The sequence below is a fragment of the Streptomyces sp. RB17 genome (assembly GCF_009604455.1).
Classification (GTDB): domain Bacteria; phylum Actinomycetota; class Actinomycetes; order Streptomycetales; family Streptomycetaceae; genus Streptomyces.
In genome coordinates this window covers 794996-850139 of the sequence record NZ_WEGL01000001.1, presented here as the reverse complement: position 1 = coordinate 850139, position 55144 = coordinate 794996, and the positions used below count along the sequence as shown (strand labels likewise).

Below are 55144 nucleotides of genomic sequence, written 5' to 3'. Positions count from 1 at the left end.
CCCCGCAGCCGCGCCCGCGGCGAAAAGGGCCGCGAAGGAGACGGCGGTGGCCAGCCACGTCGCGCCGAGCCACTGGGCGCCGTAGTAGCCGAGGGCGACGCTGTACGCGGCCCAGGAGAGGCCGGCCAGGGCGGACCAGGGGACGAAGTCGCGGGCGCGGCGATGGGCGGCGCCGGCGCAGAAGGAGACCACCGAGCGGCCCGCCGGGGCGAACCGGGCGAGCACGACCAGCGCGCCGCCGCCCCGGGCCAGGGCATCGCCGAGACGTTCCTGCGCGGTGGTCAGCCGCCGGGAGCGCGCTATCGCCCGGTCCAGCCGCGCGCCACCCCGCCAGGCCAGGCGGTACGCCACCAGATCGCCGAGGACCGAGGCGGTCGCCGCGGCGAGGATCAGGACCAGGAGGTCCGGCACATTGTGCGGGACCTGGCCGGCCGCCGCGCCCGAGCCCGCCGCCGCTGCCGTACCCGCCGTGATGACGAGCACGCCGCTGGGCAGCACCGGCACGAACACGTCGAGCAGAACGGACAGGACGACCGCGGCATAGATCCACGGTCCGGCGGCCAAAGCCCCCACGTTCTCGAACACCACGACTCCCGTTGCTCCCCCGTTGACAGCCATACAGCGTACGCCCGGGGTGTGACAGAAGGGGCTAGGGGGGCGAACAAGGCGCAGGCGGGTTTCCGTGACCTCGGACACGCTCCGTCACCCGAACAGCGCACGCTGTGCGGCGGAGCCCCTCCGCATCCGTCGCAATAGAAGAGAGACCTGTCCGGAACATCAGGCACAACATCTGAACGAAGCAGCGCATAAGCGCAGAAAAAGGTGCACATCATGGTGGCAGCAGCCATATCCGCGGGCACCCTCGCCGCAGTCCTGTTCGCGACCGGGACCGGAAGCGCCCCCCATGCCTCCACGCTGGAGAACTACGGCGTGTTCTCCGCGCCGGCCGCGTCCGGCAAGTCGAGCGCGGTGGCGTACGACCGGGCCCTCGTCCCGGCGGGCGCCCTGATCCAGGTCCGGCAGATCACCGGGGCGAATGGTGTCACGACCGTCCAGCTGCGGGTGGCCGGCGTCAAGCCCAACCATCTCTTCGGGGTCCACATCCATCAGAAGGCCTGCGGCGCCGATCCCGCCGCCGCCGGCAAGCACTACCAGAACCACCCCGGCACGGACGCCTCCCACACCACCAAGGACAACGAGGTCTGGCTGGACTTCAAGTCCAACGCCAACGGGATCGGCAGCGCCGGCGCCAAGCACGCCTGGGCCTTCCGGAAGGGCCAGGCGGGCTCGGTGGTGATCCACAACGAGCCCGGCCTCAAGGGCAGCCGGGTGGCCTGCTTCACCGTGCCGTTCGGAACGTCGTAGGCGGGGCCGGCCGGAGCCGGGCGGCGCCCTCCCCCCTCGTGGCGGGGAAGGGCGCCGCGCCGGATCAGGCGGCTATCGGGGTCTGCTCGGTGGCGGCCCGGCCGTCCGCGACGGTGCGGCGGGCGACGAGCCGGTCGAGCCCGAAGGCGCCGGACCCGGTGAAGACCAGCAGGAGGAAGGCCCAGCAGAACTGGACCGACAGCTCGCCGCCGTTCTGGATGGGCCACAGCGCGGCCTGCTGGTGCACGTCGAAGTAGGCGAACGCCATCGAGCCCGAGGCGATCAGCGCGGCACCGCGGGTGCCGAGGCCGAGGAGCACCAGGCCGCCGGCGACCAGCTGGATCACGGCCGCGTACCAGCCGGGCCAGGTGCCGGCCGGGATCGTCCCGCCCTGGGTGCCGGCGGCACCGCCGAGGACGCCGAAGAGGGACGCGGCGCCGTGCACCGTGAAGAGCAGGCCTACGACGATGCGGAAGAGCCCGAGGACATAGGGCTGAGCGGAGTTGAGACGTGCGGTCATGAGGGGGGTTCTCCTCTTCGGTGTCGGTCTGACCGGCCGGGGACGTCCGAGTGGCCGGTCGCGGTGGGGGCGGCGGTACCGAATGAGGGACCCAGGTTAGGGCTACCTAATCAATGCTTGCAAGTTCAACATTTGGCCATAGGGGTGACTCCGCTTGCGGCTCCGCTTCGTGAAACGCCGCACGCAGGACGACCCGCGCGGCCGGCGTCGGCGCGCGGCAACGTGACCGATTCCCGTGCGGGTGCGCCGTGGCCGGTCGCACCCACGCGGCGGAACCGCCTGCCGAACAGGACCCCGCGCCTACGGGGCGCTTCGCGCCGACTGCCCCCGCACCTCCAGCCCCCCGAGCAGCTCCGCGGTGGCCTCGGCCACCGCGGCCACCGCGCGGTCGAAGACCTCGCGGTTGTGCGCGGCGGGGGCCCGGAACCCCGAGATCTTCCGCACGTACTGCAGCGCGGCGGCGTGGATGTCCTCTTCCGTGGCCTCACCGGGCAGCACGGGCGGACGCAATGTCTTGATACTCCGGCACATGCCCCCAGTCTCACGCACACTGCCCGCGTCAGGTGCGATGATCACACCGAAGGCGGCCACCGACTCACGGGGCCGACCGTCGAAAGGACAGCCTCATGGCGAACCCCCTGGCCAACTCCCCGGCGGAAAAGCGCAGTTTGGCCGTGCTCGGCCCCGGCGGCACCGGCGGGCTCCTCGCCGCCCTGCTCTCCCGCTCCGGACACCGCGTCGTCTGCCTGGCCCAGGACCGTACGGCCGACGCCCTGCGCCGTACCGGAATCACGGTCCACAGCCCGCAGTTCGGTGAGTTCACCGCGGACGTCGAGGCGGACACCGAGCTGCGCGAGCCGGTGGACGCCTGTCTGATCGCCGTCAAGCACACCGCGCTGGACGCCGCCCTCACCCGGGTGCCGCCCGAGGCTCTCGGGGACGCCCTGGTCGTACCGCTCCTGAACGGCGTCGAACACCCCGCCGCCCTGCGCTCCCGCTACCGCCCCGACCGGGTCGCCCCGGCGGTGATCCGCGTGGAGTCCACCCGGGTCGCCCCGGGGGTGATCGAACACGGCAGCCCGTTCACGGAGATGGACCTGGCCGGGGACGCCGTACCCCGCCCTCGTCTCGAGGAGTTCGCGGCCGCCCTCGTCTCCGCCGGTGTGACGGCCCGGGTGGTCGAGGACGAGACGGCGGCCCTGTGGGCCAAGATGGCGTTCCTCGCCCCCTTCGCCCTGCTGACCACGCGGTACGGCCTCCCGCTCGGCGAGGTCCGCACCCGACACCGGGCCGAGCTGGAGTCCCTGGTCGCCGAGACCGCCGCGGTCAGCCGGGCCTGCGGCGCCCCCGCCGACCCGGCCCAGGCACTGGCCCGGTACGACGCCTTCCAGCCCGGCGCCAAGTCATCCATGCAGCGCGACGCCGAGGCGGGCCGGCCGCTCGAACTCGACGCCATCGGCGGCGCACTGCTCCGCGCGGCCGACCGGCACGGCGTCCCGGCGCCGACGACGGCCCGCCTGGTCACCGAACTGCGCGCCGCCGGCCACTGAGGACGTGCGTCGGCTCAGTGGGTCGACAGCCACTGAGCCGACACCGGATGCACGGCGGCGAGCCCGCACGTGGTGATCAGCATGCCGGTGTTACGGCGGGCGGCACCGACCGCGGCATCGCCCAGCTGCGCGAGGCCCGCGACGATCAGCTGGAGTCCCTCGGCACGGTACAGCGGGTGCGCGACCCACGGGACCCCCGCCGCGCACTCACCCTCACCGGCCGAGTGACGCGGACCGGGGGCGCTTCCGAGGCCACCTGCCTTCTGGGGCCACCCGGCTTCTGGGCACCTGTTCGAGGCCACCCGTTCGGCTGAACCTCCCTCGGACCCCATGAACGAACTCGCCACTCAAAATCGAACAGGCGTAGCATTGCCATGTGGCTACGACCTATGAATTCCCCAGTGACCTCCTCGCCGGTCAGGAGGAGCTGCATCAGGTCCGGGCCGAGCTGTCGGCCCTGCTCAAGCGCCTGCCCTGGTCGGTCGAGCCGATGGACGGCTTCAGCGACGACACCGGCTGGCGGAAGGTGGAGCGGCCCGCGTCCCCGGGCTGGACGGCGGACGAACAGGCCGAGGTGGAGAAGCTGCGCCGCCGCGAGCACGAACTCGCGGTCTTCGTCAGCACACACCGCTTCTGGGCCGACGTCGCCGCAGCGGACCGCATGGACGCCCGCACCGGGCTCAAGCACGCACACGAGCGGTCGAGCGGAGGGGAATGAGAAGAGCCCCCGGCCGTGCGGCCGGGGGCTCCGTCGGTGGGCGCGGACGGTTTCGAACCGCCGACATCCTGCTTGTAAGGCAGGCGCTCTACCCCTGAGCTACGCACCCCGACATCCGGGCTGTGCGCCCAGGACGAGTCGACAGCCTACCTTGCCGGAGCCGGTGGGCGGCAAACCCGTGAGGCACCGGCGGACTCCGGCGACGGTTCCGTGTATGTGCAGCTGTCCGGCGTGCCCGACCGGGTGGACGCCTCCAGCGTCAACGGCGCCGTCACACTCGGGAAACCGAGGGCGCCGAGCGCGAACTGACCGGCCCATGTGTTTCGTCTACAACGGGTGGGAGAATGACACCACCCACGGCGGACCACAGCACGGGAGAGGGATGTGACGGCGACACCGGGCACGCCAGCGACGCGGACGTACCCGCCGTCGACCGTAAGGGCCCGGTCCGGGTCCACGGCCCTGCGCGACACCCTCACCCTGATCGGCCTGCCGGTCCTGGCCGCGCTCGCCCTGCCCGCCGCGTTCGCCGGCGGCGGCACCCGGCGCTGGTTCGGCGGCCGGGCGGAGAGCCAGCGGGCCGAGGCGCAGGCCGCGAAGGACGCCGCGGCGGCCGCGTTCTACGAACTGGACACCGCCCAGCGTGACCTGCGGATCTCCATCGAGACCATCACGGCCGTGGACGACTCGCCCGCCGCCCGCCGTGCCGTCACCGACTTCACGGCGCTCGGGCAGCGCATCGACGAGGCCAGCCAGCGGTACATCCAGGCCGTCGACGCCCATGATCTCGACCGGGACGACCTGGAGGCCTCGGCCGCCTCCCGGGCGCGCTCGGAGCTGACGACCGCCAAGGACGAACTGGTCCGGGTCAAACAGGAGCTGGACCGTTTCGGCACCTCGCTCGGGCCGCTGCTGGGCAAGGCCGAGACCCAGCTGGCCCGGCTGGCGCCCGCCGTGGAGCGGGCCCGGCAGGCGCTGCTCGGCGCGAGCAACGCCCTGGACGCCGTACGGGAGCAGGGGCTGCGGGCCGATGACCTGGCCGGCCGGCTCGCCGCGCTGTCTCCCGAGCTGACCAAGCTGAACCAGGGCGCCGGACAGCACGGCGTGGCGCAGACGGTGGAACGGGCCGAGCGGGTGCAGCGGGAGGCCGGGGCGATCCGGGCCGAGGCCGAGCGGCTGCCGGAGAAGGCCGCCGAGATCGATCACCGGCTGGTCAGCCTGCGCACCCGGGCCCAGGCGCTGACCACCAGGGCCGGGCAGGTGGACCCGGTGCTGAGCGAGCTGCGGCGCCGGTTCGCGGCCGCCTGCTGGCAGGACCTGCAGCACGTGCCCGCGCAGGCCGCGGAGAACGTACGGCAGGCCGAGCTCAAGCTCCGCGAGGCCCAGACGGCGCGGGACGCCCAGCGCTGGCCGGACGCCACATCGCTGCTGTCGACGGTACGGGCCCTGCTGAACACCACCGACGAGGCCGTGTCGGCCGCGGGTGAGCGGCTGCGGCGGCTGAACGAGGTACAGAAGGATCCGCAGGCGGAGATCGAGCGGACCCGGTTCGCGATCCGGGACGCCCAGCGGCTGGCCATGACGGGCCGTACGACCCCCGATCCCCGGCACGCCCGGCCGCTGGACGACGCGGTGGGGCGGCTGGAGCGGGCGATCGGTTCGCTGGAGACCGGGCGGCATCCCGATTTCTGGCACTTCCTGACCGAGACGGACGCCGTCCGGCAGACGGTGGCTCGGGTGGTGGCGCAGATCCGGGAAGAGCGCGGGGGGCACTGAGCGGGGGCGCGCCGTAGGGGGCCTGTGGTGTGCCGGGTGCGGGCCGAGCAGAGCCGTGCGTGTTGCCGGGTATGCCCGGGCAGGCGGATATTGGATGGACGCATGGCCTCCGCTAGCGCCCGAGGGAGGCGGACATGGCCACACACGCAGTGCACACGAAACCGCGGCGGCGGATGGAGTTCGACAAGCACCTGCCCGTCGACCACCGGCTGAACACGGTCTACCGCATCGGTGCGGGCCTGATCGGCGCGTTCCTCGTCGCATTCGGCATCCTGGGTCTGATCAACCACATCGGTTTCTTCGACACCGGCGGTAACTCGGTCGCCGGGCTGAACACCAACGGAACGCTGAGCGTGCTGTCCATCGTCGTCGGGGCGATCCTGCTCGCCGGCATGGTGATCGGCGGAAACGTGGCGTCCACGCTGAACCTGGTGTTCGGGATGCTGTTCCTGCTGAACGGCTTCCTGAACCTCGCCCTGCTGGACACCCCGAACAACTTCCTGGCGTTCAAGATCCAGAACGTGTTCTTCAGCTTCATCGTGGGCCTGCTGCTGATGACCTTCGGCATGTACGGCCGGGTCGGCTCGACCCTGCCGCACGACAATCCGTACTGGCGGGCCCGCCATCCCGATGCGGGCGGGCAGGAGCATCCCCAGGTCGGCAGCTAATCTGTGCCCATGCCTCGCTATGAGTACCGCTGCCGTACCTGCGGCGACACGTTCGAACTGAGCCGTCCCATGGCCGAGTCCGCCGCCCCCGCGACGTGCCCTGCGGGGCATGACGACACGGTGAAGTTGCTGTCGACGGTGGCGGTGGGCGGTACGAGCGCCCCAGCCCCCGCAGCCGGCGGAGGCTGCTGTGGTGGGGGCTGTTGCGGTTAGTCGCCTACGGGGTGCCACGCAATGCCGTCGCGCGAGTGCGGCACTGTCGTGGCTAGTCGCGCCCACGCGGCGGCAGCCGCATATCTGACACGGCCCCGCGCCCCTGGGTTGGCTGCCGTACCGCCCTCAGAAACTCCCGCACGATTCTCTCCCCCGCCAGCACCCCTCGCTCCGGCAGCGCGCTGACCTCCGGCGCTGCCCAGCCCGTGTCCGCCAGTTCGCCATGCCCCGGGCGCCAGCCGCGGTCGGCGGCGAGGAGGAGGTCGGCGTCCAGGAGGGAGTCCCCGGCGGCCAGGGTCAGCTCCGCGCCGGTGCGACGGGCGAGTTCGTGAACGGCCGCGCTCTTGGTGAGGGGCTTCGGGACGGCGTAGATCTTGCGGCCCTGGAGCGAGACGGTCCAGCCGCGGTTCTCCGCCCACACCGCCAGCTCCTTGACCCAGTCCTCGGGCAGCAGTTCGCGCTCGACGACCAGGTAGGTGAACAGGTCCTCGGCGATGCGGTGCTTGCGCACCCAGACCGGGTCCGCCGAGCGCATCAGATGGTCGTGGACCTCGGCCAGCGGCGCGCACTCGTCGGCGAGACGGGCCAGCACACCGGCATGCCAGTCGGCGTCCGTCACACCGTCGACGAGCAGATGGCCGCCGTTGGCGCAGATCGCGTACTTCGGGGGCGGCCCGGGCAGGTTGATCCTTTGGTACTGCTTGCGCGTGCGGGTCGTCGTCGGCACGAAGACGGCCGTGTCACCGAGGTCGGTCAGCAGCTGGGCCGCCGTCTCCGTCATGTAGGAGAGCGGCTTGCTCTCGTGCACCTCCACGCACAGCAGCCGGGGCGCCCGCGCGTCCGGCATGGTCAGCGCGAGGGCCGCCGAGGAGTAGATCAGCGTACGGTCGAGGTCGCTCGCCACCAGTACCGGCATCAGACACTCACCGCCTTGCCGTCGGCGCCCGTGGCACCGCGCGTGTACTTGGGGTGGATCAAGCCGACGCAGGTGTACGGCAGGTCACCGACCTCCTCGACGGGCACACCCCGCTGCTCGGCGAGCATGCGCACGTGGTCGAGGTCGGCGCCGGCCCCTGCGCGGGCCAGGATCTTCCACGGCACCCGGCGCAGCAGCACCCGGGTGGTCTCGCCGACGCCGGGCTTGACGAGGTTCACGTCGTGGATGCCGTACTCCTCGCTGATCCGCTCGACGGCCCGCCAGCCGGCCCACGTCGGGGCGCGGTCCTCGGCCATCAGCTCCTTGACCGCGGTGTCGACGGTGTCGGCGACCTCCGGGAAGCGGGCGGAGACGGCGTCGAGGAAGGCCACGGAGACGTCGGCGCCGGCGAGTTCGCGGTAGAACTTCGCGCCGTGGAAGTCGTCCGGGCCGACCAGGTCGGCGCGCAGCACCGTACGGGAAATCAGGCCGGAGACGGTCGAGTTGAGGCAGGCGGAGGGTATGAGGAAGTCCTCACGGGTGCCGTAGGTACGTACACAGGAGCCCGGGTCGGCGAGTACGGCGATCTCCGGGTCGAAGCCGGTGACGCCCTCCTTCGCCTCGAACTCCTCGACGGCCTGGGTGAGTTCGCGGGTGATGGCGCCCTTGCCGGTCCAGCCGTCGACGAAGACGACATCGCGGGGGTCGTGGTGGGCGGCGAGCCAGCGCAGCGCGTTCGCGTCGATGCCCCGGCCGCGCACGATCGACACCGCGTAGTGCGGCAGGTCGAGGCCGTACCGGTACTGGGCCCAGCGGCGCATCAGGATGCCGACCGGGGTGCCCGCGCGGGCGAGCGAGACCAGGACGGGACGGGGCGACCGCTCGGCGATGACGGCCTCGGTCACCACACCGACGGCCTGGGCGATCCGGGCGGCGGAGGTGTCGAGGGCCGTGTGGAACAGCTCCTGGTACTGCTCGCTCGGCTGGTACTCCACCGGCAGCGACTCGGCGTAGTGCGCGCCGCCGCTCTGGATGGCCTCCTCCCGTTCCTCGGTCGGCGCCTCCAGCGTGACGTCGGAGAGGTCCTGGAGCAGCCATCCGACCTCCTCCGGCGCGTAACTGGAGAATGCGGGGCCACGGAGGGGCTCGGGCAGCATGGCCGGCCTTTCGGAAGCGTGCGGTACGTACGACGGGACGACCGCGAGCAGGACGTGCGGGGTGTGTGCGGCGAGGCGGGCCAGCAGGCCGTCGGGCGCGTGCAGGGCGGGGGTGTCGGCGACGGAGTCGACCACGGCCACCACGGCGTCGAAGCCGCCGCCCGCGACGTTGTAGGCGTACCTCTCGCCGGGGCCGTCGGCCGGGTCGTCGTGGGCGGGGAAGACCAGGCGGGTACGGATCGCATACCCCGGGTCGTCCAGCGCGAGGACGGGCGAGCGGGTGGTGGTGGAGAACCGCACCTCGGCCGATACGACCTGCTCCAGCTCCCGGGCCAGGCGCAGGGGGGCGTACATCAGCTCTTCGAAGCCGAGGACGAGGACGCGGTAGGCGTCGGCGGGCAGGGCGTCGGCAATTCGGGCGGCCATGGCGGGCAGCGCGGATTCCAGGCGGGCCCGGTGGGCGGGGGTGAAGCCGTGCCGAGCGCCGTCGGGGAGACGGTGAGGCCAGTGGAGTTCTATCCGCCTGGGCTGGTGCACCCCTTCAGGGGCGCGGGACTGTGTCTGATGTGCGGCTACCGCCGCGTGGGCGCGATCAACCACACCGGAGCCGCGCCCGGCGGACTCATAGCGACCGACCAGTTGCTGCCCCTTCTCCAGCACGCCCTCCGGCAACCGTACGATCCCGGACGCGGCGGCGACCAGATCCACCCGCGCCCCGATCTCGTCGGCGAACCGCTCCATCCGCTCGACGTCCTCAGCCGAGCGCATATCGACAAGCGCAACCACCACGTACCGCCCCCGCGGATACCGCTCATGCAGGTCACGGATGGTGTTCAACACGGTGTTACCGGTGGAGAACTCGTCGTCGACCAAGACCAGCGGGCCCTGGCCGGACAGCAGCTCCGGATCCTCGGGCAGCAGGAGGTGAGACGTGGCATGCGAGTGCGACTCCTCGAAGCCGCCCGCACGGGCGACCCCGGCCACCGGGCGACGCGTGGAGTGCAGATACGGCGCCGTACCCAGACCGTCGGCCACCGCGTGCCCCAGCCCGGTCGCGGTCTCCGCATAGCCGAGGACGACGGCGGCACCGGCCTCCGCCTCGCCGAGCAGCGCGGCGACCTGGCGGCCCAGGCGGTAGCCGTGCCCGTACACCACCGTCGGCGACTGCGGCACATGCTTGCCGAGGACGTTCGAGACCAGCAGATGGGCCCGCTTGGGGTTGCGGCGCAGGGCGAGCCCCAGCAGGGCCCGCAGGCCGTCCTCCCCCACGAGTTCGACCCCGAGCCGCTCGGCGACCCAGCTGCCGGACCAGACCCCGTCGTTCACAGCGTTCTTCATGCGTTCCTTGACGTCGTTGAAAGATCGGCCCGGCTCAGCCGGGTATCCCTGCGGCGAGCAGCTCCACGAAGCCGACGTCCTCGTGGGCCACGCCGAAGACCTCGGCGCGCAGCAGGGTCCGCTCGGCCCAGGCGCGGTGCGGCTTCACTTCGTTCATCTTGTTCGTGTAGGCCGACCGGAGTACACCCCCGCCGCCGCGTTCCGGCCGCAGGATGTCCTGGGCGTCGCTGTACTCCTCGTGGCTGACCACGGACAGCGCGTGCACGGGCAGCACGTGGGAGGGGTGGATGCAGGTCTTGCCGAGCAGGCCGTTGGCCTGGTCGAGGGAGATCTCCCGCAGCAGTCCGTCCATGGCGTGCTCGATCAGCCTCTCGCGCAGCTCGACGGCCTGCACCTCCAGGAAGGGGCTCTGCCTGAGCTGCGGCTTGAACATGCGCTCCGAGACCCGGAAGTACTCCCACACGGGCCCGGTCACGGTGAATCCGGTGCCATCGGCCCGGCCCAGCATGTTCACGACGTCCGCGATCACCGAGGCGACGATCTGCACGTCGTAGGCGGTCATGTCGGGGGCGCGGCGCAGGCCGTAGGAGGAGCAGAAGTCGGTCACGCCGAGGCGCAGCGCCAGCACTCGGTCGCGGTACTTGTCGACGGCGCGGGCGATGCCCTCCAGGGTGTCCACGCGGGACTCGCGGTAGAGCAGCTCCGGGGACTCCAGGACGGGCATGGCGAACAGCCGGCGCCCGCTGACCGCCTCGGCGGCCGTGAGGGCCTCCAGGAAGGGGATGCCGCGCTCCTCGGTGAACTTCGGCAGCACGAAGCCGGAGAGCAGCCGCGCGGACGGGCCGAGGCGCCGGACGAGATCGGGGATCTGTCCGGGGGTGCGCACCCGGATGAAGAGCAGCGGCGGCTCGGTCCCGGGGCGAGCGGCCAGGTCGGCGAACTGCTCGACAAGGTTCTCCTCGCCCGCCACGACGTCCGCGTCGTCGATCGAGTCCTCCAGGCACAGCACCATCGAGACCACGCCGTTCCCGGCCTGCTTGACGATGTCGTCGGCGAGCCGCGGCCGGGTGGCCGGGCTGTACAGGGTGGCGCCGAGGGCGGTGGCGAGCAGCCGGGCCGGAGAGTCGGCGGTGAACGCGCACGGCTCCCGGTGGAAGAGGCGCTGCCGCACCTCGGGGGCGATGTGCCCGAAATGACGCATAGGACTCCCTCAGGGTGTGAGCCCGAGTCTCAGTGTTCGGTAAAGGGTGGCCGGTAATAGTACGTAGGGATCCATGTCAGGGGTTCCCGGCGGGCATGAATTTCCGGTAACTCGCCCGTGTCGGCGATGCACTGGGCAACCACCCCCCGCATTGTCGTGGCCAGGACGGAGAAGGCAGGATGACCGCATGACGCACGCGATGCTGAAGGGGTCGAACGTCCCGCTGGAGGCCGACACGGTGCGCGCCGTGCTGCGCTGGGCGCCCGGGCAGGGCGTCCCGGACGTGGACGCGTCGGCGCTGCTGCTGGGCCCCGACGGCCGTGTGCGCTCCGACGAGGACTTCGTCTTCTACAACCAGCCCCGGCACCCCTCCGGAAAGGTGTGGCGGCTGGGCAAGAAGCGCGTCGCCGAGGGGCTGACCGACACGGTCCAGACGGACCTGCCCGGTGTCGAGCCGGACGTCGGCCGGATCCTGCTGGTCGCGTCCGCGGACGGCGTCACCTTCGACCGGGTGCCCGCGCTGTGCATCCTGCTGTACGACGCCGCGGTGGCCGACGCCGAGCCGCTGGCCCGGTTCGAGATCAAGCCGGAGACGGGCGCGGAGACGGCGCTGATCTGCGGTGAGCTGTACCGGCGCGGGGAGGGCTGGAAGTTCCGGGCGCTGGGCGAGGGGTATTCGAACGGGCTGAAGGGGCTCGCCACGGACTTCGGTATCTCGGTGGACGAGGCGGACATGGAGGAGCCGCAGCCTTCTCAGCCGCTTCCGCCCGAGCAGCCGACGTCCGCCGTGCCGCAGCAGCCGCCAGCCTACGGCTATCCGCAGCCGGCGTCGGCTCCGCCGGCGTACGGATACCCCCAGCCGGTGCCGGTGGCTGTGGGGCCGGTGGATCCGAACTTCCGGTTGCCGCCGCAGGGGCCGCAGTTCATCGGGCGGTGAGCGGTCCTACCGCTCAGCGATCCACCTTCGTCTTGTAACCCCTCCCCCACTGCAACCCCCATCCGTACAACCGGTCCAGCTCCCCCTGGAAGCCGTACACGAACTTCACCTCTCGGCGGACGACCAGTTCGCCCTTGATGTTCTCGATCATCACCACGGCGCAGGAGCGGGCCTGGGGATGGCGTTCGTCGAGGCCTATCTCGATGCGGGGGCCGTTGCTGGGGTACAGGGTGACGATGGCGTGGGTGCGGTCGAAGGCCGGGGTCTGGTCGTAGATGTAGACGAAGACCAGGAGGCGCTTGATGGCGTCGCGGTGGTCGAGGTTGACGTACATCGTCTCGCCGGACGCCGAGCCGAACCGGTCGTCGCCGCTGAGCTTGATGTACGGCGGGGCGTTGACGTCGCCGAGGTAGTTGCCCAGCGGCTGGACGACGCCCTTGGTGCCGTCGGTCAGTTCGTACAGGCAGCCCAGGTCGAGGTCGACGTTGACCATGCTCTGGCCGTGGCCGAGGACCTCCGGCGGCTTGAGGGCCTTGAAGGGGTGCCTGAAGAGGCTCGTGCGCTGGTTGCCGTCGAAGTCGGAGGTGCGCATCCGCCAGGTGAGGTTGACGCGCAGGTGGCCGGTGGCCGCGTCCTGCTTGGTGAGGGACACCGTCTGGTGCCGCCTGGTCAGTTCGATGGCGTTCGTCGCGTTGCCCGCGTCGAAGTCGGCGGCGCTGGCGCCCCGCAGCCCGTCGAAGAAACCCATTCCCGCCCCCAGGTGGTCACGTACTCGTCCTCAACGCCGTCGGGGCGGCCGACCGCGTCGGCCGCCCCGATCCAGAGCGTTCCTCGCCGGGCGGGGTGTCACACCCCGTCACGGCCCGGAGCTGTCCCGTAGGGGATCCGGATCACACCCCTGAGGAGACCTCGGCCTTCTCGTCGGTGCCCTCGCCCTCGGCGGCCAGTGCGCGGTTGCGCCGGACGGAGGACCAGAAGGACAAGGCGATCAGGACGACGCCGACCAGGCCGGTGATGACCTCGTTGATCTCGTACTGGATGGTGACCATGAGGATCACGGCCAGGGCGCCGATGGCGTAGTGGGCGCCGTGCTCCAGGAAGACGTAGTCGTCGAGGGTGCCCTGGCGGACCAGGTAGACGGTGAGCGACCGGACGTACATCGCGCCGATGCCGAGGCCGAGGGCCATCATCACGATGTCGTTGGTGATGGCGAAGGCGCCGATCACGCCGTCGAAGGAGAAGGACGCGTCCAGGACCTCCAGGTAGAGGAACATGAAGAACGCGGCCTGGCCGGCCAGCAGCACCGCCGACTTCTTCTTGCCGGTGCGGGCGGCCTCTTCCTCCTCCTCGTGCTCGCGCTCCTCCTCTTCCTCCAGCCGGTCCTCGAAGTAGCCGGACAGACCGCCGACGATCATGTACGTGATCAGGCCGGCGATGCCGGCGATCAGGACCGTCTGGGCCTTGTCGACATGGGCGCCGCCGTGCTGGTGGGCGTGGGTGGCGAAGGTGAAGGAGGTGATCAGCAGGACGATCAGGGCGATGCAGACCGCCAGCATGTCGACCTTGCCGAGCTTGGCGAGCGGCCGCTCGATCCAGCGCAGCCACTGGATGTCCCGGTCCTCGAAGATGAAGTCCAGGAAGATCATCAGCAGGAACATCCCGCCGAACGCGGCGATCGCCGGGTGGGCGTCGGTGACCAGCTGCTGGTAGCGGTCCTTGTCGGCGAAGGCCAGGTGGACCGCGTCGACGGGGTTGAGCTTGGCGGTGAGGGCGACGATCACGACGGGGAAGACCAGCCGCATGCCGAACACCGCGATGAGAACGCCGACCGTGAGGAAGATCTTCTGCCAGAAGGCGTTCATCTTCTTCAGGATGCCGGCGTTGACCACCGCGTTGTCGAACGACAGCGAGATCTCGAGGACGGCCAGGATCGCGACGACACCGAAGGCCTCCCACCCCCCGTAGAAGACCGCGGCGACGAGGCCGAGCGCGGTGACCGCGAACGACCAGCCGAAGGTTTTCAGAAGCACTGGCTACCCAATCGTGTCTGGGGGTCCCTCCCAGACGAAGTCTGGGGGAGAGGCTCCCCCGCGCCGTACTCGGCTTTGCTAAACGTTGACCCCGAGTCTAGAGGTGCACCCTACCGGCGGTACCGCCCAGGGCAACCCTCACCGAAAAGCCACAGCACAGGCTCCTGGGAGCGTGCTCGGCTACGAGACGTTCACCCCGAAGTCCAGGGCGATGCCGCGCAGGCCCGAGGCATACCCCTGCCCGACGGCGCGGAACTTCCATTCGCCCTGGTAGCGGTACAGCTCGCCGAAGATCATGGCGGTCTCGGTGGAGGCGTCCTCGCTGAGGTCGTAGCGGGCCAGTTCCTGGCCGTCGGCCTGGTTCACGACCCGGATGAAGGCGTTGGAGACCTGGCCGAAGGTCTGGCCGCGCTCGTCCGCCATGTGGATGGAGACAGGGAAGGCGATCTTCTCGCAGTGCGCCGGCACCTTGGCCAGGTCCACCAGGATCGACTCGTCGTCGCCCTCGCCCTCACCGGTGAGGTTGTCACCGGTGTGCTCCACCGAGCCGTCCGGGCTCTTGAGCTGGTTGTAGAACACGAACCACTCGTCGCCCAGGACGCGGTTGCCGGCGCCGCACAGCAGCGCGCTGGCGTCCAGGTCGAAGGGGGCGCCGGTGGTGGAACGCGCGTCCCAGCCGAGCCCGATCATGACGTTGGTGAGGTTCGGTGCGGCTTTGGAGAGGGAGACGTTGCCTCCCTTGGCGAGCGTGACGCCCATGATGGTGGTCCTCCCCTAGTGGTGCTTCCCTGGTTGTCCTGCACCGTCCGGCGCCGACCGTAAACGGTGCGGCGCCGGACGGTGCAGGTGTCGTAACCCTGCCGGGATCAGACGTTGACGCCGAAGTCCTGCGCGATGCCGCGCAGGCCCGAGGCGTAGCCCTGGCCGATGGCGCGGAACTTCCACTCCGCGCCGTGCCGGTACAGCTCGCCGAAGACCATGGCGGTCTCGGTGGAGGCGTCCTCGCTCAGGTCGTAGCGGGCGATCTCCTGCTCGCCCGCCTGGTTCACGACGCGGATGAAGGCGTTGCGGACCTGGCCGAAGGACTGCTGGCGGTTCTCGGCGTCGTAGATCGACACCGGGAAGACGATCTTCTCGATGTCGGCCGGGACGCCGGCCAGGTTGATCTTGATCTGTTCGTCGTCGCCCTCGCCCTCACCGGTGATGTTGTCACCGGTGTGCTCGACCGAGCCGTCGGGGCTCTTGAGGTTGTTGAAGAAGACGAAGTGCTGGTCGCTGGCGACCTTGCCGGTGTTGTTCAGCAGCAGTGCGCTCGCGTCGAGGTCGAAGTCGGAGCCGGTCGTGGTGCGCACGTCCCACCCCAGACCGACGATGACGGCGGTCAGGCCCGGGGCCTCCTTCGTCAGCGATACGTTGCCGCCCTTGCTGAGGCTGACTCCCACGGGTCCTCCATGTGGTCTCCAGGGGCGGGGAGCCCCGTCGTGCTTCGGATATGGGATCAACGAGCCGATCCTAGTGACGGGTTCCCGCCCCCCGCAGACCCTGGACCCGGAGAATCACAGGTGTCGGCCACGGTCGGCCTACAGCGGCCTACAGGGTGTCGAGCGCCTTCACGTAGTCGTTCAGGTCGCGCGCGTCGGGCAGGCCGTTGACCACGGTCCACCGCACGACGCCCTCCTTGTCGATGATGAAGGTGCCCCGGACGGCGCATCCCTTGTCCTCGTCGAAGACGCCGTACGCGCGCGAGACGTTGCCGTGCGGCCAGAAGTCGCTGAGCAGCGGGTACTCCAGGCCCTCCTGCTCGGCGAAGACGCGCAGGGTGTGGATGGAGTCGTTGGAGACGGCGAGCAGCTGGGTGTCGCGGCCTTCGAACTTCGGCAGGTTGTCGCGCAGCTCGCACAGCTCGCCGGTGCAGACGCCGGTGAAGGCGAAGGGGTAGAAGAGCAGGACCACGTTCTTCTCGCCGCGGAGGTCCGACAGCTTCACGGTCCGGCCGTGGTTGTCCTTGAGCTCGAAGTCGGGCGCCTTGTCGCCGACCTGGATCGCCATCGTCGTGCATCCCTTCGGTGGGCCGTTCGGGTGAGCGCACAGCACACCCTCGGGTCCACCCTACGCAGCGATCACCGCGGCACCACGGACGGGCTGGGCCGAGAACCAGCCCGTCCGGTGCTCGTGGACGAGGCGTTTACTTCTTGCCGGACTTCGCCGCCTTGGGCGTCGCCAGACGCGAGCCGCTCCAGTCCTTGCCGACGCTGACGCTCTTGGACGCCGTCAGGCCGGCGGTCGTCGCGGCTTCCGAGATGTCGCTCGGCTCCACGTACCCCGTACGGCCGGTCTTCGGCGTCAGGAGCAGGATCGCGCCACCCTCTTCGATGTACGTGGTGGCATCCACCAGCGCATCCGTCAGGTCGCCGTCGTCGTCACGGAACCACAGCACAACGGCGTCGGCCACGTCGTCGTAGTCCTCGTCCATGAGGTCGCCTTCGATGGTTTCCTCGATGGCCTCACGGAGCTCCTGATCGACGTCGTCGTCGTAGCCGATCTCCTGGACCACCTGCCCGGGCTGGAACCCCAGCCTGGCGGCAGGGTTCGTCCGCTCCTCCGCGTGGTCCGCGGTCGCGCTCACGGGTTGCCTCCTGATCATGTCTTGATGAGTATCTCAGCCACGCGCGTGCGCGAAGCATTGGCCGTAGTCCACACGGGCGGGACCGATCGCGCAAGTACCCGGCCGTCCGGACCGCCGAAACGGTGACGATCCCGGCCGTGTCGTCGCAACTCCTGGCACCGTACCCCGATTCCGCGCGACCCACATCACACCGATGTGCCCGCTTTGCACCGTTCGGAATCCTCGCGGAATCATCCAGCCGTACGCCTCTCGAACACCTTTGCCAAGCACGTCACACCCCGGGCGTATCGTTGCGTTTTGACCGGTGCGGACACGATGCGTGCCGAGGAGATGACGTACGCCGTCCCGAGGTACACGATGGGGAACGGTGTAGGCAGGTGCAAAAAATCGGCCCTCTGACAGGTAAGGAACAGCGTGGCTTCCGGATCCGATCGCAATCCGATCATCATTGGCGGCCTTCCGAGTCAGGTTCCTGACTTCGATCCCGAAGAGACCCAGGAGTGGCTCGACTCCCTCGACGCCGCCGTGGACGAGCGCGGCCGGGAGAGGGCCCGCTATCTCATGCTCCGGCTGATCGAGCGGGCCCGCGAGCGGCGCGTGGCCGTGCCCGAGATGCGCAGCACGGACTACGTCAACACGATCCCCACCAAGAGCGAGCCGTTCTTCCCGGGCAACGAGGAGATCGAGCGCAAGATCCTCAACGCCACCCGCTGGAACGCGGCCGTGATGGTCTCGCGCGCCCAGCGCCCCGGCATCGGCGTCGGCGGCCACATCGCGACCTTCGCCTCCTCGGCCTCGCTGTACGACGTCGGCTTCAACCACTTCTTCCGCGGCAAGGACCAGGGCGACGGCGGCGACCAGGTCTTCTTCCAGGGCCACGCCTCCCCGGGCATCTACGCCCGCGCGTACCTGCTCGACCGGCTCACCGCGGACCAGCTCGACGGCTTCCGCCAGGAGAAGTCGAAGTACCCCGACGGCCTGTCCAGCTACCCGCACCCGCGCTCGATGCCGGACTTCTGGGAGTTCCCGACGGTCTCCATGGGCCTCGGCCCGCTCGGCGCGATCTACCAGGCGCGGATGAACCGCTACATGGAGGCGCGCGGCATCGCCGACACCTCCAGGTCGCACGTGTGGGCGTTCCTCGGTGACGGCGAGATGGACGAGCCGGAGTCGCTCGGCCAGCTGTCCATCGCGGCCCGGGAGGGCCTGGACAACCTGACCTTCGTCGTCAACTGCAACCTGCAGCGGCTCGACGGCCCGGTGCGCGGCAACGGCAAGATCATCCAGGAGCTGGAGTCGATCTTCCGCGGCGCCGGCTGGAACGTGATCAAGCTGATCTGGGACCGCACCTGGGACCCGCTGCTCGCGCAGGACCGGGACGGCATCCTCGTCAACAAGATGAACACGACCCCGGACGGCCAGTTCCAGACGTACGCCACGGAGTCCGGCGCGTACATCCGCGAGCACTTCTTCGGCGACGACCACCGGCTGCGCGCGATGGTCGAGAACATGACCGACGACCAGATCCTGCACCTGGGCCGCGGCGGTCACGACCACCGCAAGATCTACGCCGCCTTCAAGGCGGCCACGGAGCACAAGGGTCAGCCGACGGTCATCCTGGCCAAGACGATCAAGGGCTGGACGCTGGGCCCCAACTTCGAGGGCCGCAACGCCACGCACCAGATGAAGAAGCTGACGGTCGACGACCTCAAGCGCTTCCGGGACCGGCTGCACCTGCCGATCTCCGACAGGGAGCTGGAGTCCGGCGCGCCGCCGTACTACCACCCGGGGCGGAACACCGACGAGATCCAGTACATGCACGACATGCGCAAGCAGTGCGGCGGGTACGTCCCGACGCGCGTCGTGCGCTCCCAGCCGCTCGCGCTACCGGACGACAAGGCGTACGCGACCGTGAAGAAGGGCACGGGCCAGCAGTCCATCGCCACGACCATGGCCTTCGTCCGGCTCCTCAAGGACCTCATGCGGGACAAGGAGATCGGCAAGCGGTTCGTGCTGATCGCGCCGGACGAGTACCGCACGTTCGGCATGGACTCCTTCTTCCCGAGCGCGAAGATCTACAACCCGCTCGGCCAGCAGTACGAGTCGGTGGACCGGGAGCTGCTCCTGGCCTACAAGGAGTCGCCGACCGGCCAGATGCTGCACGACGGCATCTCCGAGGCGGGCTGCACGGCCTCCCTGATCGCGGCGGGCTCGGCCTACGCCACGCACGGCGAGCCGCTGATCCCGGTCTACGTCTTCTACTCGATGTTCGGTTTCCAGCGCACGGGCGACCAGTTCTGGCAGATGGCCGACCAGCTGGCGCGCGGATTCGTACTGGGCGCGACCGCCGGCCGTACGACCCTGACCGGTGAGGGCCTGCAGCATGCGGACGGCCACTCGCAGCTGCTCGCCTCGACCAACCCGGCGTGCGTGGCCTACGACCCGGCGTACGCCTACGAGATCGCGCACATCGTCCAGGACGGCCTGCGCCGCATGTACGGCGGCGACGCCGAGCACCCGCACGGCGAGGACGTCTTCTACTACCTGACCGTCTACAACGAGCCCATCCAGCACCCGGCCGAGCCGGCGAACGTGGACGTCGAGGGCATCCTCAAGGGCGTCCACAAGCTCAGCGAGGGCACGAACGGCTCGGTCCCGGCGCAGATCATGGCGTCCGGCGTCGCGGTTCCGTGGGCGCTGGAGGCGCAGCGGATGCTGGCCGCGGACTGGAACGTGCGCGCCGACGTCTGGTCGGCCACCTCCTGGAACGAGCTGCGCCGCGAGGCCGTGGCCTGCGAGGAGCACAACCTGCTGCATCCGGAGGAGGAGCAGCGGGTGCCGTATGTGACGCGCAAGCTCAGCGGCGCGGAGGGCCCGTTCGTGGCCGTGTCCGACTGGATGCGATCGGTTCCGGACCAGATCGCGCGGTGGGTGCCGGGCACGTACCAGTCGCTGGGCGCGGACGGCTTCGGCTTCGCCGACACCCGGGGTGCGGCGCGGCGCTTCTTCCACATCGACGCCCAGTCGATCGTCGTCGCGGTGCTCACCGAACTGGCCCGCGAGGGCAAGGTGGACCGGTCGGTGCTGAAGCAGGCCATCGACCGCTACCAGCTGCTGGACGTGTCGGCGGCGCATCCGGGGGCGGCGGGCGGCGACGCGTAGCCGCGGCGCTCCGCTTTGGCCGGGGCAACCGGGGAGGGCCTGCAGGTTCGACGCCGGGTGCGGGCGTGTGGGGGCTGGTCGCGCAGTTCCCCGCGCCCCTTCGGGCGCGGGTGCGCCTCGAACGGGAACATCCGGACGCTGGGTGACGCGGTGTGGCCGTCATTCACGCCGATGACGACTGCGGGGAGCGCCCCGTAAGGGGCGCGGGGAACTGCGCGACCAGCCACAGCGGACCCGCACCCGGCAACGGCGAGGAATCCCACCCCAGTTGCCGCACGGCCAGAGCGCCGCAGGCAAAGGCGCGCGCAGCCCCCTCCGCAGCGCGCGCCACAGCCCGGCCGTCCTCCCGTGCCCTGCGGAGGACCTGACCCACTGTGACCTGCGGCGCGCGCCCGGTGCGAGCGATCTTTAGCGGAGTCACCCTGATAGGGGAACTCCGAGCGGAAGAGGCCTGGCAGGGGCCCGGGCGGCGGTCCTCAGATGTGGCCCACGCCCGCGCCCGCCTCCGTGTTCGCGCCCCGCTTGGTGAGCAGCGCGACGAGGACGGCGACCGCCGCCACGCCCGCCGCGACCAGGGAGGCGAGGCTCATGCCGGAGATGAAGGTGTGGTGCGCGACCTCGGTGATCTTCGCGGCGATCTGGTCCGGGACCCCCTTCGGCACCGGGGCGACGCCGACCTGGACCGCCTCCGAGGCCTTGTCCAGCTGACCCGGGGTCAGCTGCTGCAGCCCGGCACCGGTCCAGTTGCCCGGCAGGTCGCTGTCGACCTTGGAGGCCATCACGGCGCCCAGCACGGCCGTACCGAGGCTGCCACCGATCTGCATGGCCGCCTGCTGGAGGCCGCCCGCCACACCGGAGAGCTCCATCGGGGCGTTGCCGACGATGACCTCTGTCGCGCCGACCATGACCGGCGCGAGGCCGAGGCCGAGAAGCGCGAACCAGACCGACATCACGCCGCTGCCGGTGTCGGCCTCGAGCGTCGACATGCCGTACATGGCGATCGCGGTCGCGGCCATGCCGCCGGCCAGCGGGATGCGCGGGCCGAGCTTGGTGATCGCGGCACCGGCGAGCGGCGAGCCGACGATCATCATGCCGGTGAGCGGCAGCAGGTGCAGGCCGGCGTCGATGGGGCTCATGCCGTGGACGTTCTGGAGGTAGAACGTCACGAAGAACAGTCCGCCCATGAACGCGATGGCCATGAGGACCATCAGGACCACGCCCGCCGACAGCGGGACCGAGCGGAAGAGGCCCAGGGGGATCAGGGGCTCGGCGACCCGCGTCTCCCAGAAGGAGAACAGGGCGAAGAGCACCACCGACGCGGCGATGAAGATCCACGTCTTGCTGTCGCCCCAGCCCCAGGTCGGGGCCTTGATCAGCGCCCAGACCAGGCAGAACATCGCGCCGGAGAGCAGGGCGATGCCGAGGATGTCGAAGGAGCGCGGCGCGTTCTCGGCGCGGTGGTCGCGCAGGATCAGCACGCCCAGCACCAGGGCGAGCGCTCCGACCGGGACGTTGATGAAGAACACCGACTGCCAGTTGACGTGCTCGACGAGGACGCCGCCGAGGATCGGGCCGCCCGCGGTGGACGCGCCGATCACCATGCCCCAGATGCCGATGGCCATGTTGAGCTTCTCGGCCGGGAAGGTGGCCCGCAGCAGGCCGAGCGCGGCCGGCATCAGCAGCGCGCCGAACAGGCCCTGGAAGACACGGAAGGTGACGACCGCGGCGATGCTGTGGGACAGGCCGATGGCGCCGGAGGCGGCGGCGAAGCCGGTCACGCCGATGAGGAAGGTCTGCCGGTGGCCGAAGCGGTCACCGAGCTTGCCCGCGGTGATCAGGGAGACCGCGAGGGCGAGGAAGTATCCGTTGGTGATCCACTGCACCTGGGCGAAGGTGGCCCCCAGGTCCTTCTGGATCGCCGGGTTGGCGATCGCCACGATGGTGCCGTCCAGGGCCACCATCATGACGCCCACGGCGACGGTGATCAGGGTGAGCCAGGGGTGGCCGCGCAGCCCCGCGGCCGGAGGCGACTCGAGCGGGGCTTCCGGTGCCGCGTCCCCCGGCCCCGTCGCGTCGATGGTGGTCTGACTAGTCATACCGTCGAGGCTAGTGACAGTCTCTGACATTTGACAAATAATTTCATCCGTCAGTAACTGACACATATGGAAACACTGCGCGAACGCAAGAAACAGCGCACCCGGGAAGCGCTGCTGCGGGCCGCTCTGGAGCTGTTCACGACCCAGGGGTACGAGCACACGACCGTCGACGAGATCGCCGAGGCCGTCGACGTCTCGCAGCGCACCTTCTTCCGTTACTTCGCCGGCAAGGAGGACGCGGCTCTCGCGGTCCAGGAGATGACGGAGGCCCGCTTCGTCGAGGCCGTACGCGCGCGTCCGGCACACGAGGCGCCGCTGGAGGCGTTGCGCCAGGCGGTCCTGGAGGGCTGGGACGAGATCCGGGAGACCGTCGAGTCGGCCGTCCCGGTCGAGCTGTATCTGCGCATGTACCGGACGATCGAGTCGACGCCCGCGCTGCTCGCCGCCCATCTGCGCCGCTCGGCGGCCACGGAGGAGACGATCGCGCGCCTGCTGGCCGAGCGCGAGGGCGTGGACGTGGACGCCGACCCGCGACCGCGGCTGGCCGTGGCCGTGTTCGGCGGCGTGATAAGGGTCACCGAACGGCAGTGGTGCACGGGCGGCGACTTCAGTCTGGTGGCGATCCGTCAACTCACCGCGTCCTACCTCGATCAGGTGGGTTCGGCGCTCACCGGGAACTGGCGCTCCGACAGAGATCGTTGACAAGGCGTTCGACCCTTCACGAAACGTGATACCTGTCACTCGGTTACCCCGAGACCCTCCCGTTCTCCTAGTGTGTCCTCCCAGTGACTTCCTTCGACACCTCCCCGCAACTGAACGTCTGGCGCGCACTGCTGGCGCTGGCCGTGGTGTTCGTGATGCTCGCGACCACCGGCTGGACCGCACTGCACAGCCACCGGGAGTCGACCGCGCTGCAGGCCTCGCTCGCCAAGTGGGAGCACGGCAGCATCCACGGCCTGCATCTGCCGGACCCCCAGGCCGCACCGACCGTGCTCAGCCGTTTCTTCGCTTCCCTCTCCCCCGAGGACCAGGGCCGTCTCGTCCACCGCTACCCGCTCGCGGTCGGCAACATGAACGGCGCCCCCGTCGCCTTGCGCTACCGCGCCAACCACATCGCGCTGGAGCAGCAACGCAAGGTCGAGAAGAAACGCATGCACGACGGCCGGCTCAGCACGGTCGGACAGCAGGACGCGGGCCGTCGTATGCACCGCTACGAGGATCTCGTGAGCCCCGGCCGGCAGATCCTGGCCTTCGACCCCGAGGGCTCGGGCCGTGTCGCGGAGGTGTTCGGAAACCTGGAAAAGGCGCAGCGGATCTCGGTCGTCGTTCCCGGCGTCGACACCGATCTGCTCACCTTCCAGAAGACCAACCGCCAGTACACCGCCCCGGTCGGCATGGCCAAGGCGCTGTACGCGGCGGAGCGCGCACAGAGCCCCGCGACCCGTACGGCCGTGATCGCCTGGGCCGACTACACCGCCCCCGACGGACTCGGCGTGGACGCGGCCACCGGGCTGCGCGCCGAGGACGGCGCCGTACGGCTGAACGCGCTGCTGGGCGGCCTGCCCGGCCGTGCCCCGGTGGCGATGGTCTGCCACAGCTACGGCACCGTGGTCTGCGGGGTGGCCGCGCACGACATGCCGCGCCGGGTGACCGACATAGCGGTGGCCGCGAGCCCCGGCATGCGGGTCTCCGACGCCTCCCACCTGGGCACCACCGCCCGGGTGTGGGCCATGCGGGACGCCAGCGACTGGATCCAGGACGTGCCGTATCTGGAGCTCGGCGGGCTCGGGCACGGGGCCGATCCGGTGTCCTCGGCGTTCGGTGCGCGGGTGCTGTCCGCCCGGGACGCGCAGGGCCACGCCGGCTATTTCCAGCCGGGCACGGACAGCCTGCGCAACCTCGCCGCCGTGGGCGTCGGGGCGTACGACGCGGTGACGTGCGCACGCGAGAACGACCTGTGCCGGGCCGGTGTGCCCGGCACCAGTACGGCCGGACGCGCGTAGAAACAGCAGGAAGTGCGGTCTGCGCGGGTGGCGACGGAGGGGCACGTGCCGCATACGATGAGCCGCATGGGTGACGTACTGGCGGGTTTTCATGCCGTCTGGGAGTTCGAGTCCGACTCCGTGCTCATCCGTTACGAACGGGGGATTCGAACACCGAAGCTCTTCCAGGCGCTCGGGGAACGGCGGATCCCGCTGTCCGCGGTCGAGGGCGTGACGCTCTCCCCGGGCAAGCGCGGCACCGTCGTGCTGCGGCTGCTGCCGCGCGCCGGCGCGGATCCGCTGATGGAGGCGGCGGCCGGGCAGCTGAAGGAGGGCTCCGATCCGTACCGGCTGGTGCTGCCGGCCGAGCGGGAGACGCTCGCCGAGTACTACGCCGACGAGCTGAAGGGGCTGTTGACCGAGTCCGGGTCCACCGACCGGTATCTGGTGGCGGCGCCCGAGGCTCCGCTGTCGTTCAAGGCGTACGACGGGAAAGCGAGCTTCGACGGTACGGCCGTGCAGTTCCGCTGGTCGTGGACGGGCGCGTCGTCGGCGAAGTGGAAGGCCGGCGACCAGAGCTTTCCGGTCACGGAGCTGAGCGGGGTGGAGTGGCGGTCGCCGGAGGTGTTCGAGGGGCATCTGCGGTTGGTCGGACGCTCGGTCGAATCGGCTGCCGTGCAACCCGATCAGGACCCGGCGGCGGTGGTTTTCGGTCTCGGGTACGGGCCGGTACACGAGTCACTGCCGTTCGCCGCGGCAGTCCTCGCCGCCGTACGCACGCGGGGGCCGGTGCCTGTGGCACCGGCCCCGTCACGCCGCGACCCCGCGGACATCGCCGAACGGATCCGGCATCTCGGGGAGTTGCATCAGGCCGGGTTGGTCACCGATGAGGAGTTCTCCTCCAAGAAGGCGGAGTTGCTGGCGGAGCTCTGAGCTATTCGCGGCCCGCGGAAGTGAACGTCATGTCGGCGTACCGGTCGCCCGCCACCTTGCCTGCGATCGGCTCCAGTCGGGACAGTTCCTCGTCCGTCAGGACGATCGCCGTCGCCGCCGCGTTCTCCTCCACCCTGTTCGGCTTGCGGGTGCCCGGGATCGGGACGACCGGGAGGGCGTCGACCGTCGCCCGCTGCTGCACCCAGGCCAGGGCGATCTGGCCGAGGGTGGCGTCGCGGGCCTCGGCGATCGCGCGGATCGGCTCCAGGAGGGCCGCGTTGGCGGCCGCGTTGTCACCGGTGAAGCGGGGCTGCTGACGGCGGAAGTCGTCGGCCGTGAGCTCCTGTTCGGCATGGGTGAAGGAGCCGGTGAGGAAGCCGCGCCCGAGCGGCGAGTACGGCACCAGCGCGACGCCCAGCTCCCGCGCGGCCGGTACCACCTTCGCCTCGATGTCCCGGCTGAACAGCGACCACTCCGACTGCACGGCCGCGATCGGGTGCACGGCGTGCGCGGCGCGCAGTTCGTCGGCGGTGACCTCGCTCAGCCCGAGGTGCTTGACCTTGCCCGCGCGGACCAGCTCCGCCATCGTGCCGACGGTCTCCTCGACGGGGACCTCCGGATCGCGGCGGTGCATGTAGTAGAGGTCGATCACCTCGACGCCGAGCCGCTTCAGGCTGGCCTCGACGGCCTCGCGGATGTAGGGCGCGTCGTTGCGGATGATCCGCCTGGTCGGGTCGTCCTTCGGGATCGACAGGGCGAACTTGGTGGCGATGACCACCTCGTCCCGGTGCGCGCTGAAGAAGGGGGAGAGGAATCGCTCGTTCTCGCCCGCGCCGTAGGCGTCCGCCGTGTCGTACAGGGTCACGCCGAGCTCCAGGGCCCGCTCCAGCGCGGCGCGCGCCTGGCCGGCGTCGGTGGGGCCGTACGCGAAGCTCATGCCCATGCAGCCGAGGCCCTGTACGCCCACCTCCGGTCCGCCCTCGCCGAGCCGTACCGTCGGAATCCTCGCGTCGGTCATCGCGTGGCTCCCTCCATCGCGTAGAAGCTGATCTTGCGGTCGAGCACGGCGAGCGTGTCCCGCAGCTCGGCGATCCTGTTCAGGACGTCCTGGCGGGTCGACTCCAGCAGTTCCCGGCGTTCCCCGTAGGTGCTCTCGCCCTCGCGGACCAGTTCCGCGTACCGGACCATGTCCGCCACCGGCATGCCGGTCAGCCGCAGCTTGGTCACGAAGTCCAGCCAGTCCAGGTCGCGGTTGCTGTAGCGCCGCTGACCGGTGTGCGAGCGGTCGACGTGCGGCATCAGGCCGATCCGCTCGTACCAGCGCAGGGTGTGCGCGGTCAGGCCGGTGAACGCGACGACCTCGCTGATCGTGTAGCGGTCCTGGCCGTCGGGGCGTGGATGGCGTCTGGGCGGGGCGGAGCAGATGTCTGCGGGGGCCGTGCCTGCGGTGTCCGTCGGCGTGGTCTGCATCACCGTCATGGCCCCCACGCTATGAGGTTGGAGTGCACTCCAAGCAAGCGAATCCGGTAAGAAATACCCGGGACGCGGACGGGGGCGTCTGGCTAGCGTGCGGCACATGAGTCTTGTACGCCGGGCCCTGCCCGAGGATGCCATGGAAGTGCTGCGTCTGCGCCAGGTGATGATCGACTCCCTGTGGAGCGCGGGAGGCGGCGGGCCGACGGACTGGCATGCCGAATCGCTGCCGACGCTGCGGGAGCGGCTGGCCGAGCCGGACGGTGACTTCGTCGCCTTCGTCGTGGACCATCCGGACCGGCCGCGGGCGCTGGCCGCGCTGGCGGTCGGAACGCTGGAGTACCGCATCGGGAAGGCCGGCAATCCGCACGGGCGGGTCGGGCACGTCTTCAGCGTCGCGACCGACCCGGACGCCCGGCGGCGCGGGTACGCGCGCGCGTGCATGGAGGAACTGCTGGCCTGGTTCCGGGAGCGGGGCGCGGGTCATGTGCTGCTGAACGCCTCCGCGGAGGCCGAGCCGCTGTACGCCTCGCTCGGCTTCACGCGTGACCCGGACCCGTCGATGCGGCTGCTGCTGTGAGCCGCATAGGCTCGGCAGCATGTCGTGGAACAGCCTGAACAGCCTGACGAGCTTGGCGTCGATCGAGAAGTGGCCCGTCCCCACCGCGGCGGCGGGTGTCGTACGAGCCGACGGGACCGTCCTCGGGACGCACGGACCCGTCGGGCACCGCTTTCCGCTCGCCTCGGTCACCAAGCCGCTCGCGGCGTATGCGGCGCTGGTCGCGTACGAGGAGGGCGCGATCGAGCTGGACGAGCCGGCCGGGCCACCCGGCTCGACCGTCCGCCACCTGCTCGCGCACACCTCCGGGCTCGCCTTCGACGAGCACAGGGTGACGGCGCCCCCCGGTGAGCGCCGTCTCTACTCCAACGCCGGGTTCGAGCAGCTCGGCGACCACATCGCGAAGGCCACGGACATCCCCTTCCCGGAGTACCTGCGGCAGGCGGTGCTTCAGCCGCTGGGCATGACGTCGACGTCGCTGGAGGGCTCGCCGGCGAAGGACGGCGTGTCCACGGTGGCCGACCTGCTGCGGTTCGCGGCGGAGGTGCAGGCGCCGCGGCTGCTGGATCCGCGGACGGTCGCGGAGGCGATGAGCGTGCAGTACCCCGGGACGAAGGGTGTGCTTCCGGGATACGGCCACCAGAGCCCGAACGACTGGGGGCTGGGCTTCGAGATCCGCGACTCCAAGTCGCCGCACTGGACGGGGAGTTCCTCGTCACCGCGCACCTTCGGGCACTTCGGGCAGTCCGGTACGTTTGTCTGGATCGACCCGGATGCGGGTGTGGCGTGCGCCGCGCTGACGGACCGGGCGTTCGGGCCGTGGGCGATCGAGGCGTGGCCGGTGTTCACGGACGCGGTGCTGGCGGAGCTGCGGGGCTGAGGCTCGCCGGGGCCGGGCGGGGCTTGGGTCGCTCACCGGCGCCGGCCGGGTGCTACGTCCCCATCTCCCACAGCAGCACTTCGGCCGGCGCGACGGCCACCGTCTCCAGGCCATCCGCGTCAGCGATCCGCGCCGAGTCCCCCGCGCCCAGTTCCTCGCCGCCCAGCCGGACGGCACCCCGCACCACATGCACGTACACGAACGCCCCGTCCGGCACCGCCGTCCGCTCCCCCGCTGCCAGGCGCCGTACGTGCAGCATCGCGCCGGCTCCCGGCACCGCGTACGGCGTGGAGTCGGCGATGCCCGGGATGATCTCGTACGACGGCTCCCCGCCGGGGACGTGTGGCGCCAGCCACATCTGGATGAAGGTGAGCGGCGACGACCCCTCGTTGCGCTCCATGTGCCGGATGCCCGCCGCCGCGCTGAGGTGCTGGACGTCACCGGCACGGACCTTCGTCGTATGGCCGGTGGAGTCGCGGTGGGTCAGCTCGCCCTCGACGACCCAGGTGACGATCTCGGTGTGGCTGTGCGGGTGTTCGTCGAAACCGGCACCGGGCGCGAGCCGCTCCTCGTTGCAGGCGATGACCGCGCCGAAGCGGAGGTTGTCGGGGTCGTAGTGGGGCCCGAAGGAGAAGGCGTGCCACGACTCGATCCCCGCCTCCGGCTCACCCCCTGGATAGCGCTCGTCGGCGCGCCGTACGTCCATCACGCGCACCACGGTAGACCCCGCCCCATGGCCCGAGCCCGACCCGGCGGCACGCACCGGCGTCCGGATAAGGCAGTCTTGTCCCGTGCCCGAACCCGAATCCCGCAGCCACGAGCCCCACCCCGATCACCGCGCACTGCAGGTCCACCCGCACTCCGCGACCCTCAGGCGGCTGGAGAAGTCCTCCGGGTCCCTCGCCGCGCAGGCCATCGCGCGGATGGACGAGACCCTGCCGTGGTACCGGGCCATGCCCCCGGAGAACCGTTCCTGGATCGGGCTCGTGGCCCAGGCGGGCATCGCGGCCTTCACCGAGTGGTTCCGGCACCCGGACGCCCCGCAGGCCATCTCCACCGATGTCTTCGGCACCGCGCCGCGCGAGCTGACCCGGGCCATCACGCTGCGGCAGACCGTGGAGATGGTGCGGACCACCATCGAGGTCATGGAGAGCGCCATCGACGAGGTGGCCGCCCCGGGCGACGAGAGAGTGCTGCGGGAGGCGCTGCTCGTGTACGCCCGGGAGATCGCCTTCGCCACCGCGCAGGTGTACGCGCAGGCCGCCGAGGCACGCGGTGCCTGGGACGCCCGGCTGGAGTCGCTGGTCGTCAACGCCGTACTGAGCGGGGAGGCGGACGAAGGGGCCGTCAGCCGGGCCGCCGCGCTGGGGTGGAACTCGCCGGAGCACGTGTGCGTCGTGCTCGGGACCGCGCCGGACGGGGACAGCGAGCTGACCGTCGACGCGATTCGGCGGGCCGCTCGGCATGCCAAGCTCCAGGTGCTCACCGGGGTGCTCGGGGACCGGCTCGTCGTCATCGCGGGCGGCAGTCCCAACCCGCTCGCCGTCGCCAGGTCGCTGATCGGGCCCTTTGCCGCCGGGCCGGTCGTCGCGGGGCCCGTCGTACCCGATCTGCTGGCCGCCACACGGTCCGCGCAGGCCGCCGCCGCGGGCCTGAAGGCGTGTTCTGCCTGGCAGGACGCGCCGCGGCCGGTGCTGGCGGACGATCTCCTGCCGGAGCGCGCGATCGCGGGCGATCCGAGCGCCCGCGAGCAGTTGGTGGAGGAGATCTACAGACCTCTGGAAGAGGCCGGTTCGGCGCTGCTGGAAACCTTGAGTGTCTATCTGGAGCAGGCGAGCAGCCTGGAAGGCGCGGCCCGGATGCTCTTCGTTCACCCGAATACCGTCCGCTACCGGCTCCGACGTGTGACAGACGTCACCGGCTGGTCGCCCTCGGATGTACGATCCGCGTTCACACTGCGGATTGCACTCATCCTGGGGCGTCTGGTCGACGGTGAACCCCAGACATAGGGTTTTGTCGAAGCCCCACAAAAGCCCTTCGTGTTCTTCGTCCCTGTCCCCACGGGCGGCCCCGGCCGTCCCCAAGAGAGAGTGTGAGAGTGCTCGTACTCGTCGCTCCCGGCCAGGGCGCCCAGACGCCCGGCTTCCTGACCCCCTGGCTCGAACTGCCCGGCGCCGCCGACCGCGTTGCCGCGTGGTCGGACGCCATCGGACTGGACCTGGCCCACTACGGCACCCAGGCCGACGCCGACGCCATCCGTGACACGTCGGTGGCCCAGCCGCTGCTGGTCGCCGCCGGAATCCTGTCCGCCGCGGCACTGGGTGACACGGCCCCGGACGCCGTCGCCGGCCACAGCGTCGGTGAGATCACGGCCGCCGCGTTCGCGGGCGTCCTGGACGACACCGCCGCGCTGGGTCTGGTCCGCAAGCGGGGTCTGGCGATGGCCGACGCCGCCGCGGTCACCGAGACCGGCATGTCGGCGCTGCTCGGCGGCGACCCCGAGACCTCGGTCGCGCACCTGGAGAAGCTGGGCCTGACCCCGGCGAACATCAACGGCGCGGGCCAGATCGTCGCCGCGGGCACGCTGGAGCAGCTGGCCGCGCTGGCGGAGGACAAGCCCGAGGGCGTCCGCAAGGTCGTCGCGCTGAAGGTCGCCGGTGCCTTCCACACCCACCACATGGCTCCGGCCGTCGAGACGCTGGCCAAGGCCGCCGCGGAGCTGACCCCGGCCGACCCGAAGGTCCGCTACGTCTCCAACAAGGACGGCCGGGCCGTCGCGACCGGTACCGAGGTGCTGGAGCGGCTGGTCGGCCAGGTCGCCAACCCCGTGCGCTGGGACCTGTGCATGGAGACCTTCAAGGAGCTGGGCGTCACCGCGCTCATCGAGGTGTGCCCGGGCGGCACGCTGACCGGCCTGGCCAAGCGGGCACTGCCCGGCGTCACGACGCTGGCCCTGAAGACCCCCGACGATCTCGACACGGCCCGCGCGCTCATCACCGAGCACGCCGGCGCCTAAGGAGCCGTACATGGCGAAGATCAAGCCCAGCAAGGGCGCCCCGTATGCGCGCATCCTCGGTGTCGGCGGGTACCGGCCGACGCGGGTGGTGCCCAACGAGGTGATCCTGGAGAAGATCGACTCGTCCGACGAGTGGATCCGCTCCCGCTCCGGCATCGAGACCCGGCACTGGGCCGGTCCCGAGGAGACCGTGGCCGCGATGTCCGTCGAGGCCGCCGGGAAGGCGATCGCGGACGCCGGTATCGGCGCCGAGCAGATCGGTGCCGTGGTCGTCTCGACGGTCTCGCACTTCAGCCAGACCCCGGCCGTCGCCACCGAGATCGCGGACAAGCTGGGCACGGACAAGGCCGCCGCCTTCGACATCTCGGCCGGCTGCGCGGGCTTCGGGTACGGCCTGACGCTCGCCAAGGGCATGGTGGTGGAAGGTTCCGCCGAGTACGTGCTCGTCATCGGCGTGGAGCGGCTCAGCGACCTGACCGACCTGGAGGACCGGGCCACGGCCTTCCTGTTCGGCGACGGCGCCGGCGCGGTCGTCGTCGGTCCCTCGCAGGAGCCCGCGATCGGCCCCACCGTATGGGGCTCCGAGGGCGACAAGGCCGAGACGATCAAGCAGACCGTCCCCTGGGACCGCTTCCGGCTCGGCGACCTCTCCGAGCTGCCGCTCGACAGCGACGGCAACGTCAAGTTCCCCGCCATCACGCAGGAGGGCCAAGCGGTGTTCCGCTGGGCCGTGTTCGAGATGGCGAAGGTCGCCCAGCAGGCGCTGGACGCGGCCGGGATCAGCCCGGAGGAGCTGGACGTCTTCATCCCGCACCAGGCCAACGTGCGGATCATCGACTCGATGGTGAAGACTCTCAAACTGCCGGAGCACGTCACGGTCGCCCGTGACATCCGCACCACCGGCAACACCTCGGCCGCCTCGATTCCGCTCGCGATGGAGCGGCTCCTGGCGACCGGGGAGGCGAAGAGCGGCGACACCGCGCTCGTCATCGGATTCGGGGCGGGTCTCGTCTACGCCGCAACGGTCGTTACCCTCCCCTAGGCACTCCGTGCCAGATCTTGCGATCGGGCACGGCAGCAATCGCCACAAACCGTCTGGAACATCGAAGAAGGAGCGCCTGACATGGCCGCCACTCAGGAAGAGATCGTCGCCGGTCTCGCCGAGATCGTGAACGAGATCGCCGGGATCCCCACCGAGGACGTCCAGCTGGACAAGTCCTTCACCGACGACCTGGACGTCGACTCGCTGTCCATGGTCGAGGTCGTCGTCGCCGCCGAGGAGCGCTTCGACGTGAAGATCCCGGACGAGGACGTCAAGAACCTCAAGACCGTCGGTGACGCGACCGAGTACATCCTCAAGCACCAGGCCTGAGCCACCCCTTAGGCCTTAAGGCTGCAAGGCCCCGCCACCCGGCGGTGGCGCCGTAGATTCCCGCATCCGTTGGAGAAAGAATTCCCGTGAGCCCGACCAATCGCACCGTGGTCGTCACCGGTATCGGCGCAACCACACCGCTGGGTGGCGACGCAGCCTCGACCTGGGAGGGTCTGCTCGCCGGCACGTCCGGTGTCAAGCCCCTGGAACAGGACTGGGCGGCCGAGCAGGCCGTCAAGATCGCCGCCCCCGTCGCCGTGGAGCCCACCGAGGTCATCCCGCGGCCGCAGGCCCGCCGCCTGGACCGTTCGGCGCAGTTCGCGTTGATCGCCGCTCAGGAGGCCTGGAAGGACGCGGGCTTCACCGCCAAGGCCGGTGAGGACGGCAGCATCGACCCGGACCGGCTCGGCGCCGTCATCGCCTCCGGCATCGGCGGCGTGACCACGCTGCTCGGCCAGTACGACGTGCTCAAGGAGAAGGGCGTCCGCCGCGTCTCCCCGCACACCGTCCCCATGCTGATGCCGAACAGCCCCTCGGCCAACGTGGGCCTGCTCGTGGGCGCCCGTGCGGGCGTGCACACGCCGGTCTCCGCGTGCGCGTCGGGCGCCGAGGCCATCGGCTACGCCATCGAGATGATCCGCACCGGCCGCGCCGACGTCGTCGTCGCCGGCGGTACGGAGGCCGCCATCCACCCGCTGCCGATCGCCGCGTTCGGCAACATGATGGCGATGTCCAAGAACAACGAGAACCCGCAGGGTGCCTCGCGTCCCTACGACGTCGACCGCGACGGCTTCGTCCTCGGCGAGGGCGCCGGTGTGCTCGTCCTGGAGTCCGCCGAGCACGCCGCCAAGCGCGGTGCCCGGGTGTACGCGGAGGCGGTCGGGCAGGGCATCTCCGCCGACAGCCACGACATCGTGCAGCCGGAGCCCGAGGGCCGCGGCATCTCGCACGCGCTGCAGAACCTGCTGGACAACACCGACCTCGACCCGGCCGAGATCGTGCACGTGAACGCGCACGCCACGTCGACGCCGGCCGGTGACGTGGCCGAACTGAAGGCGCTGCGGAAGGTGTTCGGTGACGACGCCGACCACATGGCGGTGTCCGCGACCAAGTCGATGACCGGTCACCTGCTCGGTGGCGCCGGTGGTGTGGAGTCGGTCGCGACCGTACTCGCGCTGTACAACCGGGTGGCGCCGCCGACGATCAACGTCGAGAACATCGACCCCGAGGCCGAGGCCAACGCGGACGTCGTCCGCGGGGAGGCCCGCAAGCTGCCGGTCGACGGCCGTATCGCAGCGCTGAACGACTCGTTCGGGTTCGGCGGGCACAACGTGGTCCTGGCGTTCCGGACGATCTGAGAACGTAGCTGAAGACGATCTGAGACATAGCCGAAGGGGCCCCCACCAGCAGGTGGGGGCCCCTTTCGTACGGCCCGGTCAGACCACCTGGTGCAGCCAGCGCACCGGGGCGCCCTCGCCGGCGTACCTGAAGGGCTCCAGCTCGTCGTCCCAGGGCTTGCCGAGGAGCTTGGCGATCTCGGCCTCCAGGTCGGTCTCGCCGCGCTGGGAGCGGATCAGGGCCGCGCGGAGGCGGTCCTCGGGGATGAGGATGTCGCCGTGGATGCCGGTGACGGCGTGGAAGATGCCGAGGTCGGGCGTGCAGCTGTAGCGCTCGCCCTCGGCGGTCGGGCAGGGCTCGGCGGTGACCTCGAAGCGGAGCAGGTGCCAGCCGCGCAGGGCGGAGGCGAGCTTGGAGGCGGTGCCGGCCTCGCCCTGCCAGGAGAACTCCGAACGCCAGGTGCCGGGGGCCGCGGGCTGCCGGATCCAGTCGAGGTTGACGCGCGTGCCGAGCACCCCGGCGACGGCCCACTCGACGTGTGGGCACAGCGCGCGCGGCGCGGAGTGCACGTACAGAACTCCACGTGTCGTCACCGGAACCTCCGGGCAGAGCGGGACATCTTGCGGACTGGCTGGCGGCAGCGGCCCGACGGCCGCGTTGATGGCGAGGCTACCCTGCGGCGGTGCAAGGAGTGTGACGTACCGTCGGTCCCGGTGCCAGGAAACCTCCGCCATTCACCCAGGGGGACGCTTGTACGGGGGTGCTCCGTTCCAGCGCGGCCGGTCGGGAACCCTCGCACGTTGTCATGGGAGGGAGCACAGACCACGACCCGGTGGCGCCGGGTTCGACGACGAGGGGACCGACAGGGGATGCGGAAGCCGAGCAGCCGTACGCGAGCCGCTCTCAGCCTCGTGGCGGCCGCGGTGCTGGGCCTCGCCGGGTGCGACGCCGGCGGCGGGGGCGCGCCCGCGCCCGAGGGCACCAAGGCGCGCGCGGCCAGACCGGCGCCGGTGTGGAACCGCAGCCCCGACTCGATCGCCGCGGTCGGCGACTCCATCACCCGTGGCTTCGACGCGTGCACGGTGCTGTCGGACTGCCCCGAGGTGTCCTGGGCGACCGGCAGCGACGAGCAGGTGGACAGCCTGGCGGTGCGGCTGCTCGGGGCCACGGGCGCGGCGGAGCGCAGCTGGAACTACGCGGTGACCGGCGCCCGTATGGCGGATCTGCCCGAGCAGATGGCGCAGGCGGCGGCGCACGACCCGCAGTTGGTGACGGTGATGGCGGGCGCGAACGACGCCTGCCGGTCCTCGGCGCGGGCGATGACCTCGGTGGCCGGCTTCCGCGCCGACTTCGAGGAGGCGCTGCACACCCTGCGTGCGGCGTCGCCGAAGACGCAGGTGTACGTCGCGAGCGTGCCGAACCTGAAGCGGCTGTGGTCCGAAGGGCGGACCGATCCGCTGGGCAGGGAGGTGTGGAAGCTCGGCATCTGCCCGTCGATGCTGTCCGACGCGGACGATCTGACCAGCGCGGCCATGCTCCGCCGGGACCGGGTGCAGCAGCGGGTGGTGGAGTACAACAAGGTGCTGAAGGAGGTCTGCGCCAAGGACAGCCGCTGCCGCTTCGACAACGACGCGGTCTACGACTACCGCTTCGGCACCGACCAGCTCAGCCGCTGGGACTGGTTCCACCCCAGCAGGGACGGTCAGGCGCGGCTCGCGGCGATCGCGTACCGGACGATCACAGCGGCCGATCCGCCCGCCTAGTCACTCATCGCTTACCGTTTTCCACATGAGCGAACTTTTCGGCACACTTTCCGACGGCACCGAGGTCCATCGCTGGACGCTGGAGCGCGCCGGGACACGCGTGGAGGTCCTGACGTACGGCGGGATCGTGCGGTCGGTCCAGGTGCCGGACCGGGAGGGCCGGACGGCGAACGTGGTGCTGGGCTTCCCGGACCTCGACGGCTATCTCGCGCACCCGGAGCCGTACCTCGGCGCCCTCGCAGGCCGGTATGCCAACCGGATCGCGCACGCCCGCTTCCCGCTGGACGGCGCGGTGTACTCCCTGGAGCCGAACGACGGCCCGAACTCCCTGCACGGCGGCGTGCTCGGCTTCGACAAGCGGGTGTGGGCCGCGGAGCCCGTCGAGCACGGGGTGCGGCTGAGCCGGGTGAGCCCGCACGGCGAGGAGGGCTTCCCGGGCCGCCTGGACGTGTCGGCGACCTACACCCTGGACGGGGCCGGCGCGCTGCGGATCGCCTACGAGGCGGTCACGGACGCGCCGACCGTGATCAACCTCACCAACCACAGCTACTTCAACCTGGCCGGGGCGGGTCATGCCGGCGGGCACGAACTGCGGCTCGCCGCCTCCCGTTTCACCCCGGTCGACGCGGATCTGATCCCCACGGGCGCCCTGCGGGACGTCACCGGCTCCCGGTTCGACTTCCGCGCCTCCCGCAAGGTCGGCTCGGGCTACGACCACAACTTCGTCCTGGACAAGGGCGTGACCGACGCCCCGCAGGAGGTCGCCGAGCTCCACGACCCGGCCTCCGGCCGCACCCTGACCGTGGCGACGACCGAGCCGGGCCTCCAGCTGTACACCGCCGACCATCTCGGCGAACCGTTCGCCCCGGCCGACGGCATCGCCTTGGAGACCCAGCACTTCCCGGACTCCCCGAACCGCCCGGAGTTCCCGACCACGGCACTGAGGCCGGGAGAGGTGTTCCGCTCGCAGACGGTGTACGGCTTCGGGGTCCGCTAGGTCCTGTCGTCAAACTCCCGTCGCCCGCCCGGAGGGCGTGCCTCGCGCCCGCCGCGGCGCGGCCATGTACGTCGAAGGTGCGTGCTCTGAGGGTCCCCCCCCGGCCGAAGGCTGGGAGAGGGAGTTTGCCGACAGGGCCTAGGGGGTCTCCCCCCTCATCCGCTTGGCCGCCTTGCCCAGCAGGGACATCGCGGCCCCGCAGATCAACAACGTCGATCCCCCGGCCACGACCGGCCCGACCGAGCCCCCCTTGATGCCCTCCCCCGTCACCGTCGTGGCCAGCACGAAGATGATCGAGTACAGGCTTCGCCCGACCTTCGCCCCGGCCGGGATCACCTGAAGCAGCTGCGGGACGGTGGTCGCGGCGGCCACCGCCATCCCGAACGGCAGGGCCGCGCCCAGCGCAAGCGCGCCGAAGCCGAGGGAGTTGCCGTACGCGCCCCAGCCGGCGCCCTTGTAGAGCAGATAGCCGGTCGCGGCGAGGGACAGCAGGACCAGCAGGCCGTTGAGATACGCGGCCTGCGTGGCGGCCTTGCGGGCGCCGGGCAGATGCGCGGCCGGGGACCGCCAGGCGTCCGCCGTGATCAGCCGCAGCTGCCGCTTCAGGGCCTGCATCTGCAGCAGCGAGAAGGCTCCGAAGGCCAGCAGCGCCAGTCCGGCGAGCGCGGCGACGAATCCGAGGGGCTTCTGGGTGATGCCGTAGTGGACTCCGCCGAAGGTGAGCGGGATGCCGAGCACCATGCCGTAGGCCATGGGCTTGGACTTCGCCTGGATCTTCAGCACCAGATCACGCTGGGCGGGGCTGAGGTTCGGGTCCAGCCGCATCCGGCCCTCGCCGATGTGCTGGGCGGGTGGCTGGGGGGCCTGCTGCGGCGGGTAGGGCTGCTGGGGCGGATAGGGCTGTTGCGGCGGGTACTGCTGCTGCGGGTACTGCTGCTGCGGGTACTGCTGCTGCGGGTATCCCTGCGAAGGATACGGCTGCTGCGGATACGGCTGTTGGTACTGCGGCGGCTGCCCGTACGGCCCCGTCGGCTGCTGCGGGCCGTACGGCCCTGGCTGCTGCCGGCCTGGATACACGATGTCTCTCCCCCGTGCCCGTGTCTTGCGGTGTGCGCGGGCGGGGAGTCTATACGTACCCGGCGACGACGAGCCCCGGTCCAGGGGTCAGGTCCCGGACCGGGGCTGTTCGTGGGGGACTTGTCCCGGATCAGACGTTAATCGGGGCGGTGAGCCTGCGGTCCGCGATCGAGCGTCCGGCGGTGATCTCGTACGAACCCTTCACAAACGCCCACGCGTTCGCTTCCTCGTCCCAGATCTCGAAGGCACGGCGCGGCAGGGCGACGGTCACCTCGACGCTCTCGCCGGGACCGGCCGCGGCGGAGACGAATCCGGCGAGCCGGCGGGCCGGGCGTCCGGGGTCGGGCTCGGCCTGGGAGACGTAGACCTGGACGACCTCGCGGCCGGGCCGCTCGCCCGTGTTGCGGAGGCGGATGCGCGCGGTGGTGCCGTCCGCGTCCAGGGACTCGTAGGTCCACTCGGTGTAGCCGAGGCCGTGGCCGAAGGGGTAGGAGGGGGTGCGGCCGACTTTCTCCCAGGCGCGGTAGCCGATGAACAGGTCCTCCCCGTACGGCAGTTCGCCGTCGGTCGGGACGACCTGGGTGACCGGGGCGTCGGCGAGGGAACCCCAGGTGGTGGGGAGCCGTCCGCCGGGCTCGTGGGCGCCGGTGAGGACGTCGGCCAGGGCGGCGCCGCCCTCCTGGCCGGGGAACCAGCTGAGCAGCACGGCGGCGACGTCCTCGCGCCAGGGAAGTTCCACCGGGGAGCCGGAGTTGACCACGACCACGGTGTTCGGGTTTGCGGCGGCGACCACGCGGACCAGGTCGTCCTGGCGGCCGGGGAGCCTCAGGTCGGTGCGGTCGAAGCCCTCGGACTCGACGCGGTCGGTGGTGGCGACCATGACGACGGCCGTGTCGGCGGCGCGGGCCACTTCGACCGCCTCGGCGATCAGCTCGTCGGGGTCGCGCTGCGGCTCGGCGTGGGCGAGCGCGAAGGTGACGACCTTCATGGGGATGTCCTCGGGGAGCTGGACGACGTACGTGAGGGAGACGTCGACCGGCTCGCCGGCGGTGAGTTCGGCCTGTGCGCGGGGTACGGGGGCGCCGAAGAAGGCCTCGAAGGGGTCGTCCTTGTCGGGGCGCTGGACGTCGTCGAAGTACGTGGCGCCGTCGACGGTGAGGGTGAAGGCGCCCATGCCCTTGATGCCGATGGTGTGCGGGCCGGTGACACGCGGGGTGAAGGTGCCGGTGAGTTCGACGGTGTGCAGGGTGTCGTGGGTGACGCCCTCGGGGAGGTCCGACCCCATCCACTGGATCAGGCCGTTCGGGGCCGAGCGGGTGCCGATGACCTGACCGGCCACGTCACGGCAGACGGCCCGGAGGCCGAACCCCTGGTCGGCGACGGCGAGTTCGGTGGCCGGGTCGGCGCCGACGGCGTAGGTGAGGGTGCCCTCGGGGAGGGCTGCGGTGAGGCCGTCGAGCGGGGAGACGATCCGGGCCGGGAAGACGGTGGCCGAGCCGCCGCCGAGGATGCGCGCGTCGCGGGCGGCGGCGCCGATCAGGGCGACGGTGCCGGCCTTCAACGGGAGGGCGCCGCGTTCGTTGCGGACGAGGACGAAGGAGCGGCGGGCGATCTCCCGGGCCAGTTCGGTCCCGTCGACGGTCTCCGGCAGCTCGGTGACGACCGGTTCGGCGCCCTCCAGGATCCCGACGCGGGCGGCGAGGCGCAGGACGCGCCGTACGGCCGCGTCGACGGTGGCCTCGGCGACCTTGCCGTCCCGGACGGCCTGCGCGAGGGCGTCGCCGTAGACGGTGCGCGGCCCGGGCATGGCGACGTCCAGACCGCCGTCGATGGCGCCGACGGTGTCCCGGGCGGCCGTCCAGTCGGAGACGTTGAACCCGTCGAAGCCCCATTCGCCGCGCAGGACCTCGTTGACCAGGTAGTGGTGCTCGGTCATGGTCGTGCCGTTGACCGAGTTGTAGGCGGTCATGATGCCCCACGGGTGGGCGTTCTCGACGATGGTCTCGAAGGGGGCCAGGTACAGCTCGCGCAGGGCGCGTGCGGAGATCAGGTTGTCGACGGTGAGGCGGTCGGTCTCGGCGTCGTTGGCGACGAAGTGCTTGACGGTGGTGCCGACTCCGCCGGACTGGACGCCGGTGACATAGCCGGTGCCGAGGGCACCGGTCAGGTACGGGTCCTCGCTGTAGCACTCGAAGTGCCGGCCGCCGAGCGGGGAGCGGTGCAGGTTGACCGTGGGCGCGAGCAGGACGTGGACGCCCTTGCGCCGGGCCTCCTGGGCGAGCAGCACACCTGCGCGGCGGGCGAGTTCGGGGTCCCAGGTGGCGGCGAGCGCGGTCGGCGAGGGCAGCGCGACGGACGGGTCGTCGGCGCTCCAGCGCACACCCCGCACGCCGATCGGGCCGTCCGACATGACCAGGGAGTCCAGGCCGATCTGCGGCAGCGCGGGCAGGGTCCACATGTCCTGGCCGGCCAGCAGCCGTGCCTTGGCGTCCAGGTCGAGCTTGCCGAGAGCGGCCTCGACGACCGCCTCGCGGGCCGTGTCGGCCGGGGTGGGCTGGGGTCCCGCCATCGGGGTGCCTCCTCGTTGACGTCCGTGCAGGTCCTCCCATCGTGCATCCGTTACCTGTAGAGCGGTAGGTTTCGTTATCTTGCCGTTACTTTCGGCTGCCCGGGATGCCTTACGGTGGCGACATGAACGCGAGGGTCAGGAGCGAGGAGCGGCGCGCGGAGATCGTCGGGGCGGCCCTGGAGGTGATCGCCGAGCGCGGTTACCGGGGGGCGAGCCTCGCCGCCGTGGCCGAGCGGGTCGGCCTCACCCAGCAGGGCCTGCTGCACTACTTCCCCACCAAGGACGCCCTGCTGGTGGCCGTGCTCCAGGAGCGGGACCGGTGGGACGCGGTGCCGGACACGCAGTGGCGGGTGGATCTGCTGGCCTCGCTGGTGGAGTACAACGCGATGCGGCCGGCGATCATCCAGACGTTCTCGGCCCTGCTCGGCGAGAGCGTGACGGAGGGGCATCCGGCGCGTTCGTACTTCACCGAGCGGTATGTGCGGGTGCGGGAGTCCATGGCGGCGGTACTGCGCACCGAGTACGGCGACCGGCTGCCGAACGGCCTCACCCCCGAACGCACCGCTCCGCTACTGGTCGCGGTGATGGACGGGCTGCAGTACCAGTGGCTGCTGGACCCGGAGTCGGTGGACATGCCGGGGGCGTTCCGGGACTTCCTGCGGTTGCTGGGCGAGCCGGTGGACTGACCATTGCTTCTTGGGCGCCCTGCGCCGGCGGCTGGGCGGTGCTACTCCGGTGCGGTGCGGGCGACGTCGGCCGTGGAGTCCCCCTCGCGCTCCTCCCCCAGCAGGTCGCGCGCGAGCAGGGTCGCGCCCGCGACCGCGCCCGGCATCAGGAACACCGCGACGAACGGGACCAGGAAGGCCAGGGCGAGAGGGGCACCGAAGCCCCAGACCAGGGTCTTGCGGGAGCGGAGCAGGGCGAGCCGGGCGCGCAGTTCGACGCCACGGCGCTGGAGGGCGACGGCGGTGAGCTCCTCGGTGAGGAAGAACCCGGTGACGAAGAAGCCGAGCACGGGGACGGCGGTCTGCCCGACGACCGGCAGGAAGCCGAGGGCGAAGAGCAGCACGCCCCACAGCGCGGCCCGCACCAGGACGCGCAGGCTGTCCCGGGCGGAGATCCACAGCTCGCGCCACAGCGGCAGGTCCGACCGCGGTGCGGTGCCGTCGGGTGAGACGTCGGCGTCGACCGTCTCCGACAGGTTCTCGTAGAAGGGCTGGCCGATCAGCAGGGTGACGGCCGTGAACGTCAGCACGGCCAGCAGCAGCCCGAGGGCGAAGAGCACGGCCGTCAGGAAGCCGCGGAACAGGCCCTGCCAGGGGCTGGACCAGTGGTCCGCGAACGGCGTCGCCCAGGCCACCGCGTCCTCGCCCCACATCGCGAGCGCGACCAGCGCCGCCGCGTAGAGCACCAGAGTGATCAGCCCGGGCAGCAGCCCGAAGCCGTAACTCCGGCCGTGCCGGGTCATCCAGCGCTGGCCCTTCAGCAGATGACCGAACCCCACCCCAAGATCCCGCATGGCGGAGACTTTACCGATTCCCCTGCGGGCGGCATACGGCCTCTCAGGCGTCCAGCATCCGGCGCAGCAGGTCGCGCAGGGAGCGGCGTTCCTCCTCCGACAGACCGGCGAGGGGCTCGCGGGCGAAGCGGAGGCCCTCGCGCAGGTCCCTGGCCATGCGCACGCCCTCGTCCGTGGCGACGGCCAGCTTCACACGACGGTCGGCGGAGTCCGGGCGGCGCTCGACCAGCCCCCGGGACTCCAGGCGGTCCACTATCCCGGTCACGTTGGACGGCTCGCACTTGAGCTTCTGGGCCAGCTTGCGCATGGGCAGCGGCTCCAGCGCGAGCAGGCTGAGCAGCCGGGCCTGCGGTCCGGTCAGGGTGTGCTCGCCCGCCGCCTTCTCGTAGTCCGCGTAGAAGCGGGCGACGACGTCACCGATCAGTTCGACGACCTCCATGGTCAGGGCGTCGGGGCGGCGGGTCTTCGATGGGGTGGACATGGCCTCCAGGATACCCGGTTACTTGACATCCTGAAATATTCAGGTGCAGGGTTGTTTCAGGTTCTGAAGTATTTTGAGAAAGGCCCTGTCATGACCAACCGTGAGTGGCACCTCGTCAGCCGTCCCGTCGGCTGGCCGAAGCCCGAGGACTTCGCCCTCGTCGAGACCCCCGTCCCGACCCCCGGCGAGGGCCAGGTGCTGGTGCGGAACAAGTACCTCTCCGTGGACCCGTACATGCGCGGCCGAATGAGTGCCGCGAAGTCGTACGCCGCCCCCTACGAACTGGGCAAGGTCATGCAGGGCGGCGCGGTCGGCGAGGTGATCGCCTCCAACGCCGAGGGCATCGAGACCGGCGACCACGTCCTGCACTTCTTCGGCTGGCGCGAGTACGGGGTCCTGGACGCGAAGAACGCCGTCAAGGTCGACCCCGAGGCCGCGCCCCTCTCGACGTACCTCGGCGTGCTCGGCATGACCGGCCTGACCGCCTATGCCGGCCTGCTGCGCACCGCCTCCTTCAAGGAGGGCGACATCGTCTTCGTGTCCGGCGCGGCGGGCGCCGTCGGCAGCCAGGTCGGCCAGCTCGCCAAGCTCATGGGCGCCTCGCGGGTCATCGGCTCGGCCGGGTCCGACGACAAGGTCAAGCTGCTGGTCGAGGAGTACGGCTTCGACGCCGCGTTCAACTACAAGAGCGGCTCCGTGAGCGAGCAGCTGCGCGCGGCCGCGCCGGACGGCATCGACGTCTACTTCGACAACGTCGGCGGCGACCACCTCGAGGCCGCCATCGGCTCGCTCCGCCAGGGTGGCCGGATCGCCGTCTGCGGCATGATCTCGGTCTACAACAACACCGAGCCCGCGCCCGGCCCGCGCAACCTCGCCCGGCTGATCCAGACCCGGGGCCGCATCGAGGGCTTCCTGGTCGGCGACCACTACGACCTGCAGCAGGAGTTCGTCCAGAAGGTCGGGCCGTGGGTCGCCTCGGGCGAGCTGAAGTACCGCGAGACGGTCGTCGAGGGCATCGAGAACACCCTCGAGGCGTTCCTCGGGGTGCTGCGCGGCGACAACATCGGCAAGATGATCGTGAAGCTCTGACCGGCCAGGACTTCTGCTGTGTTTTCGGCATGCGGTAACTTCTTTCCGAAACCGCCGTCGATCGTGGGCGCGAGTCGTGGCGGACCGAGGAGGAGGACAACCGCATGCCCATCACGCAGTCCGACGTCCTGTACACCGCCGTCGCCACCGCCGAGAACGGCCGGGACGGCCGGGTCGCCACGGACGACGGCCGACTCGACGTCGTCGTCAACCCGCCCAAGGAAATGGGCGGCAGCGGGTCCGGGACCAACCCGGAGCAGCTGTTCGCCGCCGGGTACTCCGCCTGCTTCCAGGGCGCGCTGGGGGTCGTCGCCCGGCAGGAGGGGGCCGATGTCTCCGGCTCGACCGTGACCGCGAAGGTCGGTATCGGCAAGAACGAGGACGGGTTCGGGATCATCGTGGAGATCTCGGCGAGCATTCCCGACGTTTCCGCCGAGGTGGCCCGGGAGCTGGTCGAGAAGGCTCACCAGGTGTGCCCGTACTCGAAGGCGACGCGGGGGAACATCAGCGTGACGCTGGTCTGACCGTCGTCGTTGCGTACTGCGGGGACCGCACCCTTGGACGTGGGGTGCGGTCTCCTTTTCGGCGGGGGGCGTCTGCCGGGTGCGGCTCGTCGTGAGTTGCTCGCGCCCACGCGGCGGAGCCGCACTTCGATACGGCCCCGCGCCCCCTCAGGGCGCCACCGCCACCCGGTGCAGCACGCGCGCGAACCCGTCGTTCTCCGGTGCCGCCCCGCCCGGGAACGCCATCCTCCGGCGCGTATAGCCGTAAGCCAGGCCGCTGCGCGGGTCCGCGAAGGCCTGGGAGCCGCCTGCGCCGCTGTGGCCGAAGGTGCCGGCGCCCAGGAACGGGTGCCACACGTCGGCGGTGGCCTGGAAGCCGAGGCCGAAGGCCTTGTGTACGCGGGCCACCAGGTCGTAGCCGACGGAGTGGATCTGGCCCACCTCGGCGATCGTGTCGGGCTTGAGCAGCGGCGGGCGGTCCTCCAGTTCGCTGATCGCCGCCGCGTACATCGTGGCCAGACCGCGCGCGGAGGCCACGCCGCCCGCCGACGCCGGTCCCTTGGCCCGTACGAGACGGGAGTTGGCGTGGTCCTCCAGGGTGCCCGGGTCCGGCACATGCGTGTTGAAGGCGATCGAGGTCAGCGTGTGCGGTCCGGCCGGCCGGGCGTCCAGCAGCGCCTGCTGCTCGGGGGTCGGGGCCATCGGCTGCACGGTCCGGAAGCGCGGCTCCTCGGCCTCCGGCAGCCCCAGGTAGAAGTCGAGCGCGTACGGCGCGCGCACCCGCTCCTCGTACACCTCCTGGAGCGTGTGCCCCGTGGCCCGGCGGACCACCTCGCCGCTGAGGGCGCCGATGACGACGGCGTGATAGCCGAAGGCGGTACCGGGCCGCCAGTAGGGCTTCTGGTCGGCGAGCCGTTCGGCCATCGCCCGGTCGTCGGCCAGCTCCTCGGCGGAGAACCCGGCGTCGATCCCGACCAGGCCCGCCCGGTGCGCCAGCAGGTCTCTCAGTGTGACGGAGCCCTTGCCCTCGGCGCCGAACTCGGGCCAGTAGTAGGTCACTTTGCGGTCGAGTTCCAGCGTGCCCTCCTGCACCAGCAGCGCGACCACGAGATGGGCGGCGCCCTTGGTGGACGAGAACACGCCGTACAGCGAGTCCGCCTCCGCGCCCGCCCACAGGTCGACGACCCGCCGCCCGTGCACATACGCGCACAACTGGCCCTCGTAGTCGTCCCGTTCTCCCTCGACGAAGGCGGCGAACTCCTCACGCACCGCCTCGAACCCCTCGGCGACCGTGCCCTGGACGGTGATCTGCTGCGTCATCCGCTCTCCTCAACCTGAGCCGCTGCTCGCTGCTCCCTCTCGGCACAACGCCCGTTCCCGCTCGGGACGTTCCCGAGACCGGTACGGCGCGATGTACCTGTTCGACTCAACCGCCGCGAACGCCCGTGGGTGTCACCACTGCCCCGGATGGCGGATGGCGGATGGTGGCGCGGAGCGCGGGACGGGGCTCAGCTGCACGACCGCAGAACAGGGCCGGAGGACGTGGTGGGGGTGGCACGCGGATGCGCGGCCGGGCTCAGGTGCACCACCACAGGAAACGCGTGCACGTCTTGGTGGGCGACGGGGTCGGGGACGGAGGTGGCGCCGTCGGGCCGCTGGAGGGGGTGGAGGCCGGCTGGGAGGAGGCGGTGGGCGCCGGGGCCTGGGCGGTGCCGCCGGAGCCCGCCGTGGCGGTCTGCTGCGCCTTTCCGGTGTCCTTGGCGTCGGGCGACGCGGAGCGCTTGTCCTTCGGGGACTTGGAGGTGGACGCGGAGGCGTCGGGGGAGGCGGAGCCGGCCGCACCCGGGGTCGCGCCGGAGGTGTCGGAGGCCGGGTCGGCCGTGACGCCGGGGGACGCGGAGGACGTGCCGCCGTCGGCCGCGGTGTCCCGGGTGGTGTCCGGCTGTCCGCTGGAGAAGGGCGAGAAGGGCGCGTCCGTGCCGAGTTCGGCGAGGCCGAGGCTGCCCGCGGCCAGCACGAAACCCGCGGTGATCAGCACGGCACGGCGGCGCCGGCGCCGGTGTGCGGCGGCCTTGCGGTCGCGGCGGCTGGCGTCGGCGTCGGCGGGACCGGCGCTGCTGCCGCGCGCCCGGCGCCGGACGGACCGGCCACCGGAACCGGGGTCGGCCGGGGAATCGGACTCGGGGTCGCCGTCGGCCGCCTCGGTATCCGTGTCCGTGCCGGCCGCGGACCCGGCCCCGGGAGCCCAGTCCTCGCGCGGCTCCGGATCCGCCGCCCAGGCCGCCTGTTCCGGCGCCGCCGGCTCGTACTGCTGGGGGACCCGGTACTCCTGGGAGGCGTACTGCTGGGGCGCGTACTGCTGGGACCCGTACTGCTGCGGAGAGGGCTGGGGAGCGCCGTACCCCGGCGTCTCACCCGAGCCCGCGTGCGCGTACGCGGGCGGCACCTCCGCGGCGGCGCGCGCCGGAGTTCCGCACCCGGGACAGGCCAGGGCGCCGTTGAGGTGCCGTTGGCACGGGTGGCAGTAGTCCATGACGCCGGAAGACTAGATTCCCCATGGGTCACGTTCCTAGGCACCACTGTGAAGGTTTCGTAGAAAGCGAAAGAATTCTCGAAAGGCTTGCCGAAACCGTTACCTGTTCGACCCATTGACACCCCCGCCGCCCCGTCCTTACTGTCACGCCAGCATTTCGAACGTGTGACGAAATCTCGAACAGCTGAAGGGCAACTGCCGTGCGCATCACCGGAATCAGCACACACGTGGTCGGCACGCCGTGGCGCAACCTGACCTACGTCCAGGTGCACACCGACGAGGGGATCACGGGAGTCGGCGAGACCCGGATGCTCGGTCACACCGACGCGCTGATCGGCTACTTGCGGGAGGCCGAGGCCAATCACATTCTCGGCTCGGATCCGTTCGCGGTCGAGGACCTGGTCCGCCGGATGAAGTACGGCGACTACGGCCGTGCGGGTGAGATCGTCATGTCCGGCATCGCGGTCGTCGAGATGGCCTGCTGGGACATCAAGGGCAAGGCGCTCGGCGTGCCGGTGTGGCAGCTGCTCGGCGGCAAGGTGACGGACCGGGTCAAGGCGTACGCCAACGGGTGGTACACGACCGAGCGAACCCCGGAGGCCTACCACAAGGCCGCCCAGGGGGTCATGGAGCGCGGTTACCAGGCGTTGAAGATCGACCCCTTCGGCACCGGGCACTTCGAGCTGGACCACCAGGGGACCCTGTACGCCGTCTCGCTCATCGAGGCCGTGCGGGACGCGATCGGCCCGGACGCCGAGCTGATGCTGGAGATGCACGGCCGTTTCTCCCCCGCCACCGCCGTCCGGCTGGCCAAGGAACTGGCGCCGTATCGGCCGGCCTGGCTGGAGGAGCCGGTTCCGCCGGAGAACCTGAAGGCGCTGGAGAAGGTCGCGGCCAAGGTGGACATCCCGGTCGCCACCGGTGAGCGGATCCACGACCGGATCGAGTTCCGCGAGCTGTTCGACAGCCAGGCCGTGGACATCATCCAGCCCGACGTCGGCCACATCGGCGGCATCTGGGAGACGCGGAAGCTCGCCGCCACCGCCGAGGCCCACTACATGCTGGTGGCCCCGCACAACGTCGGTGGCCCGGTGCTGACCGCCGCCTCGCTCCAGGTCGGCTTCACCTCCCCGAACTTCAAGATCCTCGAGCACTTCAACGACTTCGCGGACGCGGAGATCAAGAAGGTGGTCAAGGGCGCCCCGCAGGTCGTGGACGGGTACTTCCAGCTCTCCGACGCGCCCGGTCTGGGCGTGGAGCTGGACGTCGACGCCGCCGCCGAGTTCCCGCAGCAGCAGGCCCGGTTCGACCTGTGGGCCGAGGGCTGGGAACAGCGCAAGCCGAAGGGGACCAAGTGAGCACCGCCGTCGTCGTCGAGGCCCCCGGCCGGCACCGGCTCGTGGCGCACACGCCTCGCGAGCCCGCTCCCGGCGAGGCACTGGTGACCGTGCACGCGGTCGGCATCTGCGGCAGCGACCGCGAGGTGTACCAGGGCAACCGGCCCGAGGGGTACGTCCGTTACCCGCTCACCCCCGGCCACGAGTGGTCGGGGACGGTCTCCGAGGTGGGCGCCGGGGTTCCGGCTGGACTCGTCGGGCGCAAGGTCGTCGGCGAGGGCTTCCGCAACTGCCAGGTCTGCGACCGCTGCCACGCCGGCGAGACCACCCTGTGCACCCACGGCTACGAGGAGACCGGGTTCACCCAGCCCGGCGCCATGGCCGGCACCCTGACCCTCCCGGCCCGGCTGCTGCACGTCCTGCCGGACGACGCCGACCTCACCGCCGCCGCCCTGCTGGAGCCGGCCGCCTGTATCGCGGCGGCCGCGCTGAAGGCCCGCGCCCTGCCGGGCGAGCGGGTCGCGGTGGTCGGCACCGGCACGCTCGGGATGTTCGCCGTGCAGTTCCTGAAGGCGGTCTCGCCGGCGGAGCTGCTCGTGGTCGGCACCAGGAACGACCGGGAGGCGCTGGCGCGGCAGTTCGGGGCGACCGACTTCCGGCTGAAGGACCGGGAACTGCCGGCCGACTTCGACGTGGTCATCGAGACGGCCGGCTCCGCCTCCGCCGCGCGCACCGCCGCCTCGCTGCTCCGGCGTGGCGGACGGCTGGTCCTGACCGGGATCCCGGCGCCGGGCGCGGACGGGCTCGACCCGACCGATCTGGTCGTACGGCAGTTGGAGGTGCACACCGTCTTCGGGGCGCCGCCGGACGCCTGGGCGCACACCGTGCGGGTGTTCGGCACCGGGCTGCTGGACCCGTTGCCGCTGGTCACGCACGAGCTGCCGCTGACCGAGTTCCCGCAGGCCATCGAGCTGGTCGGGGCCGGCGATCCGAAGGTGGGCAAGGTGCTGCTCCGTCCCTGAAGACGTACGCCGGTCAGGGCGTGACCTGACGGCGCCCTGACCGGCGTACCACCAAGGCGTCTTCGGACGCAGTGCCGTTTTCATACCCAGAGCCGCGAACCTCGTCCGAAATACCGAACACGAAGGACAGCTTGTGACGACCGACGCTTCCGCCACGGCGGCCCGCCGACCCGGTGAGCAGGCACTCACCGCGCTCGGCCTGGGCGCGCCCGCCCTCGACCCCGCCGACGCCTCCGCACACAGCTTCCCCGGCGGCGGCCGCTGGCGCACCGAGATCCCCTCGTGCGAGGGTCCCGAAGCGCTGGCGGTCGTCCTGAAGGAGTCCTCGCGCCTCGATGTGCCGATCCACCGGATCAGCCAGGGCAGCGGCGTGTGGATGCTCACCGACGCCGAGATCACCGAGATGGTCGAGGCCACCGCGGCACGCGACATCGAACTCTGCCTGTTCACCGGCCCGCGCGGCACCTGGGACATCGGTGGCTCGGTGCGCTCCGACTCACGGGGGGCCGGACTGCGCGCACGAGGCCACGACGCCGTCGCCGGGTGCGTCGAGGACGCCGTACGGGCAACGGAGTTGGGCGTCAAGTGCCTGCTGGTCGCCGACGAGGGCGTGCTGTGGACGCTGCACCGGGCCCGGGAGAACGGCATCATCCCGGCCGACACCACGCTGAAGGTCTCCGCGCTCATCGGCCCCGTCAACCCGGCGTCGTACGCCGTCTTCGAGCATCTCGGCGCCGACTCGATCAACGTGCCCAGCGATCTGACGCTGGATCACCTCACCGAGATCCGCCGGGTCTCCGCGGCTCCGATGGACATGTATATCGAGGCCCCGGACGACCTGGGCGGCTATGTGCGGATGTACGAGGTCGCCGAGCTGATCAGACGCGGCGCCCCGCTCTATCTGAAGTTCGGCCTGTCCAAGGCGCCCGGCATCTACCCGTGGGGCACCCACCTCAGGGACGTGACCCTGGACACCGCCCGGGAGCGGGTGCGGCGCGGCCGGCTCGCCCTGGACCTGCTCACCCGGCACGGCGCGGACGGCGACATGGCGCCGCTCGGCTCCCGGCTGCCCGGAAAGCTCAACCGTTTCCCCACCACCGCGTGACCCCTCAACGACGAGACGACCGAGACGACCAAGGACGGATCACCATGCGCAACCGCAGAGCCGCACTCACCGCCATAGCCGGAGCCGCCTCCCTCGCCCTCACCCTGACCGCCTGCGGGCAGAGCAGCTCGGGCGGCAGCAAGGAGAAGACGGGTGACGTCAAGGGCGCCACCATCGGCATCGCGATGCCGACCAAGTCCTCCGAGCGGTGGATCAACGACGGCAACGACATGGTCAAGAACCTCAAGGCCAAGGGCTACAAGACCAAGCTGGTCTACGGCGAGGACGACCCGAGCACCCAGGTCTCGCAGATCGAGAACATGATCACGCAGGGCGTCAAGGGCCTGATCATCGCGGCCATCGACAACAAGTCCCTGAACAACGTGCTCCAGGAGGCCGCCCAGGCCAACATCCCGGTCATCGCCTACGACCGGCTCATCCTCGGCACCAAGAACGTCGACTACTACGCCTCGTTCGACAACGAGAAGGTCGGCACCCTCCAGGGCACCTACATCGTGCACAAGCTCGGCCTGGACAGCGGCAAGAAGGGCCCGTTCAACATCGAGCTGTTCGCCGGGTCCAACGACGACAACAACACCCAGTACTTCTTCAACGGCGCGATGAAGGTGCTCCAGCCGTACATCGACAAGAAGGAGCTGGTCGTCAAGTCCGGGCAGACCAAGCTCAGCCAGGTCACCACCCTGCGCTGGGACGGCACCACCGCGCAGAAGCGCATGGAGGACATCCTCACCTCCTCCTACAAGAGCGGCAAGGTCGACGCGGTGCTCTCGCCCTACGACGGCATCTCCATCGGCATCATCTCCGCGCTGAAGTCCGACGGTTACGGCACCAGCAGCCAGCCGCTGCCCGTCATCACCGGCCAGGACGCCGAGCTGGCCTCGGTGAAGTCGATCATCGCCGGCCAGCAGTCGCAGACCGTCTTCAAGGACAGCCGCAAGGAGACCGCGGTCGCGGTGACCATGGTCGACGACGTCCTGCACGGCAAGAAGCCGCAGGTCAACGACACCAAGACCTACACCAACGGCGCCAAGGTCGTGCCCTCCTACCTGCTCCAGCCGGTGAGCGTGGACAAGACCAACTACGAGGACGTCCTGGTCAAGGGCGGTTACTACACCGAGTCCCAGCTCAAGTAAGCCCGCCCACCTGCCCGACACACACTGATTGGAAGGCACGACCATGGCGGGACCCGTCCTGGAAATGCGCTCGATCGTCAAGACCTTTCCCGGTGTCAAGGCGCTGTCGGACGTCACCCTGACCGTCCGGCAGGGCGAGGTCCACGCCATCTGCGGGGAGAACGGCGCCGGCAAGTCGACCCTGATGAAGGTGCTCTCCGGCGTCCATCCGCACGGCACCTACGAGGGCGAGATCCTCTTCGAGGGGGAGGTCTGCCGGTTCAAGGACATCCGGGCGAGCGAGCAGCACGGCATCGTCATCATCCACCAGGAGCTGGCGCTGGTGCCGTACCTCTCCATCGCGGAGAACATCTTCCTCGGCAACGAGCACGCCACGCGCGGACTCATCAACTGGCGCGAGACCCTGCGCCACGCCACCGAACTGCTGCGCCGGGTCGGTCTCGACGAGCACCCGGAGACCCGCGTCGCCGACATCGGCGTGGGCAAGCAGCAGCTCGTGGAGATCGCCAAGGCACTGTCGAAGGAGGTGAAGCTGCTCATCCTCGACGAGCCGACGGCGGCGCTGAACGACGAGGACAGCGGCAAACTCCTCGATCTGATCCTGGAGCTGAAGAGCCAGGGCATCACCTCGATCATCATCTCCCACAAGCTCAACGAGATCCGCCGGGTCGCCGACTCGGTGACGATCATCCGCGACGGGCGGTCCATCGAGACGCTCGACGTGAAGGCGGAGGAGACCACCGAGGACCGGATCATCAGCGGCATGGTGGGCCGCGACCTCGACCACCGCTTCCCCGAGCGCACCCCGCACGAGGCGGAGAAGGGCGCGGCGCCCGCGCTGGAGATCCGGAACTGGACCGTCCATCACCCCATCGACCAGCAGCGCAAGGTCGTGGACGATGTGTCGATCAGCGTCCGGCGCGGCGAGATCGTCGGCATCGCGGGCCTGATGGGCGCCGGCCGCACCGAACTCGCGATGAGCGTCTTCGGCCGCACCTACGGCCGGTACGCGGGCGGCACGGTCCTCAAGGACGGCACGGAGATCCGCACGAAGACCGTCGCGGAGGCGGTGGAGCACGGCATCGCGTACGTCACCGAGGACCGCAAGCACTACGGCCTCAACCTCATCGACACCATCAACCGGAACATCTCGCTGACCGCGCTGAAGAAGGTCGCCAAGCGGGGCGTGGTGGACGAGCAGGCGGAGCGGCAGGTCTCCGAGGGCTTCCGCAAGTCCATGAACATCAAGGCACCGACGGTGTTCGAGCCGGTGGGCAAGCTGTCCGGCGGCAACCAGCAGAAGGTCGTCCTCAGCAAGTGGATCTTCGCGGGTCCGGACGTGCTGATCCTCGACGAGCCCACCCGCGGCATCGACGTGGGCGCCAAGTACGAGATCTACACGGTCATCGACCAACTGGCCGCCCAGGGCAAGGCGGTCGTCTTCATCTCCTCCGAGCTGCCCGAACTGCTCGGCATGTGCGACCGCATCTACACGATGGCCGCCGGGCGGCTGACCGGTGAGGTGCCGCGGGCCGAAGCCACGCAGGAAGTGCTGATGCGCCAGATGACGAAGGACAAAGAGGTAACGCGATGAGCACGGACGTCACCGACAAGAGCCCGGCCGCCGCGCCGCCGGGCAAGGGCGGACCGACCGCCGGCGAGAGTCTGTTGCAGCTGGTGCTCGGCGGCCTGCGCCGCAACATGCGCCAGTACGGCATGCTGATCGCCCTCGGTCTGATCGTCGTCCTCTTCCAGATCTGGACCGGCGGCGACCTGCTGCTGCCCCGCAACGTCTCCAACCTGGTGCTGCAGAACAGCTACATCCTGATCCTCGCGATCGGCATGATGCTGGTGATCATCGCCGGGCACATCGATCTGTCGGTCGGCTCGATCACGGCGTTCGTGGGCGCGTTCGCGGCCGTGCTCACGGTGCAGCACCATATGGCGTGGCCCGTCGCCCTGGTGCTGTGCCTGCTGGTGGGCGCGGTGGCGGGCTCCGTACAGGGCTTCCTGATCGCGTATTTCGGCATACCGTCGTTCATCGTCACACTCGCCGGGATGCTGCTCTTCCGCGGCCTGACGGAGATCCTCCTCAAGGGCCAGACCCTCGGCCCGTTCCCGAACGGCCTGCAGAAGATCGGCAACGGCTTCCTGCCCGCGGTCGGCCCGAACACCAACTACCACAACCTCACCCTGCTCCTCGGCATCGTCCTGGTCGCCGCCGTGGTGTGGCAGGAGGTGCGCGACCGGCGCCGCCAGCAGGAGTTCTCCCTCGACGTGGTGCCGAGGAACCTCTTCCTGCTCAAGCTCGTCGCCCTGGTCGCCGCGATCGTCACCCTCACGATGCTGCTCGCCAGCTACGACGGCGCGCCGATCGTGCTGATCATCCTCGGCGTCCTGGTGGGCGGCTACGGCTACGTCATGCGCAACTCGGTCTTCGGCCGGCACATCTACGCCATCGGCGGCAACCTGCCGGCGGCCAAGCTGTCCGGTGTGAAGGACAAGCGCATCACCTTCCAGGTGTTCCTGAACATGGGCGTGCTCGCGGCCCTGGCGGGTCTGGTGGTCGCCGCCCGCCTGAACGCGGCCTCACCGAAGGCGGGCGACGGCTTCGAACTGGAGGCCATCGCCTCCTCGTTCATCGGCGGCGCCTCCATGAGCGGCGGTGTCGGCACCGTGCTCGGCGCCATCATCGGCGGTCTCGTCCTCGGCGTGCTGAACAACGGCATGAACCTCCTCAGCGTCGGCACCGACTGGCAGCAGGTCATCAAGGGCCTGGCCCTGTTGGCGGCGGTCGGGTTCGACGTGTGGAACAAGCGCAAGTCCGGTTCGTAAGTCAGATCGGGCCCCGCCGCATGAGGCGGGGCCCCTCCTCTTTCGGGAGCCGCATCCATGGAACTGAACAGACGCACGGTCATTGCAGGCGCGGCGGCCGCGGGCCTCGCCGCCACCACCCTCGGCTCGGGCAGTGCCCAGGCCGCGTCCGCTTCGTCAGGGGGCCGCAAGCCGGTGAAGGAGCTCTTCGGCACGCTCGCCGACGGCACCAAGGTCCACCGCTGGTCGCTGCAGAACGGCGGCACCCGCCTGAAGGTCCTGTCCTACGGCGGCATCATCCAGTCCCTGGAGATCCCGGACCGGCACGGCCGGTACGCCAACGTCTCCCTCGGGTACGACAACCTCGACGCGTACGTCAAGGGCACCACCTTCTTCGGCGCCACCATCGGCCGCTACGGCAACCGCATAGCCAAGGGCCAGTTCACCCTGGACGGCACGAAGTACCAGCTGTCCGTCAACGACGGCGTGAACAGCCTGCACGGCGGCGCCAAGGGCTTCAACACCAAGGTGTGGGACATCGAGCCCTTCACCTCCGGCTCCGACGTCGGCCTGCACCTGTACTACACGAGCGTCGACGGCGAGATGGGCTACCCCGGCACGCTCAAGACGAAGGTCACCTTCACCCTCACCCGGCACGGCGACTGGCGGATCGACTACGAGGCCACCACCGACAAGCCGACCGTCGTCAACCTGACCAACCACACGTACTACAACCTCGCGGGCGAGGGCAGCGGCAGCATCTACGACCACGAACTCTGGCTCGCCGCAGGCCGGTTCACCCCCACCGACTCGGGCCTGATCCCCACGGGTGAGCTGGCGAAGGTCAAGGGCACCCCCTTCGACTTCACCCACCCCAAGCCGATCGGCCGGGACATCCGCATCGGCCACCCGCAGCTGGTCACCGCCAAGGGCTACGACCACAACTTCGTGCTCGACAAGGGGGTGACCGGGCGTCCGGAGCACGTGGTGACCCTTCGCGATCCGGGGTCGGGCCGCACCCTGAAGATCCTCACCGACCAGCCCGGTGTGCAGTTCTACTCGGGCAACTTCCTCGACGGCACCCTCGTCGGCCAGTCCGGCCACACCTACCGGCAGGGCGACGGCCTGGCCCTGGAGACCCAGCACTTCCCGGACTCGCCGAACGAGCCGTCGTTCCCGTCCACCGTGCTGCGGCCCGGCCAGACGTACCGGACGACGACAATCCACAGGTTCGACACATGAGTTGAACGGAGTCTCCGCCGTCTCCGTACTGAAGGGTGGCCCGTGCTCCCCCGCACGGGCCACCCCGAGACGGAGGTCCCTTTGGCCGGCAGCGTCACCTCGTTGTTCCGTGG

General features: G+C 70.5%; 55 protein-coding genes and 1 tRNA gene (2 of these 56 cut by a window edge). 31 read left to right on the top strand and 25 right to left on the bottom strand.

Going from position 1 to position 55144, the window contains the following annotated elements; genetic code table 11:
* On the bottom strand, positions 1 to 618 hold the 5' portion of the coding sequence (locus tag SRB17_RS03895; protein WP_153534564.1) for a VTT domain-containing protein. Its footprint begins 27 nt before the window's first position; 618 of the gene's 645 nt are visible here — the first part of the coding sequence; its start codon is at positions 616 to 618; the stop codon falls past the left edge of the window.
* A 213-nt stretch (positions 619 to 831) separates the two neighbouring features.
* On the opposite strand from SRB17_RS03895, the gene SRB17_RS03890 reads away from it, so the two are divergent.
* Positions 832 to 1365 (top strand): superoxide dismutase family protein, encoded by a 534-nt coding sequence (locus SRB17_RS03890; RefSeq protein WP_153534562.1) that lies wholly within the window; start codon positions 832 to 834, stop codon positions 1363 to 1365.
* A gap of 64 nt (positions 1366 to 1429) precedes the next feature.
* On the opposite strand, the gene SRB17_RS03885 is transcribed toward SRB17_RS03890, so the two are convergent.
* Positions 1430 to 1885, bottom strand: a complete 456-nt coding sequence (locus tag SRB17_RS03885; RefSeq protein ID WP_153534560.1) for a DoxX family protein — start codon at positions 1883 to 1885, stop codon at positions 1430 to 1432.
* 300 nt (positions 1886 to 2185) lie between these two features.
* Positions 2186 to 2416 (bottom strand): DUF2277 domain-containing protein, encoded by a 231-nt coding sequence (locus tag SRB17_RS03880; RefSeq protein WP_153534558.1) that lies wholly within the window; start codon positions 2414 to 2416, stop codon positions 2186 to 2188.
* Positions 2417 to 2511: 95 nt separating this feature from the next.
* Between SRB17_RS03880 and SRB17_RS03875 the strand changes: the two genes are divergently transcribed.
* Positions 2512 to 3435: a ketopantoate reductase family protein gene (locus tag SRB17_RS03875; protein ID WP_153534555.1), complete on the top strand. Its 924-nt coding sequence runs from the start codon at positions 2512 to 2514 to the stop codon at positions 3433 to 3435.
* A 14-nt stretch (positions 3436 to 3449) separates the two neighbouring features.
* Here the strand turns inward: SRB17_RS03875 and SRB17_RS03870 are convergent, their stop codons facing one another.
* On the bottom strand, positions 3450 to 3737 hold the full coding sequence (locus SRB17_RS03870; protein WP_153534553.1) for a hypothetical protein: 288 nt from the start codon (positions 3735 to 3737) through the stop codon (positions 3450 to 3452).
* A gap of 74 nt (positions 3738 to 3811) precedes the next feature.
* On the opposite strand from SRB17_RS03870, the gene SRB17_RS03865 reads away from it, so the two are divergent.
* Complete coding sequence (locus tag SRB17_RS03865; RefSeq protein WP_323374931.1) at positions 3812 to 4153, top strand: hypothetical protein; 342 nt, start codon at positions 3812 to 3814, stop codon at positions 4151 to 4153.
* 37 nt (positions 4154 to 4190) lie between these two features.
* On the opposite strand, the gene SRB17_RS03860 is transcribed toward SRB17_RS03865, so the two are convergent.
* Positions 4191 to 4262, bottom strand: a tRNA-Val gene (locus SRB17_RS03860).
* A 275-nt stretch (positions 4263 to 4537) separates the two neighbouring features.
* On the opposite strand from SRB17_RS03860, the gene SRB17_RS03855 reads away from it, so the two are divergent.
* The 3 genes from SRB17_RS03855 to SRB17_RS03845 all read left to right on the top strand — a co-directional run bounded on the left by SRB17_RS03855 (position 4538) and on the right by SRB17_RS03845 (position 6810).
* Positions 4538 to 5929 (top strand): hypothetical protein, encoded by a 1392-nt coding sequence (locus tag SRB17_RS03855; protein WP_323374930.1) that lies wholly within the window; start codon positions 4538 to 4540, stop codon positions 5927 to 5929.
* A gap of 134 nt (positions 5930 to 6063) precedes the next feature.
* Positions 6064 to 6597: a DUF4383 domain-containing protein gene (locus SRB17_RS03850; protein WP_153534551.1), complete on the top strand. Its 534-nt coding sequence runs from the start codon at positions 6064 to 6066 to the stop codon at positions 6595 to 6597.
* 9 nt (positions 6598 to 6606) lie between these two features.
* Positions 6607 to 6810 carry an FmdB family zinc ribbon protein gene (locus SRB17_RS03845; protein WP_153534549.1) on the top strand — a complete coding sequence of 68 codons (204 nt, stop codon included), beginning with the start codon at positions 6607 to 6609 and terminating at the stop codon, positions 6808 to 6810.
* Positions 6811 to 6862: 52 nt separating this feature from the next.
* Here the strand turns inward: SRB17_RS03845 and SRB17_RS03840 are convergent, their stop codons facing one another.
* Genes SRB17_RS03840 through SRB17_RS03830 form a run of 3 tightly spaced genes read right to left on the bottom strand, consistent with a single transcriptional unit; the run spans position 6863 to position 11422 of the window.
* Positions 6863 to 7726: an HAD family hydrolase gene (locus SRB17_RS03840; protein WP_153534547.1), complete on the bottom strand. Its 864-nt coding sequence runs from the start codon at positions 7724 to 7726 to the stop codon at positions 6863 to 6865.
* Positions 7726 to 10221 carry a phosphoribosyltransferase gene (locus tag SRB17_RS03835; RefSeq protein WP_153534545.1) on the bottom strand — a complete coding sequence of 832 codons (2496 nt, stop codon included), beginning with the start codon at positions 10219 to 10221 and terminating at the stop codon, positions 7726 to 7728. The genes SRB17_RS03840 and SRB17_RS03835 overlap by 1 nt, the downstream gene beginning before the upstream one ends.
* Before the next feature lie 34 nt (positions 10222 to 10255).
* Positions 10256 to 11422, bottom strand: a complete 1167-nt coding sequence (locus SRB17_RS03830) for an HpcH/HpaI aldolase/citrate lyase family protein (protein WP_153534543.1) — start codon at positions 11420 to 11422, stop codon at positions 10256 to 10258.
* Between the two features lie 187 nt (positions 11423 to 11609).
* On the opposite strand from SRB17_RS03830, the gene SRB17_RS03825 reads away from it, so the two are divergent.
* Positions 11610 to 12359, top strand: coding sequence for a TerD family protein (locus SRB17_RS03825; protein ID WP_153534541.1), 750 nt, complete (start codon positions 11610 to 11612; stop codon positions 12357 to 12359).
* Between the two features lie 13 nt (positions 12360 to 12372).
* Here SRB17_RS03825 and SRB17_RS03820 read toward each other — a convergent pair whose 3' ends face one another.
* The 6 genes from SRB17_RS03820 to SRB17_RS03795 all read right to left on the bottom strand — a co-directional run bounded on the left by SRB17_RS03820 (position 12373) and on the right by SRB17_RS03795 (position 17015).
* Entirely contained in the window at positions 12373 to 13107 is a 735-nt protein-coding gene (locus tag SRB17_RS03820) for a TerD family protein (RefSeq protein ID WP_153534539.1), read from the bottom strand.
* Positions 13108 to 13249: 142 nt separating this feature from the next.
* The gene (locus tag SRB17_RS03815; protein WP_323374929.1) at positions 13250 to 14389 is read right to left on the bottom strand and encodes a DUF475 domain-containing protein; all 1140 of its coding nucleotides are present in this window, start codon (positions 14387 to 14389) and stop codon (positions 13250 to 13252) included.
* 180 nt (positions 14390 to 14569) lie between these two features.
* Positions 14570 to 15148 carry a TerD family protein gene (locus tag SRB17_RS03810; RefSeq protein ID WP_153534537.1) on the bottom strand — a complete coding sequence of 193 codons (579 nt, stop codon included), beginning with the start codon at positions 15146 to 15148 and terminating at the stop codon, positions 14570 to 14572.
* Between the two features lie 107 nt (positions 15149 to 15255).
* Complete coding sequence (locus tag SRB17_RS03805) at positions 15256 to 15831, bottom strand: calcium homeostasis/redox stress adaptation protein (RefSeq protein WP_228620121.1); 576 nt, start codon at positions 15829 to 15831, stop codon at positions 15256 to 15258.
* Positions 15832 to 15979: 148 nt separating this feature from the next.
* Positions 15980 to 16438, bottom strand: a complete 459-nt coding sequence (locus SRB17_RS03800; protein WP_153534533.1) for a peroxiredoxin — start codon at positions 16436 to 16438, stop codon at positions 15980 to 15982.
* Between the two features lie 136 nt (positions 16439 to 16574).
* A complete protein-coding gene (locus SRB17_RS03795) occupies positions 16575 to 17015 on the bottom strand; it encodes a DUF3052 domain-containing protein (protein ID WP_323374928.1) in 441 nt (146 codons plus the stop codon).
* Between the two features lie 414 nt (positions 17016 to 17429).
* Here SRB17_RS03795 and aceE point away from each other — a divergent pair, with 414 nt between their 5' ends.
* A complete protein-coding gene (aceE, locus tag SRB17_RS03790) occupies positions 17430 to 20177 on the top strand; it encodes a pyruvate dehydrogenase (acetyl-transferring), homodimeric type (protein WP_323374927.1) in 2748 nt (915 codons plus the stop codon).
* A gap of 476 nt (positions 20178 to 20653) precedes the next feature.
* Here aceE and SRB17_RS03785 read toward each other — a convergent pair whose 3' ends face one another.
* Positions 20654 to 22273: an MFS transporter gene (locus tag SRB17_RS03785; protein WP_153534529.1), complete on the bottom strand. Its 1620-nt coding sequence runs from the start codon at positions 22271 to 22273 to the stop codon at positions 20654 to 20656.
* Between the two features lie 66 nt (positions 22274 to 22339).
* Between SRB17_RS03785 and SRB17_RS03780 the strand changes: the two genes are divergently transcribed.
* The 3 genes from SRB17_RS03780 to SRB17_RS03770 all read left to right on the top strand — a co-directional run bounded on the left by SRB17_RS03780 (position 22340) and on the right by SRB17_RS03770 (position 25188).
* Positions 22340 to 22975, top strand: a complete 636-nt coding sequence (locus SRB17_RS03780) for a TetR family transcriptional regulator (protein ID WP_153534527.1) — start codon at positions 22340 to 22342, stop codon at positions 22973 to 22975.
* Positions 22976 to 23058: 83 nt separating this feature from the next.
* Positions 23059 to 24276 carry an alpha/beta hydrolase gene (locus tag SRB17_RS03775; RefSeq protein WP_323374926.1) on the top strand — a complete coding sequence of 406 codons (1218 nt, stop codon included), beginning with the start codon at positions 23059 to 23061 and terminating at the stop codon, positions 24274 to 24276.
* A gap of 66 nt (positions 24277 to 24342) precedes the next feature.
* Positions 24343 to 25188, top strand: a complete 846-nt coding sequence (locus SRB17_RS03770) for a DUF4429 domain-containing protein (protein ID WP_153534525.1) — start codon at positions 24343 to 24345, stop codon at positions 25186 to 25188.
* A gap of 1 nt (position 25189) precedes the next feature.
* Here the strand turns inward: SRB17_RS03770 and SRB17_RS03765 are convergent, their stop codons facing one another.
* Positions 25190 to 26206 (bottom strand): aldo/keto reductase, encoded by a 1017-nt coding sequence (locus SRB17_RS03765; RefSeq protein ID WP_153534523.1) that lies wholly within the window; start codon positions 26204 to 26206, stop codon positions 25190 to 25192.
* A complete protein-coding gene (locus SRB17_RS03760) occupies positions 26203 to 26667 on the bottom strand; it encodes a MerR family transcriptional regulator (RefSeq protein ID WP_194293890.1) in 465 nt (154 codons plus the stop codon). Before SRB17_RS03760 ends, SRB17_RS03765 begins: the two co-directional genes overlap by 4 nt.
* Before the next feature lie 97 nt (positions 26668 to 26764).
* On the opposite strand from SRB17_RS03760, the gene SRB17_RS03755 reads away from it, so the two are divergent.
* The gene (locus tag SRB17_RS03755) at positions 26765 to 27241 is read left to right on the top strand and encodes a GNAT family N-acetyltransferase (protein ID WP_153534519.1); all 477 of its coding nucleotides are present in this window, start codon (positions 26765 to 26767) and stop codon (positions 27239 to 27241) included.
* A 19-nt stretch (positions 27242 to 27260) separates the two neighbouring features.
* Positions 27261 to 28100 (top strand): serine hydrolase domain-containing protein, encoded by an 840-nt coding sequence (locus SRB17_RS03750; protein ID WP_153534518.1) that lies wholly within the window; start codon positions 27261 to 27263, stop codon positions 28098 to 28100.
* A gap of 52 nt (positions 28101 to 28152) precedes the next feature.
* Here SRB17_RS03750 and SRB17_RS03745 read toward each other — a convergent pair whose 3' ends face one another.
* Positions 28153 to 28806, bottom strand: coding sequence for a pirin family protein (locus SRB17_RS03745; protein ID WP_153535705.1), 654 nt, complete (start codon positions 28804 to 28806; stop codon positions 28153 to 28155).
* 85 nt (positions 28807 to 28891) lie between these two features.
* Here SRB17_RS03745 and SRB17_RS03740 point away from each other — a divergent pair, with 85 nt between their 5' ends.
* From SRB17_RS03740 to SRB17_RS03720, 5 genes are all read left to right on the top strand, one after another.
* Positions 28892 to 30109: a PucR family transcriptional regulator gene (locus tag SRB17_RS03740; RefSeq protein ID WP_416237020.1), complete on the top strand. Its 1218-nt coding sequence runs from the start codon at positions 28892 to 28894 to the stop codon at positions 30107 to 30109.
* Between the two features lie 89 nt (positions 30110 to 30198).
* Complete coding sequence (locus SRB17_RS03735; protein ID WP_323374925.1) at positions 30199 to 31116, top strand: ACP S-malonyltransferase; 918 nt, start codon at positions 30199 to 30201, stop codon at positions 31114 to 31116.
* A 10-nt stretch (positions 31117 to 31126) separates the two neighbouring features.
* Positions 31127 to 32158, top strand: a complete 1032-nt coding sequence (locus SRB17_RS03730) for a ketoacyl-ACP synthase III (protein ID WP_153534516.1) — start codon at positions 31127 to 31129, stop codon at positions 32156 to 32158.
* Positions 32159 to 32239: 81 nt separating this feature from the next.
* Positions 32240 to 32488 carry an acyl carrier protein gene (locus tag SRB17_RS03725; protein ID WP_014672482.1) on the top strand — a complete coding sequence of 83 codons (249 nt, stop codon included), beginning with the start codon at positions 32240 to 32242 and terminating at the stop codon, positions 32486 to 32488.
* An 86-nt stretch (positions 32489 to 32574) separates the two neighbouring features.
* Positions 32575 to 33846: a beta-ketoacyl-[acyl-carrier-protein] synthase family protein gene (locus SRB17_RS03720; protein ID WP_323374924.1), complete on the top strand. Its 1272-nt coding sequence runs from the start codon at positions 32575 to 32577 to the stop codon at positions 33844 to 33846.
* A gap of 78 nt (positions 33847 to 33924) precedes the next feature.
* Here SRB17_RS03720 and SRB17_RS03715 read toward each other — a convergent pair whose 3' ends face one another.
* The gene (locus SRB17_RS03715) at positions 33925 to 34419 is read right to left on the bottom strand and encodes a DUF3145 domain-containing protein (RefSeq protein ID WP_323374923.1); all 495 of its coding nucleotides are present in this window, start codon (positions 34417 to 34419) and stop codon (positions 33925 to 33927) included.
* Between the two features lie 276 nt (positions 34420 to 34695).
* On the opposite strand from SRB17_RS03715, the gene SRB17_RS03710 reads away from it, so the two are divergent.
* Both SRB17_RS03710 and SRB17_RS03705 read left to right on the top strand, forming a co-directional pair.
* Positions 34696 to 35589 carry an SGNH/GDSL hydrolase family protein gene (locus SRB17_RS03710; RefSeq protein ID WP_153534514.1) on the top strand — a complete coding sequence of 298 codons (894 nt, stop codon included), beginning with the start codon at positions 34696 to 34698 and terminating at the stop codon, positions 35587 to 35589.
* A 25-nt stretch (positions 35590 to 35614) separates the two neighbouring features.
* Positions 35615 to 36586, top strand: a complete 972-nt coding sequence (locus SRB17_RS03705; RefSeq protein WP_153534512.1) for an aldose epimerase family protein — start codon at positions 35615 to 35617, stop codon at positions 36584 to 36586.
* A gap of 138 nt (positions 36587 to 36724) precedes the next feature.
* On the opposite strand, the gene SRB17_RS45305 is transcribed toward SRB17_RS03705, so the two are convergent.
* Together SRB17_RS45305 and SRB17_RS03695 are read right to left on the bottom strand one after the other, a co-directional pair.
* Positions 36725 to 37663 (bottom strand): hypothetical protein, encoded by a 939-nt coding sequence (locus tag SRB17_RS45305; protein ID WP_194293889.1) that lies wholly within the window; start codon positions 37661 to 37663, stop codon positions 36725 to 36727.
* 130 nt (positions 37664 to 37793) lie between these two features.
* Positions 37794 to 40232, bottom strand: coding sequence for a beta-glucosidase H (locus SRB17_RS03695; RefSeq protein WP_153534510.1), 2439 nt, complete (start codon positions 40230 to 40232; stop codon positions 37794 to 37796).
* A 104-nt stretch (positions 40233 to 40336) separates the two neighbouring features.
* On the opposite strand from SRB17_RS03695, the gene SRB17_RS03690 reads away from it, so the two are divergent.
* Positions 40337 to 40918, top strand: a complete 582-nt coding sequence (locus SRB17_RS03690) for a TetR/AcrR family transcriptional regulator (RefSeq protein WP_153534508.1) — start codon at positions 40337 to 40339, stop codon at positions 40916 to 40918.
* 41 nt (positions 40919 to 40959) lie between these two features.
* Here SRB17_RS03690 and SRB17_RS03685 read toward each other — a convergent pair whose 3' ends face one another.
* Entirely contained in the window at positions 40960 to 41751 is a 792-nt protein-coding gene (locus tag SRB17_RS03685) for an EI24 domain-containing protein (RefSeq protein WP_153534506.1), read from the bottom strand.
* 43 nt (positions 41752 to 41794) lie between these two features.
* Positions 41795 to 42232: a MarR family winged helix-turn-helix transcriptional regulator gene (locus SRB17_RS03680; RefSeq protein WP_153534504.1), complete on the bottom strand. Its 438-nt coding sequence runs from the start codon at positions 42230 to 42232 to the stop codon at positions 41795 to 41797.
* 90 nt (positions 42233 to 42322) lie between these two features.
* Between SRB17_RS03680 and SRB17_RS03675 the strand changes: the two genes are divergently transcribed.
* Both SRB17_RS03675 and SRB17_RS03670 read left to right on the top strand, forming a co-directional pair.
* Entirely contained in the window at positions 42323 to 43321 is a 999-nt protein-coding gene (locus tag SRB17_RS03675; protein WP_153534502.1) for an NADP-dependent oxidoreductase, read from the top strand.
* Positions 43322 to 43425: 104 nt separating this feature from the next.
* Positions 43426 to 43845: an organic hydroperoxide resistance protein gene (locus SRB17_RS03670; RefSeq protein WP_153534500.1), complete on the top strand. Its 420-nt coding sequence runs from the start codon at positions 43426 to 43428 to the stop codon at positions 43843 to 43845.
* 147 nt (positions 43846 to 43992) lie between these two features.
* Here the strand turns inward: SRB17_RS03670 and SRB17_RS03665 are convergent, their stop codons facing one another.
* Both SRB17_RS03665 and SRB17_RS03660 read right to left on the bottom strand, forming a co-directional pair.
* Positions 43993 to 45144 (bottom strand): serine hydrolase domain-containing protein, encoded by a 1152-nt coding sequence (locus SRB17_RS03665; RefSeq protein WP_153534498.1) that lies wholly within the window; start codon positions 45142 to 45144, stop codon positions 43993 to 43995.
* A 256-nt stretch (positions 45145 to 45400) separates the two neighbouring features.
* Positions 45401 to 46357, bottom strand: a complete 957-nt coding sequence (locus SRB17_RS03660) for an SCO2400 family protein (RefSeq protein ID WP_153534496.1) — start codon at positions 46355 to 46357, stop codon at positions 45401 to 45403.
* 200 nt (positions 46358 to 46557) lie between these two features.
* On the opposite strand from SRB17_RS03660, the gene SRB17_RS03655 reads away from it, so the two are divergent.
* From SRB17_RS03655 to SRB17_RS03620, 8 genes are all read left to right on the top strand, one after another.
* A complete protein-coding gene (locus tag SRB17_RS03655) occupies positions 46558 to 47715 on the top strand; it encodes a mandelate racemase/muconate lactonizing enzyme family protein (protein ID WP_323374922.1) in 1158 nt (385 codons plus the stop codon).
* Positions 47712 to 48716, top strand: coding sequence for a zinc-dependent alcohol dehydrogenase (locus SRB17_RS03650; protein WP_323374921.1), 1005 nt, complete (start codon positions 47712 to 47714; stop codon positions 48714 to 48716). The genes SRB17_RS03655 and SRB17_RS03650 overlap by 4 nt, the downstream gene beginning before the upstream one ends.
* Positions 48717 to 48849: 133 nt before the next feature.
* Positions 48850 to 49821: a hypothetical protein gene (locus tag SRB17_RS03645; protein ID WP_323374920.1), complete on the top strand. Its 972-nt coding sequence runs from the start codon at positions 48850 to 48852 to the stop codon at positions 49819 to 49821.
* A 44-nt stretch (positions 49822 to 49865) separates the two neighbouring features.
* Positions 49866 to 50975 (top strand): multiple monosaccharide ABC transporter substrate-binding protein, encoded by a 1110-nt coding sequence (gene chvE / locus SRB17_RS03640; protein ID WP_153534494.1) that lies wholly within the window; start codon positions 49866 to 49868, stop codon positions 50973 to 50975.
* 43 nt (positions 50976 to 51018) lie between these two features.
* Positions 51019 to 52569, top strand: coding sequence for a multiple monosaccharide ABC transporter ATP-binding protein (mmsA, locus tag SRB17_RS03635; protein ID WP_153534492.1), 1551 nt, complete (start codon positions 51019 to 51021; stop codon positions 52567 to 52569).
* On the top strand, positions 52566 to 53810 hold the full coding sequence (mmsB, locus tag SRB17_RS03630; protein ID WP_153534490.1) for a multiple monosaccharide ABC transporter permease: 1245 nt from the start codon (positions 52566 to 52568) through the stop codon (positions 53808 to 53810). The genes mmsA and mmsB overlap by 4 nt, the downstream gene beginning before the upstream one ends.
* Before the next feature lie 57 nt (positions 53811 to 53867).
* Positions 53868 to 55031, top strand: a complete 1164-nt coding sequence (locus SRB17_RS03625) for an aldose epimerase family protein (protein ID WP_153534488.1) — start codon at positions 53868 to 53870, stop codon at positions 55029 to 55031.
* 81 nt (positions 55032 to 55112) lie between these two features.
* Positions 55113 to 55144: the start of a pyridoxal phosphate-dependent aminotransferase gene (locus SRB17_RS03620; protein WP_153535692.1), read on the top strand. 1777 nt of this gene lie beyond the right edge of the window; only the first 32 of its 1809 coding nucleotides appear in the window; it begins with the start codon at positions 55113 to 55115; its stop codon lies off the right edge, out of view.

What these genes read in the sequence shown, in the direction of transcription:
- SRB17_RS03890 (WP_153534562.1), top strand. Translation starts at nt 832, where the DNA reads ATGGTGGCAGCAGCCATATCCGCGGGCACCCTCGCCGCAGTCCTGTTC.
- SRB17_RS03885 (WP_153534560.1), bottom strand. Translation starts at nt 1,885, where the DNA reads ATGACCGCACGTCTCAACTCCGCTCAGCCCTATGTCCTCGGGCTCTTC.
- SRB17_RS03880 (WP_153534558.1), bottom strand. Translation starts at nt 2,416, where the DNA reads ATGTGCCGGAGTATCAAGACATTGCGTCCGCCCGTGCTGCCCGGTGAG.
- SRB17_RS03875 (WP_153534555.1), top strand. Translation starts at nt 2,512, where the DNA reads ATGGCGAACCCCCTGGCCAACTCCCCGGCGGAAAAGCGCAGTTTGGCC.
- SRB17_RS03850 (WP_153534551.1), top strand. Translation starts at nt 6,064, where the DNA reads ATGGCCACACACGCAGTGCACACGAAACCGCGGCGGCGGATGGAGTTC.
- SRB17_RS03845 (WP_153534549.1), top strand. Translation starts at nt 6,607, where the DNA reads ATGCCTCGCTATGAGTACCGCTGCCGTACCTGCGGCGACACGTTCGAA.
- SRB17_RS03840 (WP_153534547.1), bottom strand. Translation starts at nt 7,726, where the DNA reads ATGCCGGTACTGGTGGCGAGCGACCTCGACCGTACGCTGATCTACTCC.
- SRB17_RS03835 (WP_153534545.1), bottom strand. Translation starts at nt 10,221, where the DNA reads ATGAAGAACGCTGTGAACGACGGGGTCTGGTCCGGCAGCTGGGTCGCC.
- SRB17_RS03830 (WP_153534543.1), bottom strand. Translation starts at nt 11,422, where the DNA reads ATGCGTCATTTCGGGCACATCGCCCCCGAGGTGCGGCAGCGCCTCTTC.
- SRB17_RS03825 (WP_153534541.1), top strand. Translation starts at nt 11,610, where the DNA reads ATGACGCACGCGATGCTGAAGGGGTCGAACGTCCCGCTGGAGGCCGAC.
- SRB17_RS03820 (WP_153534539.1), bottom strand. Translation starts at nt 13,107, where the DNA reads ATGGGTTTCTTCGACGGGCTGCGGGGCGCCAGCGCCGCCGACTTCGAC.
- SRB17_RS03810 (WP_153534537.1), bottom strand. Translation starts at nt 15,148, where the DNA reads ATGGGCGTCACGCTCGCCAAGGGAGGCAACGTCTCCCTCTCCAAAGCC.
- SRB17_RS03800 (WP_153534533.1), bottom strand. Translation starts at nt 16,438, where the DNA reads ATGGCGATCCAGGTCGGCGACAAGGCGCCCGACTTCGAGCTCAAGGAC.
- SRB17_RS03785 (WP_153534529.1), bottom strand. Translation starts at nt 22,273, where the DNA reads ATGACTAGTCAGACCACCATCGACGCGACGGGGCCGGGGGACGCGGCA.
- SRB17_RS03780 (WP_153534527.1), top strand. Translation starts at nt 22,340, where the DNA reads ATGGAAACACTGCGCGAACGCAAGAAACAGCGCACCCGGGAAGCGCTG.
- SRB17_RS03770 (WP_153534525.1), top strand. Translation starts at nt 24,343, where the DNA reads ATGGGTGACGTACTGGCGGGTTTTCATGCCGTCTGGGAGTTCGAGTCC.
- SRB17_RS03765 (WP_153534523.1), bottom strand. Translation starts at nt 26,206, where the DNA reads ATGACCGACGCGAGGATTCCGACGGTACGGCTCGGCGAGGGCGGACCG.
- SRB17_RS03760 (WP_194293890.1), bottom strand. Translation starts at nt 26,667, where the DNA reads ATGACGGTGATGCAGACCACGCCGACGGACACCGCAGGCACGGCCCCC.
- SRB17_RS03755 (WP_153534519.1), top strand. Translation starts at nt 26,765, where the DNA reads ATGAGTCTTGTACGCCGGGCCCTGCCCGAGGATGCCATGGAAGTGCTG.
- SRB17_RS03750 (WP_153534518.1), top strand. Translation starts at nt 27,261, where the DNA reads ATGTCGTGGAACAGCCTGAACAGCCTGACGAGCTTGGCGTCGATCGAG.
- SRB17_RS03745 (WP_153535705.1), bottom strand. Translation starts at nt 28,806, where the DNA reads ATGGACGTACGGCGCGCCGACGAGCGCTATCCAGGGGGTGAGCCGGAG.
- SRB17_RS03730 (WP_153534516.1), top strand. Translation starts at nt 31,127, where the DNA reads ATGGCGAAGATCAAGCCCAGCAAGGGCGCCCCGTATGCGCGCATCCTC.
- SRB17_RS03725 (WP_014672482.1), top strand. Translation starts at nt 32,240, where the DNA reads ATGGCCGCCACTCAGGAAGAGATCGTCGCCGGTCTCGCCGAGATCGTG.
- SRB17_RS03710 (WP_153534514.1), top strand. Translation starts at nt 34,696, where the DNA reads ATGCGGAAGCCGAGCAGCCGTACGCGAGCCGCTCTCAGCCTCGTGGCG.
- SRB17_RS03705 (WP_153534512.1), top strand. Translation starts at nt 35,615, where the DNA reads ATGAGCGAACTTTTCGGCACACTTTCCGACGGCACCGAGGTCCATCGC.
- SRB17_RS03695 (WP_153534510.1), bottom strand. Translation starts at nt 40,232, where the DNA reads ATGGCGGGACCCCAGCCCACCCCGGCCGACACGGCCCGCGAGGCGGTC.
- SRB17_RS03690 (WP_153534508.1), top strand. Translation starts at nt 40,337, where the DNA reads ATGCCTTACGGTGGCGACATGAACGCGAGGGTCAGGAGCGAGGAGCGG.
- SRB17_RS03685 (WP_153534506.1), bottom strand. Translation starts at nt 41,751, where the DNA reads ATGCGGGATCTTGGGGTGGGGTTCGGTCATCTGCTGAAGGGCCAGCGC.
- SRB17_RS03680 (WP_153534504.1), bottom strand. Translation starts at nt 42,232, where the DNA reads ATGTCCACCCCATCGAAGACCCGCCGCCCCGACGCCCTGACCATGGAG.
- SRB17_RS03675 (WP_153534502.1), top strand. Translation starts at nt 42,323, where the DNA reads ATGACCAACCGTGAGTGGCACCTCGTCAGCCGTCCCGTCGGCTGGCCG.
- SRB17_RS03670 (WP_153534500.1), top strand. Translation starts at nt 43,426, where the DNA reads ATGCCCATCACGCAGTCCGACGTCCTGTACACCGCCGTCGCCACCGCC.
- SRB17_RS03665 (WP_153534498.1), bottom strand. Translation starts at nt 45,144, where the DNA reads ATGACGCAGCAGATCACCGTCCAGGGCACGGTCGCCGAGGGGTTCGAG.
- SRB17_RS03660 (WP_153534496.1), bottom strand. Translation starts at nt 46,357, where the DNA reads ATGGACTACTGCCACCCGTGCCAACGGCACCTCAACGGCGCCCTGGCC.
- chvE (WP_153534494.1), top strand. Translation starts at nt 49,866, where the DNA reads ATGCGCAACCGCAGAGCCGCACTCACCGCCATAGCCGGAGCCGCCTCC.
- mmsA (WP_153534492.1), top strand. Translation starts at nt 51,019, where the DNA reads ATGGCGGGACCCGTCCTGGAAATGCGCTCGATCGTCAAGACCTTTCCC.
- mmsB (WP_153534490.1), top strand. Translation starts at nt 52,566, where the DNA reads ATGAGCACGGACGTCACCGACAAGAGCCCGGCCGCCGCGCCGCCGGGC.
- SRB17_RS03625 (WP_153534488.1), top strand. Translation starts at nt 53,868, where the DNA reads ATGGAACTGAACAGACGCACGGTCATTGCAGGCGCGGCGGCCGCGGGC.